57 protein-coding genes and 1 other RNA gene (2 of these 58 running past the window's edge) are annotated in these 56,591 nt (G+C 54.5%); 23 read left to right on the top strand and 35 right to left on the bottom strand.

What is annotated here, in order from left to right; translation table 11 throughout:
* A protein-coding gene (gene xerD, locus WFK85_RS14845; protein WP_008461629.1) for a site-specific tyrosine recombinase XerD crosses the window boundary here: on the bottom strand, window positions 1-323 show its 5' portion. Its footprint begins 574 nt before the window's first position; only the first 323 of its 897 coding nucleotides appear in the window; its start codon is at window positions 321-323; the stop codon falls past the left edge of the window.
* A gap of 102 nt (window positions 324-425) precedes the next feature.
* Here xerD and fldB point away from each other — a divergent pair, with 102 nt between their 5' ends.
* Entirely contained in the window at window positions 426-947 is a 522-nt protein-coding gene (fldB, locus tag WFK85_RS14840; RefSeq protein ID WP_166995287.1) for a flavodoxin FldB, read from the top strand.
* Here fldB and WFK85_RS14835 read toward each other — a convergent pair.
* On the bottom strand, window positions 944-1,366 hold the full coding sequence (locus tag WFK85_RS14835; protein WP_166878208.1) for a protein YgfX: 423 nt from the start codon (window positions 1,364-1,366) through the stop codon (window positions 944-946). The genes fldB and WFK85_RS14835 overlap by 4 nt on opposite strands.
* Window positions 1,347-1,613: an FAD assembly factor SdhE gene (sdhE, locus tag WFK85_RS14830; protein WP_008461626.1), complete on the bottom strand. Its 267-nt coding sequence runs from the start codon at window positions 1,611-1,613 to the stop codon at window positions 1,347-1,349. The genes WFK85_RS14835 and sdhE overlap by 20 nt, the downstream gene beginning before the upstream one ends.
* A 246-nt stretch (window positions 1,614-1,859) precedes the next feature.
* Between sdhE and ygfZ the strand changes: the two genes are divergently transcribed.
* The gene (ygfZ, locus tag WFK85_RS14825; protein ID WP_336708729.1) at window positions 1,860-2,846 is read left to right on the top strand and encodes a tRNA-modifying protein YgfZ; all 987 of its coding nucleotides are present in this window, start codon (window positions 1,860-1,862) and stop codon (window positions 2,844-2,846) included.
* Between the two features lie 58 nt (window positions 2,847-2,904).
* Here the strand turns inward: ygfZ and trhA are convergent, their stop codons facing one another.
* A complete protein-coding gene (gene trhA / locus WFK85_RS14820; protein WP_008461624.1) occupies window positions 2,905-3,558 on the bottom strand; it encodes a PAQR family membrane homeostasis protein TrhA in 654 nt (217 codons plus the stop codon).
* Between the two features lie 174 nt (window positions 3,559-3,732).
* On the opposite strand from trhA, the gene WFK85_RS14815 reads away from it, so the two are divergent.
* From WFK85_RS14815 to WFK85_RS14805, 3 genes are all read left to right on the top strand, one after another.
* Window positions 3,733-4,326, top strand: coding sequence for an HD domain-containing protein (locus WFK85_RS14815; protein ID WP_166878201.1), 594 nt, complete (start codon window positions 3,733-3,735; stop codon window positions 4,324-4,326).
* Window positions 4,327-4,368: 42 nt separating this feature from the next.
* Window positions 4,369-5,097 carry a MurR/RpiR family transcriptional regulator gene (locus tag WFK85_RS14810; RefSeq protein ID WP_336708727.1) on the top strand — a complete coding sequence of 243 codons (729 nt, stop codon included), beginning with the start codon at window positions 4,369-4,371 and terminating at the stop codon, window positions 5,095-5,097.
* A gap of 167 nt (window positions 5,098-5,264) precedes the next feature.
* On the top strand, window positions 5,265-6,698 hold the full coding sequence (locus WFK85_RS14805) for a 6-phospho-beta-glucosidase (protein WP_166995278.1): 1,434 nt from the start codon (window positions 5,265-5,267) through the stop codon (window positions 6,696-6,698).
* A 71-nt stretch (window positions 6,699-6,769) separates the two neighbouring features.
* On the opposite strand, the gene WFK85_RS14800 is transcribed toward WFK85_RS14805, so the two are convergent.
* Both WFK85_RS14800 and WFK85_RS14795 read right to left on the bottom strand, forming a co-directional pair.
* A complete protein-coding gene (locus tag WFK85_RS14800) occupies window positions 6,770-8,236 on the bottom strand; it encodes a sensor histidine kinase (protein ID WP_336708725.1) in 1,467 nt (488 codons plus the stop codon).
* A gap of 4 nt (window positions 8,237-8,240) precedes the next feature.
* On the bottom strand, window positions 8,241-8,954 hold the full coding sequence (locus WFK85_RS14795) for a response regulator transcription factor (RefSeq protein ID WP_008461615.1): 714 nt from the start codon (window positions 8,952-8,954) through the stop codon (window positions 8,241-8,243).
* A gap of 144 nt (window positions 8,955-9,098) precedes the next feature.
* On the opposite strand from WFK85_RS14795, the gene WFK85_RS14790 reads away from it, so the two are divergent.
* From WFK85_RS14790 to WFK85_RS14780, 3 genes are read left to right on the top strand one after another with little or no spacing between them, the layout of a single operon-like run.
* Window positions 9,099-9,710: a cytochrome b/b6 domain-containing protein gene (locus tag WFK85_RS14790; protein ID WP_336708723.1), complete on the top strand. Its 612-nt coding sequence runs from the start codon at window positions 9,099-9,101 to the stop codon at window positions 9,708-9,710.
* Window positions 9,711-9,719: 9 nt separating this feature from the next.
* Complete coding sequence (locus WFK85_RS14785; RefSeq protein ID WP_336708722.1) at window positions 9,720-10,481, top strand: molybdopterin-dependent oxidoreductase; 762 nt, start codon at window positions 9,720-9,722, stop codon at window positions 10,479-10,481.
* A 35-nt stretch (window positions 10,482-10,516) separates the two neighbouring features.
* Window positions 10,517-10,789, top strand: coding sequence for a pentapeptide MXKDX repeat protein (locus tag WFK85_RS14780; RefSeq protein WP_008461611.1), 273 nt, complete (start codon window positions 10,517-10,519; stop codon window positions 10,787-10,789).
* 43 nt (window positions 10,790-10,832) lie between these two features.
* Here the strand turns inward: WFK85_RS14780 and WFK85_RS14775 are convergent, their stop codons facing one another.
* The 8 genes from WFK85_RS14775 to WFK85_RS14740 all read right to left on the bottom strand — a co-directional run bounded on the left by WFK85_RS14775 (window position 10,833) and on the right by WFK85_RS14740 (window position 21,037).
* Complete coding sequence (locus WFK85_RS14775; protein ID WP_166995274.1) at window positions 10,833-11,576, bottom strand: SDR family oxidoreductase; 744 nt, start codon at window positions 11,574-11,576, stop codon at window positions 10,833-10,835.
* A 217-nt stretch (window positions 11,577-11,793) separates the two neighbouring features.
* Entirely contained in the window at window positions 11,794-14,667 is a 2,874-nt protein-coding gene (gene gcvP, locus WFK85_RS14770; RefSeq protein ID WP_336708720.1) for an aminomethyl-transferring glycine dehydrogenase, read from the bottom strand.
* A gap of 55 nt (window positions 14,668-14,722) precedes the next feature.
* Window positions 14,723-15,112 (bottom strand): glycine cleavage system protein GcvH, encoded by a 390-nt coding sequence (gene gcvH / locus WFK85_RS14765; protein WP_008461608.1) that lies wholly within the window; start codon window positions 15,110-15,112, stop codon window positions 14,723-14,725.
* A gap of 29 nt (window positions 15,113-15,141) precedes the next feature.
* Window positions 15,142-16,239, bottom strand: a complete 1,098-nt coding sequence (gene gcvT / locus WFK85_RS14760) for a glycine cleavage system aminomethyltransferase GcvT (protein ID WP_039287537.1) — start codon at window positions 16,237-16,239, stop codon at window positions 15,142-15,144.
* A gap of 492 nt (window positions 16,240-16,731) precedes the next feature.
* A complete protein-coding gene (gene ubiI / locus WFK85_RS14755; protein WP_336708718.1) occupies window positions 16,732-17,931 on the bottom strand; it encodes an FAD-dependent 2-octaprenylphenol hydroxylase in 1,200 nt (399 codons plus the stop codon).
* Between the two features lie 12 nt (window positions 17,932-17,943).
* Window positions 17,944-19,122, bottom strand: coding sequence for a 2-octaprenyl-6-methoxyphenyl hydroxylase (ubiH, locus tag WFK85_RS14750; RefSeq protein ID WP_166995266.1), 1,179 nt, complete (start codon window positions 19,120-19,122; stop codon window positions 17,944-17,946).
* Window positions 19,119-20,435: a Xaa-Pro aminopeptidase gene (pepP, locus tag WFK85_RS14745; protein WP_166995264.1), complete on the bottom strand. Its 1,317-nt coding sequence runs from the start codon at window positions 20,433-20,435 to the stop codon at window positions 19,119-19,121. The genes ubiH and pepP overlap by 4 nt, the downstream gene beginning before the upstream one ends.
* A gap of 23 nt (window positions 20,436-20,458) precedes the next feature.
* Window positions 20,459-21,037 (bottom strand): YecA/YgfB family protein, encoded by a 579-nt coding sequence (locus WFK85_RS14740; protein ID WP_336821303.1) that lies wholly within the window; start codon window positions 21,035-21,037, stop codon window positions 20,459-20,461.
* A 167-nt stretch (window positions 21,038-21,204) separates the two neighbouring features.
* Here WFK85_RS14740 and zapA point away from each other — a divergent pair, with 167 nt between their 5' ends.
* The 3 genes from zapA (at window position 21,205) to WFK85_RS14725 (ending at window position 22,376) form a co-directional block, all read left to right on the top strand.
* A complete protein-coding gene (zapA, locus tag WFK85_RS14735) occupies window positions 21,205-21,534 on the top strand; it encodes a cell division protein ZapA (protein WP_336708715.1) in 330 nt (109 codons plus the stop codon).
* A gap of 41 nt (window positions 21,535-21,575) precedes the next feature.
* Window positions 21,576-21,759: non-coding RNA, 6S RNA (gene ssrS / locus WFK85_RS14730), on the top strand.
* A gap of 20 nt (window positions 21,760-21,779) precedes the next feature.
* Window positions 21,780-22,376 carry a 5-formyltetrahydrofolate cyclo-ligase gene (locus tag WFK85_RS14725; protein ID WP_336708714.1) on the top strand — a complete coding sequence of 199 codons (597 nt, stop codon included), beginning with the start codon at window positions 21,780-21,782 and terminating at the stop codon, window positions 22,374-22,376.
* A gap of 37 nt (window positions 22,377-22,413) precedes the next feature.
* Here the strand turns inward: WFK85_RS14725 and serA are convergent, their stop codons facing one another.
* Window positions 22,414-23,652, bottom strand: a complete 1,239-nt coding sequence (gene serA, locus WFK85_RS14720) for a phosphoglycerate dehydrogenase (RefSeq protein WP_008461595.1) — start codon at window positions 23,650-23,652, stop codon at window positions 22,414-22,416.
* A 303-nt stretch (window positions 23,653-23,955) separates the two neighbouring features.
* Complete coding sequence (gene rpiA / locus WFK85_RS14715) at window positions 23,956-24,615, bottom strand: ribose-5-phosphate isomerase RpiA (protein ID WP_008461594.1); 660 nt, start codon at window positions 24,613-24,615, stop codon at window positions 23,956-23,958.
* A gap of 188 nt (window positions 24,616-24,803) precedes the next feature.
* Here rpiA and argP point away from each other — a divergent pair, with 188 nt between their 5' ends.
* The gene (gene argP / locus WFK85_RS14710) at window positions 24,804-25,703 is read left to right on the top strand and encodes a DNA-binding transcriptional regulator ArgP (RefSeq protein WP_008461592.1); all 900 of its coding nucleotides are present in this window, start codon (window positions 24,804-24,806) and stop codon (window positions 25,701-25,703) included.
* 53 nt (window positions 25,704-25,756) lie between these two features.
* Here the strand turns inward: argP and WFK85_RS14705 are convergent, their stop codons facing one another.
* The 12 genes from WFK85_RS14705 to tkt all read right to left on the bottom strand — a co-directional run bounded on the left by WFK85_RS14705 (window position 25,757) and on the right by tkt (window position 41,498).
* Window positions 25,757-26,494 (bottom strand): oxidative stress defense protein, encoded by a 738-nt coding sequence (locus WFK85_RS14705; RefSeq protein ID WP_008461590.1) that lies wholly within the window; start codon window positions 26,492-26,494, stop codon window positions 25,757-25,759.
* Window positions 26,495-26,604: 110 nt separating this feature from the next.
* Window positions 26,605-27,240: an arginine exporter ArgO gene (gene argO / locus WFK85_RS14700; protein WP_166878159.1), complete on the bottom strand. Its 636-nt coding sequence runs from the start codon at window positions 27,238-27,240 to the stop codon at window positions 26,605-26,607.
* Between the two features lie 142 nt (window positions 27,241-27,382).
* Complete coding sequence (locus WFK85_RS14695) at window positions 27,383-28,243, bottom strand: small-conductance mechanosensitive channel MscS (protein WP_008461586.1); 861 nt, start codon at window positions 28,241-28,243, stop codon at window positions 27,383-27,385.
* Between the two features lie 171 nt (window positions 28,244-28,414).
* The gene (pflB, locus tag WFK85_RS14690) at window positions 28,415-30,709 is read right to left on the bottom strand and encodes a formate C-acetyltransferase (protein WP_336708711.1); all 2,295 of its coding nucleotides are present in this window, start codon (window positions 30,707-30,709) and stop codon (window positions 28,415-28,417) included.
* 29 nt (window positions 30,710-30,738) lie between these two features.
* Window positions 30,739-31,947: a propionate kinase gene (tdcD, locus tag WFK85_RS14685; protein WP_336708744.1), complete on the bottom strand. Its 1,209-nt coding sequence runs from the start codon at window positions 31,945-31,947 to the stop codon at window positions 30,739-30,741.
* 36 nt (window positions 31,948-31,983) lie between these two features.
* Window positions 31,984-33,315: a threonine/serine transporter TdcC gene (gene tdcC / locus WFK85_RS14680; protein ID WP_008461579.1), complete on the bottom strand. Its 1,332-nt coding sequence runs from the start codon at window positions 33,313-33,315 to the stop codon at window positions 31,984-31,986.
* Window positions 33,316-33,330: 15 nt separating this feature from the next.
* Window positions 33,331-34,329, bottom strand: a complete 999-nt coding sequence (tdcB, locus tag WFK85_RS14675) for a bifunctional threonine ammonia-lyase/L-serine ammonia-lyase TdcB (RefSeq protein WP_008461576.1) — start codon at window positions 34,327-34,329, stop codon at window positions 33,331-33,333.
* Window positions 34,330-34,429: 100 nt separating this feature from the next.
* Window positions 34,430-35,368, bottom strand: a complete 939-nt coding sequence (gene tdcA, locus WFK85_RS14670; RefSeq protein WP_034810145.1) for a transcriptional regulator TdcA — start codon at window positions 35,366-35,368, stop codon at window positions 34,430-34,432.
* Between the two features lie 402 nt (window positions 35,369-35,770).
* Window positions 35,771-36,850 (bottom strand): class II fructose-bisphosphate aldolase, encoded by a 1,080-nt coding sequence (gene fbaA / locus WFK85_RS14665; RefSeq protein ID WP_008461574.1) that lies wholly within the window; start codon window positions 36,848-36,850, stop codon window positions 35,771-35,773.
* Window positions 36,851-36,947: 97 nt separating this feature from the next.
* Window positions 36,948-38,111, bottom strand: a complete 1,164-nt coding sequence (pgk, locus tag WFK85_RS14660; protein WP_008461573.1) for a phosphoglycerate kinase — start codon at window positions 38,109-38,111, stop codon at window positions 36,948-36,950.
* Window positions 38,112-38,132: 21 nt separating this feature from the next.
* Entirely contained in the window at window positions 38,133-39,179 is a 1,047-nt protein-coding gene (gene epd / locus WFK85_RS14655) for an erythrose-4-phosphate dehydrogenase (RefSeq protein WP_008461572.1), read from the bottom strand.
* A 327-nt stretch (window positions 39,180-39,506) separates the two neighbouring features.
* Complete coding sequence (gene tkt / locus WFK85_RS14650) at window positions 39,507-41,498, bottom strand: transketolase (protein WP_336708707.1); 1,992 nt, start codon at window positions 41,496-41,498, stop codon at window positions 39,507-39,509.
* 268 nt (window positions 41,499-41,766) lie between these two features.
* Between tkt and WFK85_RS14645 the strand changes: the two genes are divergently transcribed.
* Window positions 41,767-42,525 carry a M48 family metallopeptidase gene (locus tag WFK85_RS14645; protein ID WP_008461569.1) on the top strand — a complete coding sequence of 253 codons (759 nt, stop codon included), beginning with the start codon at window positions 41,767-41,769 and terminating at the stop codon, window positions 42,523-42,525.
* Window positions 42,526-42,561: 36 nt separating this feature from the next.
* Here the strand turns inward: WFK85_RS14645 and speB are convergent, their stop codons facing one another.
* The 4 genes from speB to WFK85_RS23645 all read right to left on the bottom strand — a co-directional run bounded on the left by speB (window position 42,562) and on the right by WFK85_RS23645 (window position 46,037).
* Window positions 42,562-43,482 carry an agmatinase gene (gene speB, locus WFK85_RS14640; protein ID WP_008461568.1) on the bottom strand — a complete coding sequence of 307 codons (921 nt, stop codon included), beginning with the start codon at window positions 43,480-43,482 and terminating at the stop codon, window positions 42,562-42,564.
* A 200-nt stretch (window positions 43,483-43,682) separates the two neighbouring features.
* The gene (speA, locus tag WFK85_RS14635) at window positions 43,683-45,659 is read right to left on the bottom strand and encodes a biosynthetic arginine decarboxylase (RefSeq protein ID WP_336708704.1); all 1,977 of its coding nucleotides are present in this window, start codon (window positions 45,657-45,659) and stop codon (window positions 43,683-43,685) included.
* A complete protein-coding gene (gene yqgB / locus WFK85_RS14630) occupies window positions 45,652-45,792 on the bottom strand; it encodes an acid stress response protein YqgB (RefSeq protein ID WP_442892300.1) in 141 nt (46 codons plus the stop codon). The genes speA and yqgB overlap by 8 nt, the downstream gene beginning before the upstream one ends.
* A 107-nt stretch (window positions 45,793-45,899) precedes the next feature.
* Window positions 45,900-46,037 (bottom strand): hypothetical protein, encoded by a 138-nt coding sequence (locus WFK85_RS23645; RefSeq protein ID WP_442892298.1) that lies wholly within the window; start codon window positions 46,035-46,037, stop codon window positions 45,900-45,902.
* A gap of 445 nt (window positions 46,038-46,482) precedes the next feature.
* Here WFK85_RS23645 and metK point away from each other — a divergent pair, with 445 nt between their 5' ends.
* From metK to ruvX, 8 genes are all read left to right on the top strand, one after another.
* Window positions 46,483-47,637: a methionine adenosyltransferase gene (gene metK, locus WFK85_RS14625; protein ID WP_008461565.1), complete on the top strand. Its 1,155-nt coding sequence runs from the start codon at window positions 46,483-46,485 to the stop codon at window positions 47,635-47,637.
* A gap of 394 nt (window positions 47,638-48,031) precedes the next feature.
* The gene (locus WFK85_RS14620) at window positions 48,032-49,426 is read left to right on the top strand and encodes a sugar porter family MFS transporter (RefSeq protein ID WP_008461563.1); all 1,395 of its coding nucleotides are present in this window, start codon (window positions 48,032-48,034) and stop codon (window positions 49,424-49,426) included.
* 70 nt (window positions 49,427-49,496) lie between these two features.
* Window positions 49,497-50,012 carry a SprT family zinc-dependent metalloprotease gene (locus WFK85_RS14615; protein WP_336708702.1) on the top strand — a complete coding sequence of 172 codons (516 nt, stop codon included), beginning with the start codon at window positions 49,497-49,499 and terminating at the stop codon, window positions 50,010-50,012.
* Between the two features lie 92 nt (window positions 50,013-50,104).
* Window positions 50,105-50,812, top strand: coding sequence for a deoxyribonuclease I (gene endA / locus WFK85_RS14610; protein WP_166878139.1), 708 nt, complete (start codon window positions 50,105-50,107; stop codon window positions 50,810-50,812).
* A 145-nt stretch (window positions 50,813-50,957) separates the two neighbouring features.
* Complete coding sequence (rsmE, locus tag WFK85_RS14605; protein WP_166995246.1) at window positions 50,958-51,689, top strand: 16S rRNA (uracil(1498)-N(3))-methyltransferase; 732 nt, start codon at window positions 50,958-50,960, stop codon at window positions 51,687-51,689.
* Window positions 51,690-51,701: 12 nt separating this feature from the next.
* Window positions 51,702-52,649, top strand: coding sequence for a glutathione synthase (gene gshB / locus WFK85_RS14600; RefSeq protein WP_008461555.1), 948 nt, complete (start codon window positions 51,702-51,704; stop codon window positions 52,647-52,649).
* 147 nt (window positions 52,650-52,796) lie between these two features.
* Window positions 52,797-53,360 carry a YqgE/AlgH family protein gene (locus WFK85_RS14595; RefSeq protein ID WP_008461552.1) on the top strand — a complete coding sequence of 188 codons (564 nt, stop codon included), beginning with the start codon at window positions 52,797-52,799 and terminating at the stop codon, window positions 53,358-53,360.
* Window positions 53,360-53,779 carry a Holliday junction resolvase RuvX gene (gene ruvX, locus WFK85_RS14590; RefSeq protein WP_008461550.1) on the top strand — a complete coding sequence of 140 codons (420 nt, stop codon included), beginning with the start codon at window positions 53,360-53,362 and terminating at the stop codon, window positions 53,777-53,779. Before WFK85_RS14595 ends, ruvX begins: the two co-directional genes overlap by 1 nt.
* A gap of 5 nt (window positions 53,780-53,784) precedes the next feature.
* Here the strand turns inward: ruvX and WFK85_RS14585 are convergent, their stop codons facing one another.
* The 3 genes from WFK85_RS14585 to WFK85_RS14575 all read right to left on the bottom strand — a co-directional run bounded on the left by WFK85_RS14585 (window position 53,785) and on the right by WFK85_RS14575 (window position 55,533).
* The gene (locus WFK85_RS14585; RefSeq protein ID WP_336708742.1) at window positions 53,785-54,240 is read right to left on the bottom strand and encodes a type II toxin-antitoxin system HicB family antitoxin; all 456 of its coding nucleotides are present in this window, start codon (window positions 54,238-54,240) and stop codon (window positions 53,785-53,787) included.
* A gap of 23 nt (window positions 54,241-54,263) precedes the next feature.
* The gene (locus WFK85_RS14580; protein ID WP_166995303.1) at window positions 54,264-54,446 is read right to left on the bottom strand and encodes a type II toxin-antitoxin system HicA family toxin; all 183 of its coding nucleotides are present in this window, start codon (window positions 54,444-54,446) and stop codon (window positions 54,264-54,266) included.
* Window positions 54,447-54,507: 61 nt separating this feature from the next.
* Complete coding sequence (locus WFK85_RS14575; RefSeq protein WP_336708699.1) at window positions 54,508-55,533, bottom strand: type IV pilus twitching motility protein PilT; 1,026 nt, start codon at window positions 55,531-55,533, stop codon at window positions 54,508-54,510.
* Window positions 55,534-55,549: 16 nt separating this feature from the next.
* Here WFK85_RS14575 and WFK85_RS14570 point away from each other — a divergent pair, with 16 nt between their 5' ends.
* Entirely contained in the window at window positions 55,550-56,254 is a 705-nt protein-coding gene (locus WFK85_RS14570) for a YggS family pyridoxal phosphate-dependent enzyme (protein WP_008461545.1), read from the top strand.
* Between the two features lie 24 nt (window positions 56,255-56,278).
* Window positions 56,279-56,591, top strand: the 5' portion of a protein-coding gene (locus WFK85_RS14565) for a YggT family protein (RefSeq protein ID WP_008461544.1). The gene runs 242 nt beyond the window's last position; the window shows 313 of its 555 coding nt (coding positions 1-313); its start codon is at window positions 56,279-56,281; its stop codon lies beyond the right edge, outside the window.

The following is a 56,591-nucleotide window of genomic DNA, read 5'->3' as shown; positions in this document are numbered from 1 at the left end:
CGCTGGGGAAGTTTGGGCGATGAAAGCAGCGCACTGGGGTCGTCTTCCCGCATTTTTTCGCGATACAGGTACTGAAATAACCGCCGCATAGCGCTAAGCAACCGCGCGGAACTGGTGGCTTTATAACCGCCCTCGACGCGCTCCGCAAGCAGCGACTGGAGATCCGAAGCCTGAACGGTCAAAAAACTGAGTTGCTGACGCTGCAGCCACTCGGCCACCATAGTGAGATCGCGGCGATAAGAGCTGAGCGTATTTTCGGCCAGATTTCTTTCCAGCCACAGCGCATCCAGAAACTGTTCGATACGGATCTTATCCTGCTCCACGCTCCACTCCTGATTTGGCGAATTGTGTCCATTATGCATGATGGCGAATGGGATCTGGTACACTTGGCCATCTGCACGCGATTAAAATGAGTTGTTATTGCTATGAACATTGGTCTTTTTTACGGCTCCAGCACCTGCTACACCGAAATGGCCGCCGAAAAAATTCGCGACATTATTGGTCCTGAACTGGTGACGCTTCACAACCTGAAAGATGATGCCCCGGCCATGATGGAGCAGTATGACGTTCTGATCCTGGGCATACCGACCTGGGATTTTGGCGAACTGCAGGAAGACTGGGAAACCGTCTGGCCGCAGCTGGATGGCCTGAACCTGGAAGGCAAACTCGTGGCGCTTTACGGCATGGGCGATCAGCTTGGCTACGGTGAGTGGTTCCTGGATGCGTTAGGCATGCTGCACGACAAGCTGGCACCGCGCGGGGCACAGTTCATCGGCTACTGGCCAACAGAAGGCTATGAATTTACCAGCCCAAAACCGGTCATTGCCGACGGGCAGCTGTTTGTTGGCCTGGCGTTGGATGAAACCAACCAGTACGACCTGAGCGACGAACGCATTGAAACCTGGTGCGAGCAAATTCTTGGCGAAATGGCCGAACGCTTCGCTTAAATCTGCCCGCTTCCGCTCGCCTGCTGTTGCATCAGCAGGCGGCGTAGATCGCGCCATTCACCGATGTCCATGCTGTCAGCCGCCAGCCAAAGATGCTGGCAACGATGCTTTCCGGCACGACGCAGTCTTAGCATCGCCCCGCTGTCAATCATCCATGGATTTCCGACGATATCCCAGTCACGCCCCTGCCAACGCAGACGAAAATCCGTCAGCAGTTTAATTTCGCCCTGGCGAGCGTGAATGCGGCGCTGGCTGCGTACGCTGTCGAAAACCACAAGGGAAAGCAGCAGCATCCAGACCAGCGTGTAGCTCATCGGCCACGGCATTAGCAGCACGAATAGCGCCACCAGGCCGTGGAGAAGCAACGACATCCATTGCGCGCGCCAGGAAACCCGGAGATCAGATTGCCACAGGACCACGTTCTTTATTCCGTGTCTGAATCAGGGCAACCATACGCTGAAGCTCGGCATCTGCTGGTTTACCGTGATTCATCAACCAGTTAAACAGGTCTGGATCGTCAGACTCCAGCAGGCGAACAAACAGCTGTTTGTCGCTGTCGCTGAGCGTTTCGTATTCATGTTCGAAGAACGGCATAATCGAAATATCGAGCTCGCGCATTCCACGGCGGCATGCCCAGTGAATTCGGGCTTTATTATTGATATCCATGTGCACTTTCCTGCTTAGCCATCAAGTTGGGTACGGAGTTAGTGTAACGTGTTTTCGTCACCGGGATTACCTGAATGTTCCATTGTGCGCGCTTTCCCCACACAAACCCGTGTAACAGCACCGATTGCACAAGATTCCCCGAGGCAACACGCAAACGCACGAATGGCGTTATCAAACTGCTTGCATTGCCCTCTGGCTCTTTTACCATTGAGAAATTAAACCGTTGGATAACCCGGGATCTTTGTTATGGCTTTTAATCCGTTTCCTCCTCGCCAGCCCAGTGCCGCCGCCCGTCTACCGCTGACACTAATGACGCTCGACGACTGGGCTCTCGTGACTGCCGTAGGTGCAGACACTGAGAAATATCTTCAGGGCCAGGTGACTGCCGACGTCGCGAAACTTGACGCGGGCCAGCATCTGCTCTGCGCCCATTGCGATGCCAAAGGGAAGATGTGGAGTAACCTGCGTCTGTTCCATCGGGGCGAAGGCTTTGCGTTTATTGAACGCCGCAACCTGCGTGACGCCCAGCTTACAGAGCTGAAGAAATATTCCGTTTTCTCCAAAGTTACTTTCAATGCGGATGACGCCAGCGTCCTGTTAGGGCTGGCGGGTTTCCAGGCGCGTTCTGCGCTTGCAGCCATTTTCGAAACGCTGCCGGATGAAGAGACTCAGGTTGTTCAGCACGGCGCAACGACGCTGCTGTGGCTGAACCTGCCGGCGGAGCGCTTCCTGATTGTTACTGATGAAGAAACAGCTCAGACGTTAACCGAAAAACTCAGTGAAGAAGCACAGCGTAATGATAGCCAGCAGTGGCTGACGCTGGATATCGAGGGTGGATTGCCGGTCATTGATAGTGTAAACAGCGCTCAGTTTATTCCACAGGCAACAAACCTTCAGGCGCTGGGCGGTATCAGCTTTAAAAAAGGCTGCTACACCGGCCAGGAAATGGTTGCCCGAGCCAAGTTCCGCGGGGCAAATAAACGCGCACTCTGGCTGCTGGCCGGGAGCGCAAGCCGCGTGCCTGAAGCAGGCGAAGATCTTGAGTTGCAGATGGGTGAAAACTGGCGTCGTACCGGCACCGTGCTGGCCGCTTCACGATTGGAAGATGGCCGTCTTGTTGTGCAGGCGGTAATGAACAACGATCTTGAACCGAACAGCGTCTTGCGCGTGCGTGATGATGCAAACAGCAAGCTCTCACTGGCGCCACTGCCCTATTCTCTGGAAGAAAATTAATCGAACACTGAGCCTCGAAACCGGGGCTCAGTAATTTGATTTTGGCGAGTCAGACGCTTTAACGAATATAGAGATAAATCGCGAGGAAATGGCAGACGCTGCCGCCCAGCACAAACCCATGCCAAATGGCATGATTGTACGGAATACGTTTGCAGACGTAGAAAATCACCCCCAGCGAGTAAACAATACCGCCAATCGCCAGCAGCGTAACGCTGCCCGGTGCCAGTTTGACGACCATTTGGTAGATGACGACCAGCGACAGCCAGCCCATCAGCAGATAGGTCACCAGCGACAACACCTTAAACCGGTGTGCAATGGTGAGCTTAAACAGGATCCCCGCCAGCGCCAGGCTCCAGATAACAATCATCAGCCCCTTCGACAGCGGCGAGTTGAGCCCTACCAGCAAAAACGGGGTATACGTGCCGGCGATCAGCAGGTAAATGGCGCAGTGGTCGAATTTTTTAAGCCACCGCTTGGCCCGCTCATGTGGAATAGCGTGGTAAAGCGTTGAGGCGAGAAACAGCAGGATCATGCTGCCGCCGTAAAGACTGTAGCTGGTAATTGCCGTTGCGCTGGCATTGGCATCGACCGCCTGCACCAGCAACAACACCAGGCCAACAATACCGAACACCAACCCAATGCCGTGGCTAATGCTATTGGCTACTTCCTCTGCCAGAGAATATCCATGCGCGACAAGTGGTTTACGAGCCATCTGGCTCCTCCCGAGATAAAGAAGAATAACGCGGCGTTCCTAGCCTAACTGAGAATGATTCCAGTGAACACATGTAAGCTAAAATAAATATGTGAGCGTCTGTGACGACTCCCTTCGTCAGCCTGGAGGATTTCTTTTACAATCAAACGACAGCCAAAAAACAGGGAAAATACGATGCAACAGGCATTTGGTGAAATGAGTGCAGTTATCCATTTCCTGATGGAGATTGATAAGCTGAAGCTGGTTCAGCGTCGCACCAAAATCATCGGTCATGAAAGACATGAAAACTCTGCCGAGCACAGCTGGCACTTCGCTATGGCGGCAATGAGCCTCGCCCCCTGGGCCGAAAAAGAGGTGAATATTCAGCGCGTGATCCAAATGGCGCTGCTGCACGACATCGTAGAAATCGATGTTGGCGATGTGCTGGTTTATGACATTGCGGCCCGTGAAGCCATCGCCGAAAAAGAAGCGGCGGCGGCACGGCGTCTGTTTGGTTTGTTGCCTGCGCCGCAGGGGCCACAATTTCTGGCTTTGTGGCAAGAATATGAGGCAGGCACCACGCCCGACGCCCGCTTTGCCGGGGCGCTGGATCGCATTTTACCTATTCTGCTTAACCTGCATAACGAAGGGCAGAGCTGGCGAGAGAATAATATTTCCCTGCAGCAGGTATTAACTCGCAATGCGCAGGTGGGAGAAAGCTGGCCGGAATTGTGGCAACATGTCGAGCGTCAATTATATCGGGCGCACGAGAAAGGCTGGCTGCGTTAGTTCCAGCCATCCGTAAGCACCGTACCAGCAGGAAGAAAAAGTATGTTTACCCATGCGGCAATCGCCACCCTGAACGGCCTCGAAATGATGGTGTACAACTTTGTCATTAAAAACAAAGACAAAGTCATGTACATGACCATTCGAGAGCTGGCGGATGCCGCAGGAGTCTCCACCACGACCGTGTTGCGTTTTTGCCGCAAACTCAACTGTGAAGGGTATTCCGAGTTTCGCGTTCGTTTTAAATTATATCTGGAGCAAACGGAAATTCAGCCCGCTAATTTCGGCAGTAGCGAAATTATCAGTTTTTTTAAAAGTACCAATAATGAAGAATTCGATAATTTAATCGACCACGCCGTTGATATTATTTGCTCCTCCGAGCGTATTATTTTTGTTGGCGCGGGAACATCCGGTGCTTTAGCTAAATATGGTGCACGTTTTTTCTCAAACGTTGGTAAATTTAGCAACCATATTGATGATCCTTATTTTCCGGTCACCAATGATATGGCACGAAACGCGCTGGCTATTGTGCTTTCCGTTTCAGGTGAGACGGAGGAGATCCTGCGCTTTGCCAGCCAGTTCAGCCTTCACCACTGTAAAGTGATGTCTGTCACCAGCCATGAAAACTCATCGCTGGCTAAGTTAGCCGACTTTAATATTTCCTGGCATATTCCACCGGTACGTATTGCCGGAGTGTATGACATCACTACACAAATCCCCGTTATTTATATTCTTGAAACCATTGGCCGCCGCCTGGCAAAAAGAATGCTATAAAAAAACACCCTGTTTTTTGTTTGTGACAAATCACAATTCACGCTATTTGTTATATCGTGACAATCCCATTTCATTTGTTAGACTCCAAAGCAGAAAAAAAATACTTTCAGCGCGACGATGTGAACCTACGCACATTATTTTATGCGCTAACAATGAGATGAAAGAATATGAAACAACTTAAGTTACCGAAGGACTTTTTATGGGGCGGCGCGGTTGCCGCTCACCAGGTGGAAGGCGGCTGGAACAAAGACGGTAAAGGCCCAAGCATTTGTGACGTACTGACGGGCGGTGCCCATGGCGTCCCACGCGAGATTACTCAGCAGGTTGTGCCTGGTAAATACTACCCGAACCATGAAGCAATTGACTTTCATGGTCGCTATAAAGAAGACATCAAGCTGTTCGCCGAGATGGGCTTCAAGTGCTTCCGTACCTCCATTGCCTGGACCCGCATTTTCCCCAACGGCGACGAGCAGCAGCCTAACGAAGCTGGCCTGAAGTTCTACGACGATATGTTCGATGAGCTACTGAAATACAATATCGAGCCGGTCATCACCCTCTCCCACTTCGAAATGCCGCACCACCTGGTGACCGAATACGGCGGCTGGACCAACCGCAAAGTGGTCGATTTCTTTGTTCGTTTCGCCGAAGTCGTGTTCGAGCGTTACAAGAGCAAAGTGAAGTACTGGATGACCTTTAACGAAATCAATAACCAGCGTAACTGGCGCGCGCCGCTGTTCGGCTACTGCTGCTCCGGTGTGGTTTACACTGAGCATGACAACCCGGAAGAGGTGATGTACCAGGTGCTGCACCACCAGTTTGTGGCGAGCGCAATGGCGGTGAAGATCGGCCACCGCATCAACCCTGAGATGAAAATCGGCTGCATGCTCGCCATGGTGCCTCTGTACGCCTTCTCCTGTAAGCCTGAAGACCAAATGTTTGCGCAAGAATCAATGCGTGAACGCTATGTGTTTACCGACGTGCAGCTGCGTGGCTATTACCCGTCTTATGTACTGAACGAATGGGAACGCCGCGAGTTCAACATTAAAATGGAAGCCGGTGACGAGCAGATCCTGCGCGAAGGCGTCTGTGATTATCTCGGGTTCAGCTACTACATGACGAACGCCGTTCAGGCCGAAGGCGGCAGCGGCGATGCGCTTTCCGGCTTCCAGGGCAGCGTGCCAAACCCGCACGTCAAAGCCTCCGACTGGGGCTGGCAGATTGACCCGGTTGGCCTGCGCTACGCGCTGTGTGAACTGTATGAACGCTACCAGAAACCGCTGTTCATCGTAGAAAACGGCTTTGGCGCTTACGACAAAGTAGAGGCGGACGGCACCATCAACGATGACTACCGCATTGATTACCTGCGCGCTCACGTTGAAGAATTGAAAAAAGCTGTGACCTACGACGGTGTGGATCTGATGGGCTATACGCCATGGGGCTGCATCGACTGTGTGTCGTTTACCACCGGCCAGTACAGCAAGCGCTACGGCTTTATCTACGTCAACAAACACGACGACGGCACTGGAGATATGTCGCGCTCCCGCAAGAAGAGCTTCAACTGGTACAAAGAAGTGATCGCAAGCAATGGCGAGAATATCTAAACGATCACCACCTCCATAGGAGGTGGTTTAGCGTTGATAAGCAAAAGGCGCCCTCATGGCGCCTTTTTTATTTAAACGGGCAACCCAAACCGGAAGCAGGCCCCGCGCTTTGGCTGGTCCACCAGCGAAATGTCGCTGCCGTGCAGTTGCAGCATCTGGCGCACAATCATCAGTCCAAGCCCGCCAACCCTGAGCCGGGATTGATTCACAATCGAAGGCCGCACAAACAGCCCCTCTTTTAGCTCCTGCGGAATACCTGGCCCGCTGTCGCTGACCTGCACCATGACTTTATCCACCTCTTTCCACAGCCGGACTGAAATCATGCCTTTGTCCGGCGTATGGCGAATGGCGTTGTCCAACAGATTAGTCAACACGCGCTCGATCATGCTGACATCGGCTTCAATCAGCGGCAGTCCTGGCTGGATGTCAGCTAAAAGTTCAAGTTGGCGAGTTTGCGCCGGAAGCTCAAATTTCTGGAACACATCCTGCAGCAATTCGCTCAGGGAGAAGCTCTCTTTGTGTGGCTTCACCACCCCGTATTCCAGCCTGGCCAGTTCGAACAGCGACTGCGCCAGCGCCCCAACCTTCTGACTCTGGGCCAGCGCAATATCCAGATAGCGCTTTTTCTCCGCCTCGCTCAGCGTAGCCGACATGACCGAGAGGCTTTCCAGGTAACCATGCAGCGACGTTAGCGGCGTTCTCAGGTCATGGGAGATATTGGCGATAAACTCGCGCCGCAGCTGATCTTGCTGAGTCAGGCTATGCCACTGCTCGGAGATTCGCCCGGCCATAGCAATCACCCCGTGACGCAGTTGGGCCAGCTCATCCCCATCTCCTCCTGGATTTTGCGGCAGAGCCGCCATGGCCTGCATTTCGGCCATCCCTCCTGATTCCAGCGCCTTAACGTGCTGCGAAAGTTCGCGTAACGGGCGTGTGATCCAGCGAAACGCCAGGCCGCCCACCACCAACCCCAGCACGCAGACCAGGCTGAGCAGAAACAGGCTTAGCTTTAAAACGGCATCAAACTGAGCGCTGTTGGCAAGCTGATTGTAGGTTTCCCCCAGCAGCACCACATACAAATAGCCCTCCAGCTTGCCGTCTCGCATCATCGGCGCCACGCTAAACACTTTCTGCCCGTCAAGGCTGCGCGGGTCGTCTCCATAAAGCGGGAATTTGCCGCCGTTCAGCGCGGCCCGTAGCGGAGCGAGATCGACCTGATGGCGCTTAATATGCCCATCCGGGGCTGCATCACCAATGATATTGCCTTGTTTATCCAGCAGATAAACTTCCACGCTGGGGTTAACGGCCATCAGATGGTCGAACAGCGTGCGGACCGAGTCTTTGTTCAGCCCATCCTGCCCGAGCAGCGGGTAGCTCTGGTTGATGTGCTGCGCCAGGTCACCGGAGAGTTGCTGAATCACGGCCTGGCTGTATTGCGTGCTGGTACGCACCTGCAGCCAGCCCAAAAAGGCGCAGGCGGTCAGCAGCAACACGGCAAAAACCAGCGTCAGGCGGCGGGAAAGCGTAAGAATTCGCATAGGGTTACTCACGTATCAGGGCGGTAAACTTATAGCCTTTACCCCACACGGTGCGGATAAAATTCGGCTCCGCCGGGTTATCTTCAATCTTGATACGCAGCCGGTTGATGTGGGTGTTTACGGTGTGCTCATAGCCTTCGTGCTGGTAGCCCCAAACCTGGTTGAGCAGGTGCAGCCGCGAAAACACTTTGTCCGGGTTGCGGGCGAAAAAGTACAGCAAATCAAACTCACGCGGGGTGAGATCTATCGGCATCTGATTCAGCCGAACATCTCTGGCCAGCGGATCAATCGTAAGCGGGCCAAAAGTCAGCGTGCCGGCGTCTATCTTAAGGTTTTGGCTCATCGCCTCCTGACGGCGGAACAGCGCCTTCACGCGGGCGACCAGTTCGAGCATTGAAAACGGTTTCGCCAGGTAGTCGTCCGCGCCCAGCTCAAGCCCCAGCACGCGATGCGTTTCGCTGGAGCGAGCGCTGATCATAATAATCGGCGTGTACCGCGTCATGCTTCTGGCAAAGCGGCAAATCTCCAGGCCATCGACGCCGGGCAGCATCAGATCGAGAATCAGCGCATCCCAGCCGCCCTGCCTGAGCTTTTCCAGGCCGAGATTGCCGTCGGCGGCATGCACAATTTCAAAGCCTTCTTCCCGCAAATGCAGCTGCAGAAGCTCGGCGATATTTTCGTCGTCTTCTACGATCAGTATTTTTTTTGCCTGATTCACTTTGTCTGTCCCCACACGCTGGCATAGCCAAAGTTTACACAACTCGCGTCGGTTAAGTTGTCACATTTAATTTAACTTTGCGTGAGGCAATGGGGAACAAATCTGGCCAATACTCGCTGCATCGAATCACGAGGAAGCCGGACGATGGAAAGCTCAACGCTGCATACCGCCCCAACGCTCATTCACCCGCTATGGCTGAGGCTCTGCCACTGGCTGAATGCGCTGGCGATCCTGATTATGGTCACCAGCGGCTGGCGCATTTATAACGCCTCTCCGCTGTTTCATTTCCAGTTTGCCAACGAACTGACACTCGGCGGCTGGCTGGGTGGCGCGCTGCAGTGGCACTTCGCCGGGATGTGGCTGTTTGCGGTCAACGGCGTGATTTATCTGCTGTGCAATCTCTTCAGCGGCCGCTTTAAGCAGAAATACTGGCCCTTATCGCCTCGCGAATTCTTCCAGGACGCCTTTGCGGCGCTGCGGGGGAAATTAGCCCACGCTGACCTGAGCCATTACAACATGGTGCAAAAGGCGGCCTATCTGTTTGTTATCGCCGATAGCCTGCTACTGGTTATTTCCGGCCTCGTCGTGTGGAAATCCGTGCAGTTTGCCCTGCTGCAAGAATTGCTTGGCGGCTATGACACAGCGAGGTTTATCCACTTTTATGCCATGTCCGCCCTGGTCGGTTTCGTGGTGATTCATCTGCTGATGGTGGCGCTGGTGCCCCGCACGTTGCTCGCCATGCTCCGTGGCCGCTGAGGAAGAAACATGAGCGATAAAAACGAAATCATTAAAGAAGCGACGCAGCTGATTAATAAGCAGCTCACGCAGGAAGGCCGCCGTCGTTTTTTAAAGCAGAGCTTAACGCTCGGCGGCATCGCGATGCTCACCGGCTGCGATATCAGCGATAACGCCACGGTTGAAAGTTCGCTCAGCAAGATTTCACGTTTTAACGACCGCATTCAGGCCTGGCTGTTTAACGGCAGCCAACTGGCACCGGTTTACCCGGAAAGCATGATCGACGCTAACTTCCCGTTTAACGCCTTTTACGGCGAGGACGAAGCGCCGGACATCAACGGCGACAGCTACCGCCTGGAGCTTGCCGGGCTAATTACCGACAAGCGCCCGTGGACGCTGACACAGCTGCACCAGATGGCGCAGGTCAGCCAGGTGACCCGCCATATCTGCGTCGAAGGCTGGAGCGCCATCGGCAAATGGGGCGGCGTCCCTTTTGCCCTGTTCCTGAAAGGGATTGGCGCCGACCTGCGAGCCAAATACGTCAGCTTTAAATGCGCGGATGACTACTACACCAGCATTGATATGGCCACCGCGCTGCATCCACAAACGCTGATTGCTTTAACCTGGGATGGCAAAGTCCTGCCGCGCAAATATGGCTACCCGATGAAACTGCGTATCCCTACCAAACTCGGCTACAAGAACCCGAAGCATATTCAGGTCATTGAAGTCACCAATCGCTACCCCGGCGGCTACTGGGAAGACCAGGGCTATAACTGGTTCGGTGGTAGTTAACTCTCTGTCTCACTGCAAAATCAAGGAAATACATCATGAAAAAGATCTACGCTGCCCTGCTGTGCTCCACCATGCTGTTCGGTATCGCCGGGGCTAACGCTGCCGACTCGATGAGCAAGGATTCCATGGCCAAAGACGGCATGGGCAAAATGACCCACACCTGTAAAGACGGCATGAACAAAGACGGCATGAAGAAAGATTGCATGTCCAAAGATGGCATGAAGAAAGACGGGATGAGCAAAGACCCTATGGGCAAAGACAGCATGGCCAAAGACGGTATGGCGAAAGACAGCATGAGCAAGCAATAAGCCTGACGCTACGCCAGTCTCACCCTCTTCTGGCGTAGCGAACTCATTTCCCACCTGCCGCATCAATAAAGGTGCCGGTCACGTAAGATGCCTTTTCGCTCAGCAGCCATAGAATGGCCTCCGCGATCTCTTCCGGCTGACCGCCGCGCTGCATCGGCAATGCCGTTTTCACCCGATCAACTCTCCCCGCTTCTCCACCGGAAGCATGCATTTCGGTATAAATAAAACCGGGCCGCACGCCGTTCACGCGGATCCCCTGCGCGGCAACCTCTACCGCCAGCCCGGTGGTCAACGTATCGACGGCTCCTTTGGACGCGGCATAGTCAACATATTCCCCAGCAGCGCCTAAGCGGGACGCGGCAGAAGAGACATTCACAATGGCTCCACCTTCCCCACCGTGATGCCATGCCATGCGCTTCACCGCTTCCCGGCAGCAGAGAAAATATCCGGTAACGTTTGTCGTCAGCACGCGATTGATACGTTCCGCCGTAAGGTTTTCAATGGTCGATTGCTGGAACAAGATGCCGGCGTTATTCACCAGGGCGGTCAGCGGCCCAAATGCGTTATCGATTTCGGCGAACATCGCCATCACCTGCAGCTCATCGGCAATATCCGCCCGCAGCGCCAGCGCTTCTCCGCCCTGGGCAATGATCGTCTTGACCACTTCATCCGCAGCCTGCTTATTGCGGAGGTAGTTCACCACCACTTTATAACCATGCTGAGCCAGCAAAAGCGAGGTTGCTTTACCCATTCCCCGGCTGCCGCCGGTAACCAAAGCTATCTTCATGCGACTCTCCAGAAACAAGAAAGGGCACCGAAGTGCCCTTAAGGTTGATGACAAAGAGGAAAAAAGCGTGGTTTTTTCCTCTTTGTGATTATCAGCCGAAAATCAATAAATTGATTTTCCTTATTTTTTTGACGAATCGTCTAGCATTTCTACTATCACCAGAGGATTGTCAGCAGTCTTTAGGGCACCGAAGTGCCCTTGATTCAATCTGTAAAAACTATTCGTACTCGCTCATCGGCACGCAGGAGCAGAACAGATTACGGTCGCCGTAAACGTCGTCAAGGCGCTTCACGGTTGGCCAGTATTTATTGTTGAGACCTGCCGGGAAGACCGCCAGTTCACGGGTGTACGGGTGCGCCCACTCGGCAACAATTTCATCCTGAGTGTGCGGCGCGTTCACCAGCGGGTTGTCTTCCAGCGGCCATTCGCCTGCAACGACGCGGTCGATTTCGCTGCGGATGGACAGCATTGCATTAATAAAGCGGTCCAGCTCCACTTTGCTTTCGGATTCGGTTGGCTCAACCATCAGCGTGCCCGCTACCGGGAACGACATGGTTGGCGCGTGGAAGCCGAAGTCGATCAAGCGCTTGGCGATATCCAGCTCGCTGATGCCGGTTTCTTCTTTCAGCGGACGAATATCCAGAATACATTCGTGAGCCACACGGCCATTCGCGCCGGTGTAGAGCACCGGATACGCGGATTTCAGGCGAGTCGCGATGTAGTTGGCGTTCAGAATCGCTACGGAGCTGGCTTTCTTCAGGCCGTCCGCGCCCATCATGCGGATGTACATCCAGCTGATTGGCAGAATAGAGGCGCTGCCAAACGGGGCGGCGGAAACCGCGCCTTGCTGGGTCAGCATCTCTTCAATCTGCACCACGCTGTGGCCCGGTACAAACGGAGCCAGATGCGCTTTCACGCCGATTGGGCCCATGCCCGGGCCGCCGCCGCCGTGCGGAATGCAGAAGGTTTTGTGCAGGTTGAGGTGTGAAACGTCAGCGCCGATATACCCCGGCGTGGTGATCCCCACCTGGGCGTTCATATTGGCGCCGTCCAGGTAAACCTGGCCCCCAAACTGATGCACGATCTGGCACACTTCGCGGATCGTTTCTTCGTACACGCCATGAGTGGACGGGTAAGTCACCATGATGCAGGAGAGCGCTTCGCCCGCCTGTTCGGCTTTAACACGCAGATCCTGCAGATCGATGTTGCCTTGTTTATCACAAGCCACGACGATCACTTCCATACCCGCCATTTGCGCCGAAGCCGGGTTGGTACCGTGCGCAGAGCTTGGGATCAGGCAGATGTTGCGGCTGCCTTCGTTGCGGCTTTCGTGGTAGCGGCGGATAGCCAGCAGGCCAGCGTATTCGCCCTGGGCGCCGGAGTTCGGCTGCATGCACAGCGCGTCGTAGCCGGTCAGTTTCACCAGCCAGTCGGACAGCTGGGCGATCATCTGGTGGTAGCCTTCGGCCTGGTTTGCCGGGCAGAACGGGTGCAGCTCGGCAAATTCCGGCCAGGTGATCGGGATCATTTCGGCCGCAGCGTTCAGCTTCATGGTGCAGGAGCCGAGCGGGATCATCGCCTGGTTGAGCGCCAGATCTTTACGCTCCAGAGAGTGCATGTAGCGCATCATCTCGGTTTCGCTGTGGTAGCGATTAAAGACCGGGTGGGTCAGGATCTCGTCATCGCGCAGCATCGGAGCCGGAATGGACTGGCTGTCGTTGGCAACGTCACGATCCAGCTTGTCGATATCCAGGCCGTGAGCATCGCCCAGCAGCACGTCGAACAGAGCAACAACATCTTCACGGGTGGTGGCTTCATCAAGAGTGATGCCTACCGCGTTCAGGATGTCGCTACGCAGGTTAATTTCACGCGCTTCGGCACGCGCCAGCACGGCGGCTTTATCAGCCACTTCAACACAAAGGGTGTCGAACCAGTGTTTGTGGCGCAGAACCAGCCCTTTCTGCTGCAGGCCGGCGGCCAGAATGTCGGTCAGGCGGTGGATGCGGCCTGCAATGCGTTTCAGGCCAGCCGGGCCGTGGAAGACCGCATACAGGCTGGCAATGTTCGCCAACAGCACCTGGGAAGTACAGATGTTGGAGTTCGCCTTCTCGCGGCGGATGTGCTGCTCGCGGGTTTGCATCGCCATGCGCAGCGCGGTGCGGCCAGCGGCATCGCGGGAAACGCCGATAATACGGCCTGGCATGGAACGTTTAAATTCATCGCGAGCGCCGAAGAACGCCGCGTGCGGGCCGCCGTAGCCCATTGGGACACCGAAGCGCTGGGCAGAGCCGAAGACAATGTCCGCACCCTGTTTGCCCGGCGCGGTCAGCATCACCAGCGTCATGAAATCTGCGGCTACGCTGACCACAACTTTACGCTGTTTCAGCTCGGCAATCAGAGCCGTGTAATCATGCACTTCGCCGGTGGTGCCCACCTGCTGAAGCAGCACGCCGAACACATCCTGATGGTCCAGCACTTTCGCAGCATCATCGACAATGACGTCAAAACCGAAGGTTTCCGCGCGGGTACGCACCACGTCCAGCGTTTGTGGATGAACGTCAGAGGCCACGAAGAAACGGTTAGCGTTTTTCAGCTTGCTGACGCGCTTAGCCATTGCCATAGCTTCGGCTGCCGCGGTAGCTTCATCAAGCAGAGAAGCGGAAGCGATATCCATGCCGGTCAGGTCAAGCGTGACCTGCTGGAAGTTCAGCAGCGCTTCAAGACGCCCCTGGGAAACTTCAGGCTGGTAAGGCGTGTAGGCGGTGTACCAGCCTGGGTTTTCCAGCATGTTACGCAGAATCACCGGCGGCGTTTGTACCGCGGTGTAACCCATGCCAATGTAATTTTTGAAGCGTTTATTGCGGCTGGCAATGCCTTTTAACTCTGCCAGGGCCGCAAACTCGGTCGCCGCGGCGCCAATCTGAGGCGGCTCAGCAAGCTGAATATCCTGCGGGACAATGCTGGCGATCAGGTCGGGGAGCGTCTTCGCGCCGACGGTCTCCAGCATCTCTTGCTGCTGCTGCGCGTCCGGGCCAATGTGACGGTCGATAAACGCTTCGTGATTCTCTAACTGACGTAAAGACTGGGTCATGAGCGGTGATTCCTGAAATGGTTTCCCCTCCCCGCAAGGGAGAGGGGTTTAAAAATTACTCGTCTTCTAACAGTGCTTCATAGGCAGAAGCATCCAGCAGCGCAGCAACCTGTGCTTCGTCGCTGGCTTTAATTTTGAAGATCCAGCCTTCGCCATAAGGCTCGCTGTTGACCAGTTCCGGGCTGTCGCTCAGCGCGTCGTTGACCGCAACGATTTCACCGCTGATTGGCGCGTAGATGTCAGAAGCCGCTTTCACGGATTCAGCAACGGCACAATCATCACCGGCAGAAACGGTGGCGCCCACTTCAGGCAGGTCAACAAATACCATGTCGCCCAGCAGTTCCTGCGCGTGTTCGGTGATGCCCACGGTGTAGCTGCCGTCAGCTTCTTTACGCAGCCATTCGTGCTCTTTGCTGTATTTCAGTTCGTTCGGCACATTGCTCATTGTTTTCTCCTGATACCAGATTTCAAAATTTAAAGCGCGACCGGCTTACCGGCGCGAACAAAAATAGGTTTGGTGACTTTGACCGGCATTTCGCGGTTGCGGATCTGCACGATCGCCGTTTCACCGATACCCGCCGGGACGCGAGCCAGCGCAATGCTGTAGCCGAGCGTTGGCGAGAAGGTGCCGCTGGTGATTGCCCCTTCGTGCGTATTGCCCTGCGCGTCGGTAAACCGTACCGGCAGCTCATTACGTAATACGCCTTTTTCGGTCATGATCAAGCCAACCAGCTCTTCGGTGCCGTTCGCACGCTGTGCTTCCAGCGCTTCGCGGCCGATAAAGGCACGATCTTCTGGCTGCCACGCGATGGTCCAGCCCATGTTCGCGGCTAGTGGAGAAACGCCTTCGTCCATGTCCTGGCCGTAAAGGTTCATGCCAGCTTCAAGACGCAGCGTGTCGCGAGCGCCCAAGCCGCAAGGCTTAACGCCCGCCTCAACCAGCTGCGCCCAGAATCCCGCGGCCTTGTCGTTCGGCATTGCAATTTCATAGCCCGCTTCGCCGGTGTAGCCGGTGGTGGCAATAAACAAATCACCGGACTGCACGCCAAAGAACGGTTTCATGCCTTCAACGGCTTTACGCTGCGCTTCGCTAAACAGCGTGGCGGCTTTGGCTTTCGCATTCGGCCCCTGAACAGCAATCAGCGCCAGGTCGTCACGCACGGTGACGGACACGCCAAACGGTTCAGCGTGCTGGTTGATCCAGGCAAGGTCTTTTTCACGAGTAGCGGAGTTAACAACGAGGCGGAAATAGTCTTCAGTGAGGAAATAGATAATCAGGTCGTCAATCACGCCGCCGGAAGCATTGAGCATGGCAGTGTAAAGCGCTTTGCCCGGCTGGGTGAGTTTGGCGACGTCGTTGGCGACTAAGTAACGCAGAAACTCGCGGGTACGGCTGCCGTGCAGATCGACGATGGTCATGTGCGACACGTCGAACATACCGGCGTCGGTGCGTACGGCGTGGTGCTCATCAATTTGCGAGCCGTAGTGCAGCGGCATCATCCAGCCGTGGAAATCAACCATGCGGGCACCGCAGAGCGTGTGCTGTTCAAATAAGGGGGTCTGTTGAGTCATCTTTTCCTCTTTAACCATCTGGTGGCAAGGCGGATTTGGCTTTGCCAACCGTCAGACGAAACCCGGCATCGCCACCGTTCCCCGATAGCGACGCAAACGTTACCTTTGACCTGAACTTACCACCGAACGGGGACGTAAACCATAAGCGAAAAACGGTCATTGCATTAGCTTATGACCAAAATGGGAGAGGAAGTGTGCAGAGTAATTGACTGTAAAAATGCGATTCACTCCACATTAACAGCAGGTATTTAGTGTCGAATTTAGCACTGGCTAACATTTACGACCATTTCAGAAACAAATTGACTACATCGCATAATTTGTAAGATTAGAAAATGTAATCCGAGATTTGTCCTGAGATTAGAATATTTCAAACGAGGGAGCAGATACCCTTCCCGGTCATCGGGAAGGGAAATGTGACGGGGTTATCACTATGGATTCCATCAGGTGGGTGAGTACTGCTCACCCCCGTGTAGCGCGAAGTATGACGAGTATTTATTGCAGCCAGGATGGCAGATCTTGCAACCCCATCGCCTGGCGAACCAGTTGAGGTTTAACTCCCGGCAGCGTATCGGCAAGCTTCAGGCCAATATCTCTGAGGAGTTTTTTCGCCGGGTTGCTGCCGGCGAACAAATCGCGGAAGCCTTGCATACTGGCCAGCATCACCGCCGCGCTGTGCTTGCGGCTGCGCTCATAGCGACGCAGGTAGAGATGCTGCCCAAAATCTTTGCCTTCGCGATGCAGGCGGCGAATTTCCGCAATCAATTCCGCGGCATCCATAAAACCGAGGTTGACGCCCTGCCCGGCCAGTGGGTGAATGGTATGGGCGGCATCGCCCACCAGCGCCAGACGATGGCCGGCAAAGCTGCGGGCGTAGCGGCCCGTCAGCGGGAAGGTGCGGCGCTCGCTTTCAACAGAACACAGGCCGAGACGCATGTTAAACGCAACGGAAAGCGCCTGGTTAAACGCTTCATCGTCGGCCTGCTGCATACGAGCCGCTTCTTCCGGCGGCAGCGACCAGACAATAGAACAAAGATGTGGGTCAGAAAGCGGCAGAAATGCCAGAATGCCTTCGCCGTGGAACACCTGACGTGCGACGGCCTGATGCGGCTCGGCGGTGCGAATCGTCGCTACCAGCGCATGATGGTTATAGTCCCAGAACGTCAGCGGGATATCGGCTTTGTCCCGCAGCCAGGAGTTGGCGCCATCTGCGCCCACCACCAGCCTTGCAGTTAGCATTGTGCCGTCTTTCAGGGTCAGGAAAGCGTCGTTTTCACCCCAGGCGACCTGGTGAATGTCCACGGGGGCCATCAGGCTGATGTCGCTGCATTGCTCCGCACGTTGCCACAGCGCCTGGTGGATCACCGAGTTTTCGATGATGTGCCCCAGGTGGCTAAAACCGAAGCTCTTATCATCAAAGGCGATTTGCCCGAAGCTGTCTCGCTCCCAGACTTCCATCCCGTGATAGCTGCTGGCTCGCTCGCTGATTTTTGGCCACGCGCCCAAATGCGTCAGCAGCTTTTCGCTCGCCGCATTGATAGCCGAAACGCGCAGTTCCGGGGCAGCGTCAGGCCCCAGCGGCTGGGGAAGATGACTTTCAATGACCGCAACGCGCAGGCCGCTGCCCTGAAGTCCGCAGGCCACCGCCAGCCCCACCATGCCGCCGCCGACAATCGCCACATCTACGCTTTGCAAATTGACTCTCCTTTAACGCGCCACCCAACCCAGGGTGCGCTGAGCCAGCACGTCTCGTGCCGGAGTAAAATGTTCCATCGCCATCAGGCCAAGGTTACGGCCCGCCACTAGCGGTGCCCAGCGGTTAGCAAACAGCTGAACCAGCCCGTCAGTGACGCCAATAGTTGCCGCTTTATCTGCGGCACGGCGCTGCTGATAAGCGGCCAGAACCGGGAAGCTGCCGACATCCGTGCCTGCAGCGTGCGCCTCTGCCAACCCTTCAGCCAGCGACATAACGTCGCGCAGGCCAAGGTTGAACCCCTGCCCGGCTATCGGATGCAGCGTTTGCGCGGCATTGCCTACCAGCGCCAGGCGATGGGATACGGTCTGAGAAGCCTGTTGTAACGCCAGAGGATAATGATGACGAATGCCTGCATGGGTAATTCGCCCCAGCCGCCAGCCAAAGGCACGCTGAAGCTGCTGACAAAACGCTGCTTCGCTCCAGCTTTCAACCTCGTCACGGGCATCCAGCGCATGGCACCAGACCAGCGAGCAGCGCCCGTCGGACATAGGCAGCATGGCGATTGGCCCGAATTCGGTAAAGCGCTCAAATGCCCGGCCATGATGGGGTTCAGAAGTAGTGACGTTGGCAATCACGGCGATCTGCTGGTAGCTCTGCGGCTGCCAGGTGATGCCGCACTGCGCCGCCAGCTTAGAACGGGTGCCATCCGCGGCAACCAAAACGTTGCCCTGCAGCTCAACGCCGTTATCCAGCACAACCTGCACGCTATGCTCATGCCGGGTAAACGACGAAACGCGCTGCGGGCAGTGCAGCGTTACGCCAGGCGCTTTACGCAGCAGGCTAAAAAGACGCAGCCCGACGTCGTGCAGCTCCACAACCTGCCCAAGCGCATCAATCTGGTAATCCTCAGCTTCAAGGGTGACGAAGCCGGCGTGGCCTTTGTCGCTGACGTGCACGGTTTTAATTGCCGTGGCGCAGTCGACGAGCGCAGACCATACGCCAATGCGGGCCAACTGCTGCCGGGTGCCCTGGGCGAGCGCGATGGCTCTGGCATCAAACCCCGGATGAGCGGCTGAGTCCGGGGCAATCGCCTCGATGAGGTGCACCGGCAATTTCCCCTGGGTGAGGGTCGATATGGCTAATGCCAGCGTCGCCCCCGCCATCCCGCCGCCAACAATGATGACGCTCATGGCTGACGCGCCGCTGCCATCAGCGCTTCGATATCGTCTGCCGACTTCACCACGCTGGCGGTCAAGTTCTCGTTGCCGTCTTTGGTGATCACAATGTCGTCTTCAATGCGGATGCCAATGCCACGATACTGCGCGGGCACGTCCGCATCCGGAGCAATATAAAGCCCAGGTTCGACGGTGATGACCATACCCGGCTCCAGCACGCGTGACCTGTCCTGCCCGTAAGCGCCCACGTCGTGCACGTCCAGCCCCAGCCAGTGGCTCAGGCCATGCATAAAGAACGCGCGGTGGGCGTTATTGGCGATCAGATGATCGATATCGCCTTTCAGAATACCGAGCTTCACCAGCCCCTTAACCATGATGCGCACCACTTCCGTCGTCACTTCCTGCATGGACGTGCCCGGCCGGTAGAGTTTTAGCGAGGTTTCGAGCGATTCCAGCACGATGTCGTAAATTTCACGCTGCGCTGGGCTGAATTTGCCGTTAACAGGGAAAGTGCGCGTGATGTCTCCGGCGTAGCTTTGGTATTCACATCCGGCGTCTATCAGCACCAGATCTCCGTCGCGCAGTTCACTTTCGTTTTCGGTGTAATGCAGAATGCAACCGTTCTCACCGCCGCCCACAATAGTGGTGTACGAAGGATAACGCGCGCCGTGGCGAGTAAACTCGTGGTGAATTTCACCCTCGAGCTGATATTCAAACATTCCCGGGCGGCAGGCCTGCATGGCACGAGTATGCGCCAGCGCGGAAATCTCGCCGGCACGACGCATAACGGTAATCTCTTCTTCGGATTTGAAGAGGCGTAGTTCGTGTACCGTCGGGCGCCAGTCGGTCAGGGTTACGGGCGCAGCGAGATTTTGACGCGAACCACGACGCAACTTATCCAGCGCGGCAAAAACGATGTTATCCGCATATTCGTACTCGCCCTGAGCGTGGTAAACCGCATCCAGACCGTTTAGCAGGAGATGTAATTGCTCACCGATTTCGCTGAAGGCCAGCGCGCGATCCACCCCTAACTTCTGCGGGGCAGCGTCCTGGCCAAGCCTGCGGCCAAACCAAATTTCTGCACTTTTATCCCGCACGCGGTTGAACAGCACGCTGTGATTATGCGACTCATCGCTTTTAATGAGCACCAGCACGGCTTCCGGCTCGTTAAAGCCGGTGAAGTACCAAAAATCGCTGCTCTGCCTATAAGGGTATTCGCTGTCGGCATTGCGGGTCGCTTCCGGGGCCGCGAAAATTAACGCAGCGCTGCCGGGCACCATTTTCGCCAGTAGCGCCTGGCGGCGGCGAAGAAATTCCTGCTGGGTCATCACATCTCCTGATTTTTTGATCGTTAGTGGAGCGTAGGTTTGCGTACCTCTGGCGCGGTCGGTGCCGCGTGAGTAAAGGTGTCGTGGCACAGCAGCGCAGCAACACGCACATACTCAATGATCTCTTCGAGCGACATCTCCAGCTCTTCCTGGTCTTCGTCCTCGTCGTAACCCAGTTGGGCAATATTACGCAGATCGTCAATGGCTTCGCCGGTTTCACCGGTGACTTTGTCGAGCTTGCTCTGCATGACGCCGAGGCCCAGCAGGAAGTGGTTTACCCAGCCGGAAAGCGCATCGGCGCGATCGAAAACGGAGACATCATCCCCGTCCGGCAGGTAAAGCTGGAACAGGAAGCCTTCGTCTTCCAGCGCATCGCCAATGGCGCCGTGCATCTGGCGCAGCGGATCTGCGAGGTTCAGGCTAAAGGCCAGGCCTTCGTTAGTCAGGTCATGCAGCAGCGTTTGCCAGCTGGTGTCTTTGTTACCACCGCACAGCATGCCGCTGATCAAGCCGTGCATTTCTGCAGGCGTCAGACCCACACCCTGTTGGTTCAAAAGTTGGCCGACTAAGTCGTAGTCCGGCATTGCGTTCTGTATTGACATGCGCATTCGTCATCGTTGGCAGGAATAGTGTGTGTTATGCTACCACCAGGACCCCCGCAGATACCAGAAAAGGGCTTGTATCTTGATATCGGGATAGCTATAGTGGCGCCCCTTCCGCTACCGGGGCCGGTAGCGTAAGGCAGGCGAGTAAACAGCAGGAAGGTGGCATGTCTGCACAACCAGTCGATATTCAAATTTTCGGTCGTTCATTGCGCGTGAATTGTCCGCCTGAACAACAGGATGCGCTGAATCAGGCTGCGGAAGAGCTGAATCAGCGGTTGCAAGATTTAAAAGTTCGCACTAGAGCCACAAATACCGAGCAGCTGGTGTTCATCGCAGCACTTAACATTTGCTACGAACTGGCTCAGGAAAAGTCGAAAACCCGTGACTACGCCGCCAATATGGAAGAGCGTATTCGGATGCTACAGCAGACCATCGAACAAGCATTGCTTGAGCAAGGTCGCATTGCAGACCGACAGGGTCCAAAGTTTGAATAACACTTCGCAGTTGACTGTGGTAGAGTAACTTCGAAGACAAAATTTCTCTGAGATGTTTGCAAGCGGGCCAGTCCCCTGAGCCGATATTTCATACCACAAGAGTGTGGCGCTCCGCGGTTGGTGAGCATGCTCGGTCCGTCCGAGAAGCCTTAAAACCATGACGACACACTCACCTTGAACCAAGGGTTCAAGGGTTACAGCCTGCGGCGGCATCTCGGAGATTCCCTCTTTACTACCCGGCCATCATGACGCATACCCCGTTAACCTCAACGCTTCGTCAGGACATTCGCCAAACGATTCGGCAGCGACGCCGGTCGCTCACTCCCCCAGAACAACAAACCTTTGCCCTACAGGCTGCTGAACGCATGCTGGCGTTTGAGCCGGTCATTCGTGCTCAGACCGTAGCGTTGTTTCTCTCGTTCGACGGGGAACTGAATACCACTCCGCTGATTCAGGCTTTATGGCGGGCAGGCAAAAACGTTTATCTCCCGGTGCTTCATCCTTTTAGCCCCGGCAACCTGCTGTTTTTACGCTACACGCCGCAAAGTCACCTGGTCACCAATCGCCTGAAAATTCTTGAGCCTAAGCTGGATGTTCGCGACGTGCTACCGCTGAATAAGCTGGATGTACTGGTCACGCCGCTGGTTGCCTTCGATGAAACAGGCCAGCGTCTGGGGATGGGCGGCGGGTTTTACGACAGAACGCTGCAGCACTGGCAGCAGCACGGTTTCTACCCGGTTGGCCTGGCGCATGATTGCCAGCAGGTGGAGACGTTGCCGGTAGAACAGTGGGATATTCCTTTGCCTGCCGTGGTGACGCCATCGCGCCTTTGGCAGTGGTGATGCCACTTCCCCCTTCGGGGAAGAGGCCATGGTCAGATCAGTACAGCAGACGGGCGCGGATGGTGCCCGGAATCGCTTTCATTGACTTCAGCGCTTTCTCAGCCACATCTTCCGGCGCATCAATATCAATTACTACGTAACCCATGTGCGGCGTGGTCTGCAGGAACTGAGCGGCAATGTTGATACCCTGCTCAGCAAAGATCTGGTTAAGCGCGGTCAGAATGCCAGGGCGGTTCTCATGAATGTGCAGCAGGCGGCTGCTGGTGCCCCCGTGCAGCGGCAGAGAAACTTCCGGGAAGTTAACCGCAGACAACGTAGAGCCGTTATCCGAGTATTTCGCCAGTTTGCCCGCCACTTCCAGGCCGATGTTTTCCTGCGCTTCCTGAGTTGAGCCGCCGATGTGCGGGGTCAGGATCACGTTATCAAATTCGCACAGCGGAGAGTTAAACGGATCGCTGTTGGTGGCCGGTTCGGTCGGGAAGACGTCGATAGCCGCACCAGACAGATGCTTGCTGGAAAGCGCACCGCACAGAGCAGGAATATCTACCACCGTACCGCGAGAGGCGTTGATCAGCAGAGAGCCCGGCTTCATCAAGGCCAGCTCGTTCGCGCCAATCATGTTTTTGGTGGAGGCGTTTTCCGGCACGTGCAGACTAACCACATCGCTCATATTCAGCAGGTCGGAGAGATGCTGAACCTGAGTCGCGTTGCCCAGCGGCAGCTTGTTTTCGATATCGTAGAAGTAGACGTGCATCCCCAGGGATTCAGCCAAAATCCCCAGCTGCGTACCGATGTGGCCGTAGCCAATGATGCCCAGCTTTTTACCACGGGCCTCAAAAGAGCCTACCGCCAGCTTGTTCCACACGCCACGGTGCGCTTTGGCGTTAGCTTCAGGAATGCCACGCAGCAACAGCAGCAATTCACCAATCACCAGTTCAGCAACGGAACGGGTGTTCGAGAACGGGGCGTTGAACACCGGAATACCGCGCTTCGCCGCCGCATCCAGATCAACCTGGTTGGTGCCGATGCAGAAGCAGCCTACAGCCACCAGTTTTTCAGCCGCGGCAAAGATCTCTTCGGTCAAATGGGTGCGGGAACGCAGGCCAATGAAGTGAGCATCACGGATCGACTCTTTGAGCGCTTCGGAATCCAGCGCGCCTTTATGGAATTCAATGTTGGTGTATCCCGCTGCACGGAGGCTGTCTACCGCCTTCTGGTGCACGCCCTCCACAAGCAGGAATTTAATTCTGTCTTTATCCAGTGATACTTTTGCCATTTCCCGACCCTATTTTCAGTGCTGTTGTATTCGTTTTTAGGCGGTGATGCGCCACCGCCTATAAGTTACCCTTCTGTCAAAATATCAAAATCTACGTTTGGGGCAATATGAACGATTGCGTCGCCGTATCGTCAGGCGGGAATAAGGCGGCGAGAGTCAGAATAAAATGCTGAGCGGGAGAGTGAACCAGGCATGAATCACAGAACTGTTACCAAAATGTGATATATGTCACCAAAAATGCGGTTAAAATAATTTGTCATTTTTTATACGGTTTTTTGGGGCGCAGCACGCGCCCCGGTCAGATCATTTCACGATGGTTTTTACGCCGTCAGCGGTACCGATCAGCGCCACATCCGCGCCACGGTTCGCAAACAGGCCCACGGTAACAACGCCAGGCATACCGTTGATGATGTTTTCCAGCTTCATCGGTTCCATGATGCTCAAACCATGCACATCCAGAATGATGTTACCGTTGTCCGTGACCACGCCTTGACGGTACTCCGGGCGACCACCCAGTTTTACCAGTTCACGCGCGACGGCGCTGCGCGCCATAGGAATCACTTCCACCGGCAGCGGGAAGTTACCGAGAATATCAACCTGCTTGGAGGCGTCCGCGATGCAAACAAACTTGTCGGCAACGGAGGCGATGATTTTCTCGCGAGTCAGTGCTGCGCCACCGCCTTTAATCATCTGCATCTGGTGGTTGATCTCATCGGCACCGTCGACGTAGACGCCTAATGAATCCACCTCGTTGAGATCGAACACGGGGATCCCAAGACTTTTCAGTTTCGCGGTAGAAGCGTCGGAGCTGGAAACAGCACCTTCAATCTGGTGTTTGATGGTGCCCAAAGCATCAATAAAATGCGCGGCGGTTGAGCCCGTGCCCACGCCCACAATGGTGCCCGGCTGCACATACTGGAGTGCTGCCCATCCGACTGCTTTTTTCAGTTCATCCTGCGTCATAATTTTATGCCTGTGATGTGGAAACTGACGCGCATTATAGAGCATGCGGCGGAAAAATGTCCCCGGCTTTGCCGCACTGCAAACCCCATCACGTTCAAGCACAATGTCAGCTTGCTGATTTGGTCTGAATCAGCGGCAAATTTATGTCATAGTGGCTGCACGACGAAATCAGGAGCAGATGAACAACAATGAAACGCCCGGACTACAGAACGCTGCAGGCGCTGGATGCGGTAATTCGTGAACGAGGATTTGAGCGTGCGGCGCAGAAGCTGTGCATTACTCAGTCGGCGGTGTCACAACGTATTAAGCAACTGGAAACGATGTTCGGCCAGCCATTGTTGGTGCGTACCGTGCCGCCCCGCCCCACCGAGCAGGGCCAAAAACTGCTGGCACTTTTACGTCAGGTGGAACTGCTGGAAGAAGAGTGGCTGGGCGATGAGCAAACCGGCTCCACGCCGCTGCTGCTTTCGCTGGCAGTTAACGCCGACAGTCTGGCCACCTGGCTGCTACCGGCCCTTGCGCCGGTTCTGGCCGACTCCCCCATTCGCCTGAATCTTCAGGTGGAAGATGAAACCCGTACTCAGGAACGCCTGCGTCGCGGGGAAGTGGTTGGGGCGGTTTCCATCCAACCTCAGCCGCTGCCGAGCTGCCTGGTGGATCGCCTGGGCGCGCTGGACTATCTGTTTGTGGGGTCGAAAGATTTTGCCGAGCGTTATTTCCCGAATGGCGTCACGCGGTCGGCGCTGCTAAAAGCCCCTGCCGTAGCCTTTGATCATCTCGACGATATGCATCAGGCATTTTTACAGCAGAACTTTGATCTGTCCCCAGGCAGCGTGCCGTGCCACATCGTTAACTCTTCGGAGGCCTTTGTGCAGCTGGCTCGCCAGGGCACAACGTGCTGTATGATCCCGCACCTGCAAATTGAGCGCGAGTTAAATAGCGGGGAATTAATTGACCTGACACCGGGTCTGCTGCAGCGCCGCATGCTCTACTGGCACCGCTTTGCACCGGAAAGCCGCATGATGCGCAACGTGACGGATGCGTTGCTGGAGTACGGGCACAAGGTCTTGAGGCAGGATACGGAATAACGCTTTGATTAACCCTCGCCGGCTGCGGCGAGGGTTAAGGTGAAGATCACACCTTACTGAGCAGGTGCCGCAGGGGTTTGTGCGCCCTGCAGTTCAAACACCACATCGACCTGATCGTCAAACTGAATAGTCTGCTGATCGTAGGTATCCTGAGCGGAAGCCGGTGCAGCCGCGTCCGCTTTCATCATGCGAACCATCGGCGCGGGCTGGTAGTTAGATACGTGGTAACGCACGCTGTAGACCGGGCCCAGTTTGCTGTTAAAGCCTTCGGCCAGCAGCTTCGCCTGGCGGGTTGCATCGTTAATCGCTTCTTTACGTGCTTTGTCTTTGTACTCTTCTGGATGCGCAACGCCCAGCGACACGGAACGGATTTCGTTCAGACCGGACTTCAGCGCGCCATCCAGCAGCTCGTTCATTTTATCCAGCTGACGCAGCGTGACTTCCACCTGGCGTACCGCACGGTAGCCCTTCAACTGAGTTTTACCGTCTTTCAGGTAGTCATACTCTGGCTGTGTGCGCAGGTTAGCGGCATTGATGTCCTTCTTCTCTACGCCATTTTTCTGCAGGAAGGTCAGGTATTGCGCCACGCGATCGTCGGCCTGTTTTTTGGCAGAAGCGGCGTCCTTAGCGGACACGTTGACTTCGATAGCGAGCGTGGCGATATCAGGAACGGCATCGACGCTGGCTGTCCCGGAGGTGACCACGTGAGGGCCGTTTGGCAACTCACCCGCCTGCACAGAAACAGAACCTAATCCCATTAACGCGGCTAATGCTAAAATTTTAAACTTCACTGTAACTCCTCCGTGCTACGTTCCACTGTGATTACGCCGATCAACAAACTCCCGACGTCTGCCAGCAAGCTTAGCCTGTAATGGTAACTTGTCTATCAGATTATGGCGAATTAGCCCACGAGTGCCGCGATGTGCTGCACGCCATCCCGGGCCAGCTGAGCGGCAATAAACCACATCACAATCCCAACCACCCCGTTGATAATGCGCTGCGCTTTTGCGGTACGAAGACGAGGGGCCAGCCAGGCGGCAAGAATAGCCAGGCCGTAAAACCAGAGGATAGAGGCGCTAATGGTTCCCAGCGCGAACCAGCGTTTTGCTTCGTCCGCAAGCTGGCCCCCCAGGCTACCAAGTACCACAAAGGTGTCCAGATAGACGTGCGGGTTGAGCCAGGTCACCGCCAGCATGGTGACCACGATTTTCCAGCGCCCCTGCTTCAACACTTCGGCAGAAGCCAGCTCCAGGTTGCTGCTCATCGCCGTGCGCAGCGCACCCCAGCCATACCACAGCAGAAATGCCACGCCGCCCCAGGTGACCAGCGCCAGCAGCCAGGGAGACTGCATCAGAATGGCGCTGCCGCCAAAAATCCCGCCGCAAATCAGAATGATGTCGCTCAACGCGCACAGGGAAGCAATCATCAGATGGTACTGGCGACGAATGCCCTGATTCATCACGAAGGCATTTTGCGGCCCCAGAGGCAGAATTAGCGCGGCTCCCAATGCAATGCCCTGAAAATAATAAGATAACACGCGACACACCCTTTAACTGTTCATCATTGAGCGTGAGTGTAATGCGCAAAAATTATTAGAGGAAATTGATATTTTTAATCGCTTATAAGCATGGCTAATAATTGCAGGTGAAAATAAGGCCAGCGAAAGCTGGCCCCGGAGGTTATGCGTTATCAGAGTCTTTCATCTGGCGAACGTGAACGTCCATTTGCGGATAAGGAATACCGATACCGTTGGCATCAAGCGCTTTCTTGATGCGCTCCAGCACGTCCCAATAAACGTTTTGCAGGTCACCGCTTTTGCTCCATGCCCGCACCACAAAGTTGACGGATGAAGGGCCAAGCTCGTTCAGGCGCACGGTGATATCGCGATCCTTCAGCACGCGCTCGTCGCTGGTGATGATGTCAGTCAGGATCTGCTTAACTTGATCGATGTCGGCATCGTAGGCCACGCCGATGATGAACTCGTTGCGGCGGGCAGGTTCCCGGGAGAAGTTAATGATATTCCCGGCGATGATTTTGCCGTTCGGCACAACCACGATTTTGCCATCCACGGTACGCAGCGTGGTGGAGAAGATTTGCACGTTCAGCACGGTGCCCGCAATGCCGCCGAGATCGACATACTCCCCGGTACGGAACGGGCGGAAGGTAACGAGCAACACGCCTGCGGCCAGGTTGGACAGGGAACCCTGCAGCGCCAAACCAACGGCCAGACCGGCGGCACCCAGCACGGCAATCACCGAAGCTGTCTGCACCCCGACACGGCTCAGGGCCGCAATCAGCGTGAAGGCAATAATCCCGTAGCGCACCAGCGCGGAAAGAAAGTCGGCGACAGTGCTGTCGATGCTGCGAGCCAGCATCAGGCGATTAACGGCTCCGGAGACCAGACGGGCAACGATCATCCCGGCGATCAAAATGGCCACGGCGGCGACGATATTTACCGCATAGCTCAGGAGCAGCTCCTGATTGCGTACCAGCCAGCCCCCCGCATTATGAATACTGTCTACTACGTTGAGATCTTCCATTTACTGTTCCTTGTCTGAAAAGTTTCTCCGCCCGGTAAGGCAGTTCAAACCGTAAAGGGTAAACAAAAACGCATGGATGTGCCAAGTACGTCACAAAATTGATCTCAAATTGCGTATTAATGCGGCAAAAAAAGGGAAAAGCCCGGACGAATGTCCGGGCTAAAAGTGGGCTTACAACGTTTGTGTGAAGGTCCGGGAAATAACATCCTGCTGCTGCTCGCGGGTAAGCGCGTTGAAACGCACCGCGTAGCCAGAAACACGAATGGTCAGTGTCGGATAATTTTCAGGATGCGCGATGGCATCCATCAGCATTTCACGGTTCAACACGTTGACGTTCAGGTGCTGCCCGCCTTCCGTTTTGACATCGTGGTGGAAGTAGCCATCAAGCAAGCCGACCAGGTTCAGGCAGCGAATGGAATCCTCTTTCCCCAGCGCCGCAGGCACGATGGAAAACGTATAAGAGATACCATCTTTTGCGTAGCTGAACGGCAGCTTAGCCACGGAGGTTAACGAGGCTACAGCTCCTTTAGTGTCTCGCCCGTGCATCGGGTTCGCACCGGGTGCAAACGGCGTTCCTCCCCTGCGGCCATCTGGCGTGTTCCCCGTTTTTTGCCCGTAAACCACATTCGACGTAATGGTCAAAATAGACTGCGTCGGCACGGCATCGCGATAAGTTGGCAGCGCCTGAATTTTCTTCATAAAACGCTCAACCAGATCGCAGGCAATGGCGTCCACGCGATCGTCGTTATTGCCGTATTGCGGATAGTCGCCCTCAATCACGAAATCCACCGCCAGCCCGGTATGGTCGCGCACCGGCTTAACCACGGCGTGTTTGATGGCAGAAAGTGAATCCACCGCCACCGAAAGCCCGGCGATGCCACAGGCCATCGTGCGGTAAACATCCCGGTCATGCAGGGCCATCAGCGAAGCTTCGTAGCTGTATTTATCGTGCATGTAGTGGATCAGGTTCAGGGCCGTCACGTACTGCACCGCCAACCAATCCATAAAGCTGTCGAGGCTGGTCATCACCTTGTCGTAGTCCAGCACATCGTCGAGCAACATTGGCGTTTTCGGCCCAACCTGGATCTTCAGCTTTTCATCCATTCCCCCGTTGATGCAGTACAGCAGCGTTTTTGCCAGGTTGGCGCGAGCGCCAAAGAACTGCATCTGTTTGCCAATCACCATCGGGCTAACGCAGCAGGCAATCGCATAGTCGTCGCTGGCGAAATCGCTGCGCATCAGATCATCATTTTCATACTGCAATGACGAGGTTTCAATCGACACTCTGGCGGCATAAACCTTGAACGCTTTCGGCAGCGCCTCAGACCAAAGGATGGTCAAATTCGGCTCCGGCGCAGGCCCCATGGTGTAAAGCGTATTCAAATAGCGGAAGGTACTTTTGGTCACCAGAGTACGACCATCCTGCCCCATTCCGCCTAACACTTCCGTTGCCCAAATAGGATCCCCGGAGAACAGCGAATCAAACTCCGGCGTGCGCAGGAAGCGCACCATGCGGATTTTCATAATGAAGTGGTCAATAAGCTCCTGCGCCTGTTGCTCATTGAGCAGGCCAGAGCGAAGATCGCGCTCAATATAAACATCGATAAAGGTTGCGGTGCGTCCCAGCGACATCGCTCCGCCGTTTTGCGACTTCACCGCCGCCAGATAGGCGAAATAAAGCCACTGAATCGCCTCCTGTGCGTTGCTCGCCGGCCTCGAGATATCGAAACCGTAGCCAGCGGCCATGTCCTGTATTTGCAGCAGTGCGTGGCGATGCTCCGACAGTTCTTCTCGCAGGCGAATCGTTGCCTCAAGATCCTCGCCGCGTTCAAGCTTTTGCTGCAGATCGGCAAACTGTAGCTCACGTTCGCGAACCAGATAAGCAATGCCGTACAGCGCCACGCGGCGGTAATCGCCGATGATTCGGCCACGCCCGTAACCATCAGGCAGCCCAGTCAGTACGCCGGACTTGCGGCAGCGCAGAATATCCGGCGAATAAACGTCGAACACGCCCTGATTGTGCGTTTTCCTCAGCTCGGTAAACTGATACTCAAACTCAGGGTCCATTTTGCGGCCATAGGCTTCAAACGAACTTTTGATCATATTGATGCCGCCGAAAGGATGCAGCGCGCGCTTTAGCGGCTGGTCCGTCTGAAGGCCAACAATTTTCTCATGCTGCTGAATAATGTAACCGGGGGCATGGGCGGTAATGGACGTGGCCACGTTAGTATCAAAATCGACCGGGGCATGAGTGGCATTTTCAACGCGAATACCCTCCATCACCTTTTCCCAGAGCGCCGTCGTCTCAGATGTTGCGCTCGCCAGAAACGCATCATCCCCCTCATACGGCGTGTAGTTTTGCTGGATAAAATCCCGAACATTAATTTCATGCTGCCAGTATTCCCCACGAAACTGCTGCCAGGCCTGAGCATAATTATCATGGGAAATATCAATATCCATTTTCATGCATTCAATCCTCTGTACCGCAAATAAAATTAAGCGAATGCCGCAAGCTCCGATGCCTTGCCCAATTCACGGGCATCAAGAGCAATCATTTTTTCTTCGTTGGTCGGAATAACTGCACACAGTACTGCCGAGTTCTGGGTTGAAATAACACGCTCGCCGTCAGAATTAGGCCGCATATTTTTTTCTTCATTCAGTTCGAAACCGAATACCCGTAAATGTTGAATAACCAGACGGCGAATAAGCGCGGAGTTTTCACCAATACCACCAGTAAAAATTAGCCCATCAAAATGTGGCAGCGAAGTTGCGTGTCCGCCGATGGTTTTGGCAATACGATGTACAAAGGTGTTGATAGCCAACTCCGCGCGGGTATCCCCCTGCTGCCAGGCTTTTTCCAGCGTCCGTAAGTCAGAAGATATACCTGAAAGCCCCAACAACCCTGACTCGGTATTTGCCACCTGCTCAAGATCGTCCAGCGACTGCCCGGTCTGCCTTGCCAGCCACACCATCGCCCCAAAGTCGACATCGCCGCAGCGTGTCCCCATGATCAAACCTTCCAGCGGCGTCATCCCCATCGAGGTATCAGCGCTTTGCCCGTCAACAACCGCGCACACTGAAGCCCCGTTGCCCAAATGAGCAATCACCAGCCCCAATGAACGCCCTTGCAGTTCAGGTAGCTCGCTTGCCTGCATGGAAACATAGCGGTGAGAGGTCCCGTGGAATCCATAACGCCTGACGCCGTGCTCGTTGAAATAGCGGTATGGCAGGCCGTAAAGATAGGCTTCAGGTTTCATCGTCTGGTGAAAGCTGGTATCAAACACGGCAACCTGCGGCACGCCAGGGAAGCGCAGCCTGGCCGAAGCCACGCCACTGAGATTGGCATAGTTGTGCAGCGGCGCGAGAGGCGAGACCGCGCGGATTTGCTCCACGACGTCGTCCGTAAGCAATACCGACTCGCCAAAAATCGCCCCGCCGTGAGCAATGCGGTGGCCTATATAGGCCACGCTTTCGGTCAAATGACGTCTTTCAAGCTCGAGGGAGATTGCCGCCAGCGCATCCTCATAATCAGAATGCGCCAGCTTTACCGGCTCACCGCTATTAACGATAAGCATTGCGGCTTCGGTATTTATACCTTCGCAAATACCCGTTAAAAGTGGCTCCATGGTTAATTCATCCAGCACGGAGAATTTAACCGAAGATGAACCGCAATTTATGGTTAATATTACCGGATATTCATTCATATTAACGTTCACTCATCCTGAGCCAATGACAGTTAACTACAAGATTTTGTATACGATATTAAGGATCGTCAGTAAGCCGATCACGGTAACAAAGATATTTTCACTTCTGCCTTTGTATTTGCTCAGCGCCGGCACTTTGCGAATCGCGTACATCGGCAGCAGGCAAAGCAACGAGGCAATGATCGGGGCGCCCATCGCTTCAATCAGGTCAAGAATATTTGGGTTGGCGTAGGCGACAACCCAGGTTGACCCCATGATAAACACCATGCTGATCAGATTAAGTTTGCCCTCGGAAACCTTCGTTTTGTCACTCTTATAGCCAAACTTCAGGACCAGGCCATTCAACCCTTCCAGCGTGCCCAGATAGTGGCCGAAGAAAGATTTGAAAATGGCGACCAGGGCAATAATCGATGCGCCATATTCCAGCACCGTGGCAAAAGTAGACTTCGAACCAGAGAGTGAAGAGAAATGGTTAGCGAGATAGGAGAGCACCGGGATGTTCTGCGCTTTTGCTTCGGCCATATTCTGTGGCGACAGCGTGAACAGGCAGCTAAAGGCGAAGAACATCACCACGCCAACCATCAACATGCTGGCACGCGAGATGATTTTTGAGCACTTGTCTTCGGTATAGGCTTTCCCGAAGTCAGCTTCGTATTCTTCACGCTTCGACACCACAAAGGAAGAGACGATCGGCGAGAAGTTAAAGGAGAACACCATGATGGAAATCCCGAGCCACACGGTCACCAGGATGCCGTCATGGCCGGTCAACGCGATTTCACTCAGGTTCACCTGATCGATAACCGCTGAATTCCAGTAGGGAATAAGCGACAGAGAAATAATGACCAGGCTGGCGATAAACGGGAACACAAGCCAGCTCATCACCTTCACCATCAGATCTTTACCAAAGAAGATGACAAAGGCCATCAGCATCAGCAGGAATAGCGCTACCAGCCCACGATTTAAGGGCATCAGCTGGAGCTGATTTTCCCAGAAGGTCATGAAGGTGTTAGTAATGGTGACGCCGTAAATCCACAGCAGCGGGCAAATCGCGAAGAAATAAAGGAAGGTGATAACGACGCCACCCGTTTTACCAAAATGCTCCTCGACAACTTCGGTGATATTCCCCGACGGATTGCTGCCGGAAAGGCACAGTCGTGCCAGCGCGCGGTGGCAAAGGAAGGCTATCGGATAGGCAAGAACAAGCATGATAAGTATTGGGATAAGCCCGCCGTAGCCCGCGCGAATCGGGAAAAACAGGACCCCAGCGCCAATGGCGGTACCAAACAGACCTAAAGTCCAGGTGGTATCGGACTTACGCCACAGGGAGGACTCTTTTTGACCAACAAGGGTTGTTTCTACATTACTCATAATGAAGATCCTTATTTAGACCAGGCAGGCTTCCGCTGCGCCAGTAATTTCAGAAACACGAGACAAATCGATATTTCCACCAGAAATAATACTCACGGTTTTTCGGCCTTTAATGTACTGGTCAAGCTTGCCGCTTAATAATGCAGCAGAAGCCAGCGCACCAGCACCTTCAGTGACAATTTTGTTTCTCTGAATAAGTGCGACCATACTATTTCTGATATCGTCTTCACTGACCAAAATAATATCGGTGACTAATTTTTTAACGATTTCGAAGGTTAGCTTTCCTGGGCGGGCAACGTCACAGCCGTCAGCCAACGTGCTACCTGCCCGATACGCGGTAATTTCACCAGTACGGAAAGAGGAAGCCATGCCGTGGACGTTTTCCGCCTGCACGCCAATAATATTAATTGTTGGATTAATGGATTTAATGGCTACCGCAATGCCGGCAATCAGGCCGCCGCCGCCAATCGGCACAATCACATTATCGACGTCGTAAAGGTCTTCAAGAATTTCCAGGCCAATCGTCCCCTGCCCGGCAATGACTTTTTCATCATCGTAAGGTGGGATAAAGATACGCCCTTCCGTCTCAACAATTTCGCTGACCTTGGCGATGGTTTCGTTAAAATTATCGCCGTGGATAATCACTTGAGCTGAATAGTCAGTCGTGGCGGCAACTTTTGACTTCGGTGCACCTTTAGGCATCACCACTTTGCCGTTAATACCGAGCAGCGCACATGACAATGAAACACCCTGAGCATGGTTACCCGCAGAACAGGCCACCACGCCCCGGGCTCTTTCTTCTTCACTCAGTGAACTGAGTTTATTGAAAGCACCGCGCATTTTAAACGAACCGGTACGCTGCATGTTTTCAAATTTCAAATAGATGTCGCCCTTACAGCATTCGCTAAGATAATTAGAGCGAGGCATCCCGGTTTTATACACAAATCCAGATATTCTTTTTTTCGCTTCAAGAACATCGTTAATTGTGACTGGCAATTCATTATCTATATGCATGTTGATCTCCGCATCAAAGCAATAAAAGATATTCGTAGCGAATAATAAAAACTCGCCTTTTTAATTTAATGAGTGATAAAAAGTGATTATGCTAAGTAAGCTAAGCCACCACCGTTAATTTATTAAATTGATATTTACTACGCACTGAATGCACTTTGGCTAATTCAACCAGAGTCGCCGCTGATTTTTTTATACGGCAATTTTTCGACCATACCGCAGCATAGCGTGCAACAGGTAATTCATCCGTTAATGGAATTTGAACAAACTCCTGAGAGCCAAAAGGTGCGATCATTTCACGGGGAATAATCGTCAGGAAACCGGCGGTCAACACCATGTTATAAATAGTGACAACTGAGTCGGTTTTAATGATTTTATCGCTGGTGATATGGTTCTGTTGCAGGATGGTCAGAAGTTCACTGTAGTAGCCCATTTCGGTTTGAGGCAACACCCACTGCTCATGGCTTAATGAGCGGAGCGTCATCACGCCTCCGCGCGTTCGTGTTCGTCCGGCTACCAGAACAAACTCTGATTCAAACAGGGGTTCGATATGCAAATCCTGAAGCAGCATCTCATCGCTCAGCGTACCGATGGCAAAATCCAGCCTGCCGTCACGTATCGCCGGTAAGAAGGAGCAAAGTTGGGCTTCAAACATTGAAACTTCAGCCTGTGGATACTGCTCTTTAAAGGCTTTCATCATGCCCGGCAGGAAGGTAAAACCGATAAGTGAAGGATAGCCGAATGAAACATCTACCGCTTCGCTACCGACCAGACTGTTCATTTCGTTGCACATGTTGCGCATTTCGCGGGTAATCGACTCGGCGTAACCGAGCAGTACTTTACCGGCAGCCGTAAGCTGAACACCGGTATTTTTGCGAATGATAAGCTCCAGACCAAACAAGGCTTCCATATCGCTGATAATTTTACTTACCGCAGGCTGAGTCAAACTTAGCTGCTTCGCCGCAGAGCCAAATGAACCACTTCTTACCACTTCCTGAAATACAACCAGGTGCTGTGTTTTAGGTAATGTCGTATTATCCATAAAGCGCCATGCCTAATAAGTTATCAATGGCGGCGATCTTACGTATTCTCCCTACTATGTTATGTGCGGCGACTCACAAGAGCTCAACCCTCATCAGTACAACAAGCAACCAAATGAATATAAACCCATAAATAACAATGAGTTAATGTTTTATAATTTGCTATTTCCATGATTAAGGTCAACCTAAACATCCTGAATAAAAGAAATTTATGGAGATAATAAATTCATATAACCAGCCATAAACTCTTATTCAGACTGAAAACTTATCAATATTGACGTTTATTTACTCAGAGTAAGGTGCATAAAACAAAGAATTAAAAATGGCTGCAAATATTACGCTTATATTTGAATATAAAAAAACCCGCCAAGGCGGGTTTTTATCGAAGCAAATATTAGCTCAAATTACAGAACGTCTACCGCGTTCAGCTCTTTGAATGCCTGCTCCAGGCGAACGATCATAGAGGTCTGAGCTGCGCGCAGCCAGACACGTGGATCGTAGTATTTTTTGTTCGGCTGGTCAGCGCCTTTCGGGTTACCCAGCTGACCCTGCAGGTAAGCTTCGTTTTCTTTGTAGTAGTTCAGGATGCCGTCCCAGGTTGCCCACTGGGTATCGGTATCGATGTTCATTTTGATTACGCCGTAGCTGACGGAGTCTTTGATTTCCTGAGCAGAAGAACCGGAACCGCCGTGGAAGACGAAGTTCAGGCTGTTGTGCGGCAGGTTGTGTTTCTTAGAAACGTATTCCTGAGAATCACGCAGGATGGTCGGGGTCAGAACCACGTTACCTGGTTTGTACACGCCGTGTACGTTACCGAAGGAAGCTGCGATGGTGAAACGTGGGCTGATTTTGCTCAGTTCGGTGTAAGCGTAATCAACGTCTTCTGGCTGGGTGTACAGAGCAGAAGCGTCCATGTGGCTGTTGTCCACGCCATCTTCTTCACCGCCGGTGCAGCCCAGTTCGATTTCCAGGGTCATGCCCAGTTTGGACATGCGAGCCAGGTATTTGGAGCTGATTTCGATGTTTTCTTCCAGAGACTCTTCGGACAGGTCAATCATGTGGGAAGAGAACAGTGGTTTACCGGTAGCGGCAAAGTGTTTTTCACCCGCGTCCAGCAGGCCGTCGATCCACGGCAGCAGTTTCTTAGCGCAGTGGTCAGTGTGCAGAATAACCGGCACGCCGTAGTGTTCAGCCATCTGATGTACGTGGTGTGCACCAGAGATTGCGCCCAGGATAGCAGCACCCTGTGGAACATCAGTTTTCACGCCTTTACCAGCGATGAATGCAGCACCGCCGTTAGAGAACTGAACGATAACCGGAGATTTTACTTTCGCAGCGGTTTCCAGAACGGCGTTAATAGAGTCGGTACCGACGCAGTTAACGGCTGGCAGAGCAAAGTTGTTCTCTTTTGCTACCTGGAAGATTTTCTGTACGTCGTCGCCAGTTACAACACCTGGTTTTACGAAATCAAAAATTTTAGACATGTTGATGTGTCCTGTAGGCCTTGGAAAAATCGAATCACCGTCCTGAATCTTGCCGGGCGGCAATAAATCAACGGGCAGGTTACCCTGCCCGTAGGAATTACTTCTTAGCGCGCTCTTCGAGCATTGCTACAGCTGGCAGTACTTTGCCTTCCACGAACTCAAGGAATGCGCCGCCGCCGGTAGAGATGTAGGAAATTTTGTCTGCGATACCGAACAGGTCGATAGCAGCCAGAGTGTCGCCGCCGCCTGCAATGGAGAAGGCTTCGCTGTCTGCGATAGCACGGGCAACGATTTCGGTCCCTTTACGGAAGTTAGGGAATTCGAATACGCCAACCGGGCCGTTCCACAGAATGGTTTTCGCGTTTTTCAGGATCACGGCCAGTTTCTCAGCGGAAACGTCGCCCATGTCCAGAATCTGCTCTTCGTCTTTGATGTCGTTCACAGACTTCAGGGTTGCGGTCGCAGTTTCGGAGAACTCGGTTGCCACACGCACGTCGGTTGGTACTGGGATATCGCAACGGGTCAGCAGATCTTTAGCGGTATCAACCAGGTCTGCTTCGTACAGGGATTTACCTACGTTGTGGCCCTGGGCTGCAACGAAGGTGTTCGCGATGCCGCCGCCAACAATCAGCTGGTCAGCGATTTTGGACAGGGAGTCCAGCACGGTCAGTTTGGTAGAAACTTTAGAACCGCCAACGATAGCAACCATTGGGCGAGCCGGCTCTTTCAGAGCTTTGCCCAGTGCTTCCAGTTCGTCAGCCAGCAGCGGGCCTGCACAAGCAACGTCAGCAAATTTAGCGATGCCGTGAGTAGAAGCCTGCGCACGGTGTGCAGTCCCGAAAGCATCCATCACGAACACGTCGCACAGTGCAGCGTATTTTTTGGACAGTGCTTCGTCGTCTTTTTTCTCGCCTTTGTTGAAGCGAACGTTTTCCAGAACAACCAGCTCACCGGCAGCAACCTCTACGCCGTCCAGGTAATCTTTTACCAGACGAACCGGGTTAGACAGCTTGTCTTTCAGGTAGTTAACCACTGGCAGCAGAGAGAATTCTTCGTTGTACTCGCCTTCGGTCGGACGACCCAGGTGAGAAGTCACCATGACTTTAGCACCCTGTTTCAGCGCCAGTTCAATGGTCGGCAGAGATGCACGGATACGCGCATCGCTGGTGACTTTCCCGTCTTTAACCGGCACGTTCAGATCGGCACGGATGAATACGCGTTTGCCCGCCAGATCCAGATCGGTCATCTTAATTACAGACATGGTGAATCCTCTCGTTGATTCTTAAAGTTTTGCAGACGCAACGTGCGCCTTACCTGAAATCCATTGAGCCATAACCAACGTGGTGTCGAGCATCCTGTTGGCAAAGCCCCATTCGTTATCACACCAGACTAGAGTTTTAATCAGATGTTGCCCACTGACCCGCGTTTGCGTGCCGTCGACGATTGCACTGTGCGGATCGTGGTTAAAATCAGTAGAGACCAACGGTAATTCCGTATAGTCAACTATACCATGAAATGCTTCCTGTGCCGCTTTTTGCAGCAAGTGGTTGACTTCACATGCATTTACTGAATTTCTGACCGTCACGCTCAAATCAATGGCCGTCACGTTTATCGTGGGAACGCGTACCGCGATCGCCTCAAAACGGTCATTAAATTGTGGGAAAATACGCGTGATACCGGCCGCAAGACGCGTATCCACCGGAATGATCGACTGACTCGCCGCACGAGTGCGTCGCAAATCAGGGTGGTAAGCGTCAATCACCTGCTGATCGTGCATGGCCGAGTGGATGGTAGTGACCGTCCCGGACTCAATGCCAAACGCTTCATCCAGCAGTTTAATGATTGGAATAATACAGTTTGTGGTGCAGGAGGCATTGGAGACGATACGGTGGCTGTCTTCGACCTGCTCATGGTTCACGCCGTAGACGACGGTTGTATCGAGGTCGTTACCGCCAGGGTGTGAGAACAGGACTTTCTTCGCCCCTGCCGCAAGATGGGCTTCACCGTCAGCGCGGGAGCCGAACACGCCGGTACAGTCCAGCACGATATCAACGCCCAGTTCACGCCACGGGAGCGCTTCAATGGTCGGTTCATGCAGCAGGCGAATGCTGTCATCGCCCACAAACAGGACTTCACGCTCCTGGCGAACATCCCAGGCAAAGCGACCGTGGCTGGTATCGTACTTCAACAGATGCGCGATACCCGCAGCGTCTGCCAGTTCGTTGATTGCTACCACGGTAATTTCCGCACGGCGACCAGATTCGTACAAAGCACGTACCACGTTGCGCCCAATGCGACCGAAGCCATTAATAGCGATGCGTACGGTCATATCTCTCCTGCCAGAATCCCTGGGATTTAGTGGCTGACAGAGTAATCCAGCAACCGCCTGAGGGGAATCCTCGCACTCATGAAACTGCACTTGTTTGCTTAATTGTCGAACATTTATTCGACTGAAACGCTTCAGCTATGTTAAGCGAAAGCGGGAATAAAAGGAACGATACCCCAACATGCTCCGCTCAACTTCTGATGTACATCACAGTTTTGGTGGAATAACTGCAACTGAGCGCCCCGATGGTGGAATAAAGAACAGGGTATAAGTGGAATAATCGGCATAAAAAAGGGCCGCCGAAGCGACCCTGATAGTTAGCGAGACGGATTACAGAATCGCTTTAGCCTGTTTCACCACGTTTTCCACGGTGAAGCCAAACTCTTCGAACAGCAGTTCCGCTGGAGCAGACTCACCGAAGGTGGTCATGCCCACGATAGCGCCGTTCAGGCCAACGTATTTGTACCAGTAGTCAGCGATGCCAGCTTCGATAGCCACACGAGCAGAAACGGCTTTCGGCAGCACGGATTCACGGTAAGCCGCATCCTGCTTGTCGAACGCGTCGGTAGACGGCATCGACACCACGCGCGCTTTCACGCCTTCGGCAGTCAGCTTGTCCCATGCGGCCACCGCCAGCTCAACTTCAGAGCCGGTAGCGATGAAGATAAGCTCTGGCTGACCTGCGCAATCTTTCAGCACGTAGCCGCCGCGAGCGATGTCTTTCAGCTGCTGCTCGGTACGATCCTGCTGAGCCAGGTTCTGGCGGGAAAGGATCAGCGCGGTCGGGCCGTCGTGACGCTCAACGCCGTACTTCCACGCGACTGCGGACTCAACCTGGTCACATGGGCGCCAGGTGCTCATGTTCGGGGTCACACGCAGGGAAGCAACCTGCTCAACCGGCTGGTGAGTCGGGCCATCTTCGCCCAGGCCGATGGAGTCGTGGGTATACACCATCACCTGACGCTGTTTCATCAGCGCAGCCATACGCACCGCGTTACGGGCGTATTCTACGAACATCAGGAAGGTAGAGGTGTACGGCAGGAAACCGCCGTGCAGGGAGATACCGTTGGCGATAGCGGTCATACCGAATTCGCGCACGCCGTAGTGGATGTAGTTCCCGGCGGTATCTTCGTTAATTGCTTTAGAACCAGACCAGAGAGTCAGGTTAGAAGGCGCCAGGTCAGCGGAGCCACCCAGGAATTCCGGCAGCAGCGGGCCGAACGCTTCGATAGCATTCTGGGACGCTTTACGGCTGGCGATCTTGGATGGGTTAGCCTGCAGCTTAGCGATGAACTCGTTCGCTTTTGCGTCGAAGTCAGAAGGCATTTCGCCTTTCACGCGGCGAGTGAACTCTGCGGCTTCCTGCGGGAAGGCTTTCGCGTAGGCAGCGAACTTCTCGTTCCATGCGGCTTCTTTAGCCTGACCCGCTTCTTTCGCATCCCACTGCGCGTAGATGTCAGAAGGGATTTCGAACGGTGCGTGGTTCCAGCCAAGCGCTTCGCGGGTCAGTGCGATTTCTGCATCACCCAGCGGGGCGCCATGAGAGTCATGGGTACCGGCTTTGTTCGGGGAACCGAAACCGATGATGGTTTTGCACATCAGCAGGGATGGTTTGTCGGTCACCGCACGCGCTTCTTCTACTGCACGTTTGATAGCCGCGGCATCGTGGCCGTCTACACCGCGCACGACATGCCAGCCGTAGGCTTCGAAGCGTTTTGCGGTATCGTCGGTGAACCAGCCTTCAACGTGACCGTCGATGGAGATGCCGTTGTCGTCATAGAACGCAACCAGTTTACCCAGCTTCAGGGTACCAGCCAGGGAGCAAACCTCGTGAGAGATGCCTTCCATCATGCAGCCGTCACCCATAAATGCATAGGTGAAGTGGTCCACGATTTCGTGGCCAGGACGGTTGAACTGTGCCGCCAGCGTTTTCTCTGCGATAGCCATACCGACCGCGTTCGCAATACCCTGACCCAGTGGGCCAGTCGTGGTTTCAACACCGGCGGTGTAGCCCACTTCCGGGTGGCCCGGAGTCTGGGAGTGCAGCTGACGGAAGTTTTTCAGCTGCTCAATCGGCAGATCATAACCGCTGAGGTGCAGCAGGCTGTAAATCAGCATAGAACCGTGGCCGTTGGACAGCACGAAGCGGTCGCGGTCTGCCCAGGAAGGGTTCTGTGGGTTATGGTTCAGGAAATCACGCCACAGGACTTCGGCAATGTCGGCCATGCCCATAGGGGCACCCGGGTGACCGGATTTGGCTTTTTGTACTGCGTCCATGCTGAGCGCACGAATAGCATTGGCAAGCTCTTTACGAGAGGACATTTTGACTCCAGATCGGATGGTTGAAGGTCGCGCCTTGACTACGATGCGTTATGGGCTACGCCCGAAAATGTGACAACAATGTACACCAGGGGAATGGTCATGTACATGCGGCGTGCCGTTGACAGGGTAAGAAATCTCTGGATAACGCTCGCAAGTTGCGCAACCTGATGCGCAGGCCATTTATTCTTCTTTATACTGGTTCTGGAGCCGCCACGCCTGCGGTAAATCCGATTCTGTTTTTACCTATTATAAAGAAAGGAAAATGGCCATGAAGATGCGCCCAATATTGTTGAGCCTGAGCGTCGCAGCCCTGCTGAGCGGCTGCCAGGGAATGGATTCCAACGGGCTATTGACCTCTGGAGCCGAAGCTTTCCAGGCCTACACTTTAAGCGATGCGCAGGTGAAAACCCTGAGCGATGATGCCTGTAAGCAGCAGGACAGCAAAGCTACGATAGCCCCGGCAGACAGCCCATACACCCAGCGGCTGAACAAAATTGCCTCCGCGCTGGGGGATAACATCAACGGTCTGCCGGTTAACTATAAAGTTTATGTGACCAAAGACGTCAACGCCTTCGCCATGGCGAACGGCTGCATCCGCGTCTACAGCGGCCTGATGGACATGATGGACGACAACGAAGTTGAAGCGGTGATTGGCCACGAAATGGGGCACGTCGCGCTGGGCCACGTGAAAAAAGGGATGCAGGTCGCGCTCGGGGCTAACGCAGCCCGCGTTGCTGCCGCATCCGCAGGCGGCGTGATTGGCAACCTGTCGCAGTCTCAGCTTGGGGATTTAGGCGAAAAACTGGTGAACGCTCAGTTCTCCCAGCGTCAGGAATCTGAAGCGGACGACTACTCTTACGATCTGTTGCGCAAACGCGGCATCAACCCGACCGGTCTTGCCACCAGCTTCGAGAAACTGGCTAAGCTCGACGAGGGCCGTCAAAGCTCCATGCTGGACGACCACCCGGCGTCTGCCGCTCGTGCCCAGCATATCCGCGACCGCATGGCAGCGGATGGGATTAAATAAAGCGATACCGCCCCCAACGGGGCGGTATTTAAAAGCTTATTCGCCTTTCTTGGCCGCCTGGATATACAGCATTTCCAGCGCCAACGTTGCCGCAGCCAGCGCGGTGATTTCAGACTGGTCGTAGGCCGGAGCCACTTCCACCACGTCCATCCCCACGATATTCAGATCTTTCAGGCCCCGAACCAGCTTGATAGCACGATCGGACGTCAGGCCACCAATCACCGGCGTACCTGTTCCCGGCGCAAACGCGGGATCCAGGCAGTCGATGTCAAAAGTCAGGTAAACCGGCATGTCGCCGACGATCTGCTTAACCTGGGCAATAATGTCGTCTACGCCGCGATCGTTTACCTGGCAGGCATCCAGCACGGTGAAGCCGTTATCTTTGTCGAACTCGGTACGAATACCGATCTGCACGGAGTGGTTCGGATCGATCAGGCCTTCGTTTGGCGCGGTGTAGAACATTGTGCCGTGGTCGAACTCGCAGCCATTCGCGTAGGTGTCGGTGTGAGCATCAAAGTGAACCAGCGCCATTTTACCAAAGTGCTTCGCGTGAGCACGCAGCAGCGGCAGAGTCACGAAGTGGTCACCGCCGAAGGAAAGCATACGCTTGCCGGAAGCCAGCAGACGCTCAGCGTGCGCCTGGAGATTTTCGCTCATCTCACGGGCATCGCCGAAGGCGTAAACCAGATCGCCGCAGTCCACAACGTTCAGACGCTCGCGCATGTCGAAGTTCCACGGGAAGCGGTTTCCTTCCCATGCCAGGTTGGTGGATACCTGACGAATCGCTGCCGGGCCGTGGCGGCCGCCTGCGCGACCGGAAGTTGCCGCATCAAACGGAACGCCGGTGATCACCCAGTCTGCATCGCTATCGTACGGCTGGAAATTCAGCGGGAAACGTAAAAAACCAAAGGCATTAGATACCAGGGAGTTATCGTATTTGTGGCCTAAGGTGCTCATTGTCTGACCTCTCGGTTGGGGTTAAAAAACGCCTAAAAAAAATCCCCTCCGCGTCGTTAAACCCGACGAGGAAGGGATTGGATTGGGTGACTACTATTTATTGCGCGGATTATCGCCGCTAATTCATACAGGTTCAAGAGAGTATAGGCTATTGCTCGCTCTTTGCCCCTCTCCCTGAAGAGGAGAGGGAAAGCGATAGCTTACTCGTCTTCCAGATACGTATAACCGTACAGACCCGCTTCGAACTCTTCGAGGAACTGCTGCTGCAGCGCATCGTCAAGGCCGGTGTTCTTGACCTGGTCGCGGAACTGAGTCAGCAGCTTGTTCGGATCGAGCTGCACGTACTGCAGCATGTCCGCCACGGTATCGCCTTCGTCAGACAGTTCAACTTCCACGGAGCCATCAGGGAAGACGAAGACGTCCACCGCTTCGGTGTCACCGAACAGGTTGTGCATGTTGCCCAGGATTTCCTGGTACGCCCCCACCATGAAGAAGCCCAGCATCGGTGGGTTCTCCGGATCGTATTCCGGCATCGGCATCGTCGTGGCTATGCCGTCGCCATCAATATAGTGGTCAATTGCCCCATCGGAGTCGCAGGTAATGTCCAGCAGCACCGCACGGCGCTCAGGCGCGTGATTCAACCCTTCCAGCGGCAGTACCGGGAAAAGCTGATCGATCCCCCACGCATCCGGCATCGACTGGAACAGCGAGAAGTTGACGTACATTTTGTCCGCCATGCGCTCCTGCAGTTCGTCGATAATTGGACGGTGCGCGCGGTTGCTTGGATCAAGCTGCTTCTGCACGTCGTGGCACATGTTCAGGTAAAGCTGTTCTGCCCAGGCACGCTCCTGCAGGCTATATGCTCCGGAGGAGTAGCCGACGTGGATATCGTGCAGGTCCATCTGGCTGTCGTGCAACCATTCACGCAGCGAGCGGCGAGTCCCAGGCTGATGCATCTCCTCCCAGGTTTCCCACATGCTTTGCAGTGCGCGAGGGGCGTCAACCGCAGGTGGAGTTGCTTCGGTATATTCGTTACGCTCCACGCCGATAATATTGGAAACCAGCACTGTGTGGTGCGCGGTCACGGCGCGGCCAGACTCGGTGATCACCGTCGGGTGCGGCAGACCATTTTCTTCACAGGCATCGCCAATTGCCCAAATAATATTGTTCGCGTATTCATTCAGGCCGTAGTTAACGGAGCAGTCGGACTGGGAGCGAGTCCCTTCGTAGTCCACGCCCAGGCCACCGCCAACGTCGAAGCACTGAATGTTCACGCCCAGCTTATGCAGCTCAACGTAGAAGCGCGCCGACTCACGAACGCCGGTGGCGATATCGCGAATGTTCGCCATCTGCGAACCCAGGTGGAAGTGCAGCAGCTGAATGCTGTCCAGGCGGCCGCGTTCACGCAGGATTTCCACCAGCTGCAGAACCTGGTTTGCCGCCAGGCCAAATTTGGACTTCTCACCGCCGGAAGACTGCCATTTACCGGATCCCTGAGAGGCCAGACGTGCGCGAACGCCCAGGCGAGGAATCACATTCAGTCGCTCGGCTTCTTCCAGCGCGATGCCAATTTCGGACATCTTCTCGATAACCAGGTAGACCTTATGGCCCATCTTCTCGCCGATCAGCGCCAGGCGGATGTATTCGCGGTCTTTATAGCCGTTACAGACGATAACCGACCGGGTCATGCCCGCATGCGCCAGCACGGCCATCAGCTCGGCTTTAGAACCCGCCTCCAGGCCCAGCGGTTCGCCGGAATGAATCAGCGACTCAATCACACGGCGGTGCTGGTTAACTTTGATCGGGTAAACCAGAAAATAATCGCCGTTGTAGCCGTAGGATTCACGCGCACGCTTAAAGGCGGCGTTAATCGAACGCAGGCGGTGCTGCAGGATCTGCGGGAAGCAGAACAGCGCAGGCAAGCGCTGGCCCTGAGCTTCACGCGCTTTCACCAGTTCGGCGAGATCCACGCGAGCTTCCGGAACGTCCGGATCCGGGCAAACGCTAATATGGCCCAGTTCGTTAACGTCATAATAGTTATTGCCCCACCAGGCAATATTGTATGTACGCAGCATCTTGCTGGCTTCCTCGGAGCTCATGGCAACCTCCTGAATGGAACGATGTACATCCTGCTCGCCCACTGACGAACCCGAAACAGAAGTGATTTTGTCAGTCATGGCGAACCTCAAATTTTGTCGATTGTGCAAAACAGTTGACTACTATCGCAGGGGTATCCTGCAATAACAACCCATTAACAGCGCGCATTGACAGCACAAGACGCTGACAGCCAGGCTGTGCGACCGGTTTCATTTTCATATCATTGTAAAACACGTATCCGAACCCTGTATGACAGGACGGCGAAACCACGAGAAAACTCTTGTAATACAAGAGCGCCCTTGTTCAGTTACCACGGCGGATTACAGACCGGCCCGGGGATCCTGAGAAGCGCCGAGATGGGTAAAACATCGGCAAGTTTGAAAACATGAGATGCAGGCTGCGAGGAGCATACGCGCGCCAGAACGGCGTGCTGGGTTATATGAATGACGGCGGTTCATTACTTGTATCACCTCCACGCATACGTTGAATATGTATGCGACAAGCCAAAGCTGCGAACGCTGTACCTGACAGGCTCTAAATAATTGCTCAACCCGGCTGGAAGTGGGCAACACGAATCGTGTGCTTTTGATTAAGCCGCGCGCGCCGCTTTATACCCATATAAGGGGTAAAAAGCAAAACAAAATGTGTAAATTGCCAGCAGTGTCAGCTCCACTTTCCACTCAAGATTTATCACATGTTGCCGTTACCCTAAAAAATTCTGGCTATCTGCCGATTGTCTAATCTAAAATGGCCGTCCAGATGTTAATCCATCTATACTGATTAACTGTTAGACTGCCTGTTTTTCAATCTGTGGCAATAAGTTCCCGGGTTGGTCTATCTCGCCACCGCTGTGGCGTAGAGCAGCAGCCTGAACTAAATAAATCCTCTTAGGGTGAAGAAAATATGGCTAAACACCTCTTTACGTCCGAGTCTGTATCTGAAGGGCATCCTGATAAAATCGCTGACCAAATCTCCGACGCCGTCCTTGACGCAATCCTCGAGCAGGATCCGAAAGCACGCGTAGCCTGTGAGACCTACGTCAAAACCGGTATGGTTCTGGTTGGCGGCGAAATCACCACCAGCGCGTGGGTTGATATCGAAGAAATCACCCGCAAAACCGTGCGTGAAATCGGCTATGTGCATTCAGATATGGGCTTTGACGCCAACTCCTGCGCTGTTCTGAGCGCGATTGGTAAACAATCCCCGGACATCAATCAGGGCGTTGACCGTACCGATCCGCTGGAACAGGGTGCGGGCGATCAGGGCCTGATGTTTGGCTATGCGACCAACGAAACCGACGTGCTGATGCCAGCGCCAATCACCTACGCCCACCGTCTGGTGCAGCGTCAGGCTGAAGTGCGCAAAAACGGCACCCTGCCGTGGCTGCGCCCGGACGCGAAAAGCCAGATCACCTTCCAGTACGACGATGGTAAAATCGTCGGTATTGATGCGGTAGTGTTGTCCACTCAGCACTCTGAAGACATCGCGCTGAAAGACCTGCAGGAAGCGGTGATGGAAGAGATCATCAAACCAGTTCTGCCGGGCGAGTGGCTGAACGCCTCCACCAAATACCACATCAACCCAACTGGCCGTTTTGTTATCGGTGGCCCAATGGGTGACTGCGGTCTGACCGGGCGTAAAATCATCGTTGATACCTACGGCGGTATGGCTCGTCACGGTGGCGGCGCATTCTCAGGTAAAGATCCGTCTAAAGTTGACCGTTCTGCTGCCTATGCTGCGCGTTATGTCGCGAAAAACATCGTCGCCGCTGGCCTGGCTGACCGCTGCGAAATTCAGGTTTCTTACGCTATCGGCGTGGCAGAACCTACTTCCATCATGGTGGAAACCTTCGGTACCGAGAAAATCTCTACCGAGCAGCTGACCCTGCTGGTACGCGAGTTCTTCGACCTGCGTCCATACGGCCTGATTCAGATGCTGGATCTGCTGCATCCGATCTACAAAGAAACCGCCGCATACGGTCACTTTGGTCGCGAACATTTCCCATGGGAAAAAACCGACAAAGCCGCACTGCTGCGTGAAGCCGCTGGCCTGAAATAACCCGCCACCGCTTTGTACTTTAAAGGCCAGCTTATGCTGGCCTTTTGCTTTTTGGTTCTGTACCTACAGATTTCTCTTCTCCTGGCTCCCTGCTATCACCGGCAACAATTTGAAACCGATTACACATAACAGGAATAGCCTTTATTGCCACTTTTATTCATATGTGCGTTCAGGCACATCATTTGTTACATAACAGCTCATCAAACACCGATTTTTAACCGCAGGACGGATTTTATTAGCCGTAAATTCCCTGTCTTATCAACATTAAGTTTCCTCTCAATTTAGACCTCTAGTGTAAACGATTACATCACTGTGATTATCATCACACACTTCCGCCGTTTACTGCCCTACCCTTAAAAACGTCAAATCCGAAAAAATCCACGTGGAGGGCGATATGCCTGACAATAAAAAAACCGGGCGCTCCAACAAAAGCATGACCTTTTTTGTCTGCTTCCTCGCCGCGCTCGCCGGCCTGCTGTTCGGCCTGGACATTGGGGTGATTGCCGGTGCGCTGCCGTTTATCGCTAAAGACTTTGCCATCACCTCCCACACCCAGGAATGGGTGGTGAGTTCGATGATGTTCGGGGCAGCCGTCGGGGCCATCGGCAGCGGCTGGCTCTCTTTCAAACTGGGGAGAAAATACAGCCTGATGATAGGTGCCGTGCTGTTTGTGCTCGGTTCCCTGTTCTCGGCCTTTGCGCCCAATGTTGAAGTGTTGATCGTGTCTCGTGTCCTGCTGGGCCTGGCCGTTGGCGTCGCTTCCTACACCGCCCCGCTTTACCTGTCAGAGATTGCGCCGGAGAAGATCCGTGGCAGCATGATCTCCATGTACCAACTGATGATCACCATCGGTATTTTGGGCGCTTATCTCTCCGATACAGCTTTCAGCTACACCGAATCCTGGCGCTGGATGCTGGGCGTGATCACCCTTCCCGCTCTGCTACTGCTGGTTGGCGTGTTCTTCCTGCCGGACAGTCCGCGCTGGTTTGCCGCCAAGCGCCGCTTCCACGATGCTGAACGCGTGCTGCTGCGCCTGCGCGATACCAGCGCAGAGGCGAAACGTGAGCTGGAAGAAATCCGCGAAAGCCTGAAGGTGAAACAAAGCGGGTGGTCGCTGTTTAAGGACAACTCGAACTTCCGCCGGGCGGTCTTTCTTGGCGTATTGCTGCAGGTCATGCAGCAGTTCACCGGCATGAACGTCATCATGTACTACGCACCAAAAATCTTCGAAATTGCCGGGTTCGCGAATACCACGCAGCAAATGTGGGGCACCGTGATCGTGGGCCTGATTAACGTGCTGGCTACCTTTATTGCTATCGGTCTGGTTGACCGCTGGGGACGTAAACCTACGCTGGTGCTCGGCTTCCTGGTCATGGCCGTCGGCATGGGCGTGCTGGGCACCATGCTACACGTCGGCATCCATTCCCAGGGCGCGCAGTACTTTGCGGTTGCCATGCTGCTGATGTTTATCGTTGGCTTCGCCATGAGCGCTGGCCCGCTGATTTGGGTGCTGTGCTCGGAAATCCAGCCGCTCAAAGGGCGCGATTTCGGCATCACCTGCTCCACCGCCACCAACTGGATTGCCAATATGATTGTCGGCGCCACCTTCCTGACTATGCTGAACACGCTGGGCAACGCTAACACCTTCTGGGTTTATGCGGCGCTGAACCTGTTCTTTATCGTCCTGACGCTGTGGCTTATTCCTGAGACGAAACATGTCTCTCTGGAACACATCGAACGTAACCTGATGAAAGGCCGTAAATTACGCGAAATCGGCGCACACAACTGAGTCCTGAAAGCCCCTCCCGGTAACGGGAGGGGCTTGCACCGCGCTTCCTGCCCCATTATTCTCTGCCGTTATGAAAGCCCTCAGACTCCCTATCGCTCTCCAGCAAGCCGTTATGCGCTGCCTGCGTGAAAAACTTCAGCAGGCCAACGCGCATTTAGGCACTCATTATCCTGAGCCCAAAGTGGTCTATCATCAGCGCGGCACCGCCGCCGGCACTGCCTGGCTGGAAAGCAACGAAATTCGCCTGAATCCGGTGCTGCTGATGGAAAATCAGCAGGCTTTTGTCGAAGAAGTTGTCCCCCATGAGCTGGCTCACCTGCTGGTATGGAAGCACTTTGGCCGCGTCGCCCCCCACGGCAAGGAATGGAAATGGATGATGGAAACCGTGCTCGGCGTCCCTGCCCGCCGCACGCATAAATTTGAAGTCGATTCGGTACGCAAAAATACCTTCCCCTACCGCTGCCCTTGCCAGCAGCATCAGCTCACCGTGCGCCGCCACAATCGGGTGCTGCGCGGCGAAGCCGAATATCGCTGCACTCATTGCGGCCAGTTATTAAAACTCGACGTTACAACCCCATGTAATTAATCGTTTATTTCTGGAATTTTTACACTGCCCCTGATTGAAACTGGATATCCGATCAGGTAGGGTGCGGGCACGTTTTAGTAAGGATTCTGGAAATGTCTCGCAAAATTTCTTGGGCTGTTGCATTCGTTGCAGCCTTCAGTTCGCTTCCCGCCTTCAGCAACGGCATCAATAGCTTCGCACAAGCCAAAACCGCAGGCGTCAAGGTCAACGCCGATGCTCCGGGCGACTTCTACTGCGGCTGTAAAATTAGTTGGCAGGGTAAAAAGGGTATCCCGGACCTGGAGTCCTGTGGCTATAAAGTGCGGAAGAATGAAAACCGGGCCACCCGCATTGAATGGGAGCACGTCATGCCTGCCTGGCAGTTCGGCCACCTGCTGCAGTGCTGGCAAGACGGCGGACGTAAAAACTGCGCCAAAGATCCGGTATACCGCAAAATAGAAAGCGATATGCATAACCTGCAGCCTGCCGTGGGCGAGGTTAACGCCGACAGAAATAACTTCATGTACAGCCAATGGAACGGCGGCGAAGGCCAATACGGCCAGTGCGCAATGAAAATTGATTTTAAGGATAAAGTGGCCGAGCCGCCGGAACGCGCTCGAGGCGCAATTGCGCGCACTTATTTCTACATGCGCGACCAATACCAGCTGTCGCTTTCTCGCCAGCAGACTCAATTATTCCAGGCCTGGGATAAACGCTACCCGGTCAACACCTGGGAGTGCGAGCGGGATGAGCGCATTGCGAAAGTCCAGGGCAATCATAATCCATATGTGCTGCGGGCTTGCCAGGCGCGAAACAGCTAACCTACACTAGCGGCAATTCTTTATTTGCTGTGACGAATATAGCCCTCGACCTACAGAACAAGGGGGCGAAAATCCCCTCTCCCTTTTTGGGATAGAGTCAGGATAAGAGCCCATTCCTGCAGCGCAACTAACCGGAACTCACTTCATGCGTATACCCCGCATTCACCATCCTGAAAATCTTTCCGTTGGCCAGGACGTTGCCCTGAGCGAAGATGCGGCTAACCACGTTGGACGCGTGCTGCGCATGAGCGCGGGCCAGGCTATTCAGCTGTTCGACGGCAGCAATCAGGTGTTCGACGCGGAAATCGTGCAGGCGGATAAAAAAAGCGTGCGCGTTAAAATCCTGGCGGGCAACGAGGACGACCGTGAGTCACCGCTCTGGCTGCATCTCGGCCAGGTCATGTCCCGCGGTGAAAAAATGGAATTCACCATTCAGAAGGCCGTGGAACTGGGTGTGAACGAGATCACCCCATTGTTTTCCGAACGCTGCGGGGTAAAACTGGATGCGGAAAGGCTGAACAAGAAACTCCAGCAGTGGCAAAAGATTGCGATTGCCGCCTGTGAACAATGCGGCCGCAACCGGGTGCCAGACATTCGCCCGGCGATGGATCTGGCCGCCTGGTGCGCCGAGCAGGATGACGCCCTGAAGCTCAATCTGCATCCGCGAGCCAGCGCCAGTATCAACACTCTGCCGCAGCCGGTCGAGCGCGTCCGCCTGCTGATTGGCCCGGAAGGCGGCCTGTCTGCGGATGAGATTGCCATGACCGCAGAGCACCAATTTACTGATATTCTGTTGGGACCGCGCGTTCTGCGTACTGAGACCACCGCGCTCACCGCCATCACCGCACTGCAGGTGCGCTTTGGCGACCTGGGCTAAAGGAGAACAACAATGATCAAGCTCGGCATCGTGATGGACCCCATCGCACACATCAACATCAAAAAAGACTCCAGCTTCGCCATGCTGCTGGAAGCGCAGCGTCGTGGTTACGAACTGCACTACATGGAAATGGCCGACCTGTATCTGAACAACGGCGAAGCGCGCGCCCGCACGCGCCTGCTCAGCGTCGAGCAGAACTACGATAAGTGGTATGAGTTTGGCACCGAGCAGGATATCGCCCTGGCCGATCTGAACGTGGTGCTGATGCGCAAAGACCCGCCGTTTGACACTGAATTTATCTACGCGACCTATATTCTTGAGCGCGCAGAAGAGAAAGGCACGCTGATCGTTAACAAACCGCAGAGCCTGCGCGACTGTAACGAAAAGCTGTTCACCGCCTGGTTTGCCGACTTAACGCCGGAAACGCTGGTCACCCGTAACAAAGCTCAGCTGAAAGCCTTCTGGCAGCAGCACGGCGACATCATTATGAAACCGCTGGACGGTATGGGTGGCGCCTCTATTTTCCGCGTGAAACAGGATGACCCAAACATCGGCGTTATCGCCGAAACGCTGACCGAATTGGGTACCCGCTACTGCATGGCGCAGAACTACCTGCCTGCCATTAAAGACGGTGATAAACGCGTGCTGGTGGTCGACGGCGAGCCGGTACCTTACTGCCTGGCTCGTATTCCGCAGGGCGGTGAGACCCGCGGTAACCTGGCCGCCGGTGGCCGTGGTGAACCACGTCCGTTGACCGACAGCGACTGGGAAATTGCCCGCCGCGTTGGGCCTACGCTGAAAGCCAAAGGGCTGATTTTTGTTGGTCTGGATATTATCGGCGATCGCCTGACCGAGATTAACGTCACCAGCCCAACCTGCATCCGCGAAATCGAAGCTGAATTCCCTGTGTCGATCACCGGGATGCTGTTCGACGCCATCGAAAAACGCCTCGCTCACTAAGCGCATCTGGCGGGTAGCTGTTACCCGCCTTCCCCCTTCGAAGGCACGATTCACGGCGGGTAGCCCGCCTTCCTTCATTAGTGGTAAGCTGGCCACACTTCGCGCAGCCACTGCCGCTTTTATCAACCGGGATCAGAACCTCTGACAATGAATTTACAGCATCACTTTCTTATTGCCATGCCGGCTCTCCAGGACCCTTTATTTAAGCGCTCCGTAGTTTATATCTGTGAATACAACGATGAAGGCGCGATGGGCATTATCATCAATAAACCGCTGGAAAACCTGCAGGTGGATGGCGTTCTCGAAAAGCTAAAAATAGAACCAGACCCGCGCGACGCTACGATTCGACTGGATAAACCCGTATTTATCGGCGGCCCGCTGGCGGAAGATCGCGGGTTTATTCTGCACTCGCCGCCGGACAACTTCGGCTCAAGCATTCGCATCTCCGACGACACGGTGATTACAACTTCCCGTGATGTGCTGGAAACGTTAGGCACGGCCAAACAGCCGAAAGAGGTGATTGTTGCCCTCGGCTACGCTTCCTGGGAAAAGGGGCAGCTTGAGCAGGAGATCATGGAAAACTCATGGCTGACGGCTCCTGCTTCGCCTGAGATCCTGTTCCACACGCCCATTTCAGAGCGCTGGCGCGAGGCCGCCCGTCTGATTGGTATCGATATCCACACCATGCCAAGCGAAGCGGGGCACGCCTGATGAGCAGTGGAACTTTAATGGCTTTTGACTTCGGCACCAAAAGTATCGGCGTCGCCATCGGCCAGCGCATTACCGGCACTGCGCGCCCGTTAACCGCGCTTAAGGCGCAGGACGGCACTCCGGACTGGAATGCGGTAGAAAAAATCCTGAAGGAGTGGCAGCCGGAAGAAGTCGTTGTCGGCCTGCCGCTGAATATGGATGGCACCGAACAACCCCTGACGGCGAGAGCCCGCAAGTTTGCGAACCGCCTGCACGGCCGCTTTGGCGTGAAAGTCTCCCTGCAGGACGAGCGGCTGAGCACCGTCGAAGCCCGCGCCGGGTTATTCGAACACGGTGGTTTCCGCGCCCTCAACAAAGGCAGCATCGACTCCGCTTCTGCGGTGATTATTCTTGAAAGCTGGTTCGAGTACCACCCGTGAAGGGCTTAACTGCCGGGCGCGTCGTTCCCTGCGTTCAGCAGTTCATGCCTTGCGGCAATCGCCAAAAAATGGCTGCGGTCCCGGTAGCCTGAAGAGGGCTGTTTTACCCGGGAATCAATACGCCGCAGCAGCGCGTCTGGCAGCATGATGTTTAGCCGCTGCTGCTTTCCTTCCAGCGCGGATAAATCCACATCAACCAGCAGCCATTGCTGGCAGTAGCCGTACTCCGGGTCTGCGGCATAAGCAAAAGGCCCGGCATCACACAATCGAGTAATGTCTTTGCCGCTCTCCACCATTAAATCCACAATCGACAGCACCGCATCCTGCACCATCGGGGCGATATCCGCCTGACTGTCTGCGGCCGATACGCAGCCAAATTCATCATTGCATAGCGCGGGCACGACCAGGCCAAACGCTTCGTTTTCAGTTGCGGGTAATTCCACACCAACGGAAAAAAACATCATCAACCTCCGGCAGCGACAGGCTAAATGCCTGCCATTTTACGAATGGATTTGACGGTACCGACGGGCAAATCCTTTTTGGGATGCGGAACGGGGAACGTTTTTCCGGTTGTAGGTGACCACCAGATCCAGTGGCTACCCCCAGAACGCCTGACGGGTTCGCACCCCGTGGCCCTCAATTCCTTTATCAGCTCAGCAGAGGTCATCATGCTCACCCTGAATGATGGATAATATACACACCAATACACATTAAGGCAATAAAGGCGTTCAAAATGTCGCCTCCCATGGCACGCTGAATTCCCGATCGTGTCCAACAATCTTACCTTCACGCAGCAGCAGCGCCTCGCTCTGGGCAAAGCTTTGCATGCCATGCTGCTGGCCGGTTTGCAGCACGCCAGGCAGTTGATGCGTCTTCCCCTCACGAATCAAATTTGCCATAGCCGGGGTATTGACCAACAGTTCGTACAGCGCCACCCGGCCACCGTCAGTCGCCGGTACAAGCTTTTGTGCCAGCACCGCTTTCAGGCTTCCGGCAAGCTGAGTTTGAATCAGGCTTTTCTCCTGAGCAGGGAACACGTCCACCAGCCGTTCCACCGCCTGAGCAGCACCGCGTGTGTGTAATGTCGCCAGAACCAAATGCCCTGTTTCTGCCGCGGTCAGCGCCAGGCCAATAGTCTCACTATCCCTGAGCTCACCCAGCAGAATGACGTCCGGATCTTCCCTTAAAGCGGCTTTTAGCGCTGCTGCATAGCTTTCACAGTGCAGGCCGGGCTCGCGCTGCTGAATCAGGCAGCGGCCAGAGGCGTGAATAAATTCGATGGGGTCTTCCAGCGTTAGCACATGGCCGTCAAGATGCTGATTGAGATGCTGAATCATCGCGGCAAGGGTTGTAGACTTCCCGCTCCCGGTAGCTCCAGTCACCAGTATCAGCCCTTCACTTTCCCGTAAAAGCGCCTTCAGTTGGGAGGGTGCGCCAAGCGTATGCAGATCCGGGCAAGAAGATGCGAGTAATCTAAGCGCCAGCGAATAACCTTCCTGATGGAGAAAAGCATTGCCGCGTAGCCTGATGCCGTTCGCGAGCGTGAGGGAAAAATCGAGCTGGCCGGCGCGACTAAGCTGCAACTTTTGCTCCTCATTTAACCATCCGTTGAGAACCTCTTCGACTTCCGGCACCTTCTCCGGGCACGCTTCCAGCCTGCCACACTTTCGCCAGCGTGCCGCCTGGCGCGCGCACAGGTGTAGATCGGAGACATTATGCTTTACACTAAGGGCCACAATTTCTTCGATATCCATATCACTTCCAACGATCATGAATGAGATAGCGCACAATCTGGCACAGGTACATGGGAAAATCTCAGCCGCTGCGGCACGTTGCGGCAGAAGCCCCGAAGAAGTGACTCTGCTTGCAGTCAGCAAAACCAAGCCTGCGAGCGCCCTCGCAGAAGCGATTGCTGCCGGGCAACGCGCCTTTGGCGAAAACTATGTGCAGGAAGGCGTGGATAAGATTCACCACTTTGCTGAACAAGGTGTAACAGGGCTGGAGTGGCACTTTATCGGGCCGCTGCAGTCGAATAAAAGCCGCCTTGTGGCGGAGAATTTTGACTGGTGCCATACCGTCGATCGGCTGAAAATTGCCAGTAGACTCAGCGAACAACGCCCGTCGACGTTGCCGCCGCTAAACGTACTGATTCAAATTAATATCAGCGACGAAAACAGTAAGTCCGGCATCGCGCTGAGTGAGCTGGAGCAGTTAGCTGCCGAAGTGGCGGCCTTACCGGGACTGACGCTGCGAGGCCTGATGGCCATCCCTGCGCCAGAACCGGATTACGAGCGCCAGCTTACCGTTTGCCGCAAAATGGCAGAGGCCTGTAATGCACTCAAAGCCCGCTTTACCACGATCGATACATTATCTCTCGGCATGACCGATGACATGGAAGCCGCGATTGCCGCAGGCAGCACCATGGTGCGCATTGGAACCGCTATTTTCGGCGCGCGGGATTATCCCGCTCGTTAATCACCATCATTTTTGAGGAAAACCATGCTTACGTTGACTTTCCTGGTCAAAACCCTGATTGAGCTTTACGTAATGGTGCTGCTTATCCGTATCTGGATGCAGTGGGCGCGCTGTGATTTCTACAACCCGTTTGCCCAGTTCATCGTTAAAGTTACCCAGCCCGTTGTCGGACCGCTTCGTCGCGTACTGCCATCCCTGGGCCCTATTGACACCTCATCCCTGCTGGTGGCATTTATACTCACCACGCTGAAATTCCCTATTCTGCTGCTGATCCAGTCCGGCGGGCTGTCGCTCGATCCATTAAACTTACTCATCGGCGTGCTGTCGCTGCTGAAAT

The sequence above is a fragment of the Cedecea sp. VD22 genome, from assembly GCF_037150195.1.
GTDB lineage: Bacteria > Pseudomonadota > Gammaproteobacteria > Enterobacterales > Enterobacteriaceae > Cedecea.
This window is presented reverse-complemented; position numbering and strand designations above follow the sequence as displayed.

Coding starts and splice junctions, on each gene's coding strand:
- WFK85_RS14595 (WP_008461552.1), top strand. CDS start 52,797: ATGAATTTACAGCATCACTTTCTTATTGCCATGCCGGCTCTCCAGGAC.
- WFK85_RS14615 (WP_336708702.1), top strand. CDS start 49,497: ATGAAAGCCCTCAGACTCCCTATCGCTCTCCAGCAAGCCGTTATGCGC.
- argP (WP_008461592.1), top strand. CDS start 24,804: ATGAAACGCCCGGACTACAGAACGCTGCAGGCGCTGGATGCGGTAATT.
- WFK85_RS14620 (WP_008461563.1), top strand. CDS start 48,032: ATGCCTGACAATAAAAAAACCGGGCGCTCCAACAAAAGCATGACCTTT.
- ygfZ (WP_336708729.1), top strand. CDS start 1,860: ATGGCTTTTAATCCGTTTCCTCCTCGCCAGCCCAGTGCCGCCGCCCGT.
- tkt (WP_336708707.1), bottom strand. CDS start 41,498: ATGTCCTCTCGTAAAGAGCTTGCCAATGCTATTCGTGCGCTCAGCATG.
- gcvH (WP_008461608.1), bottom strand. CDS start 15,112: ATGAGCAATGTGCCGAACGAACTGAAATACAGCAAAGAGCACGAATGG.
- fldB (WP_166995287.1), top strand. CDS start 426: ATGAACATTGGTCTTTTTTACGGCTCCAGCACCTGCTACACCGAAATG.
- speB (WP_008461568.1), bottom strand. CDS start 43,482: ATGAGCACCTTAGGCCACAAATACGATAACTCCCTGGTATCTAATGCC.
- pepP (WP_166995264.1), bottom strand. CDS start 20,435: ATGACCCAGCAGGAATTTCTTCGCCGCCGCCAGGCGCTACTGGCGAAA.
- WFK85_RS14645 (WP_008461569.1), top strand. CDS start 41,767: ATGAAGATGCGCCCAATATTGTTGAGCCTGAGCGTCGCAGCCCTGCTG.
- WFK85_RS14725 (WP_336708714.1), top strand. CDS start 21,780: ATGACGCATACCCCGTTAACCTCAACGCTTCGTCAGGACATTCGCCAA.
- WFK85_RS14815 (WP_166878201.1), top strand. CDS start 3,733: ATGCAACAGGCATTTGGTGAAATGAGTGCAGTTATCCATTTCCTGATG.
- WFK85_RS14780 (WP_008461611.1), top strand. CDS start 10,517: ATGAAAAAGATCTACGCTGCCCTGCTGTGCTCCACCATGCTGTTCGGT.
- gshB (WP_008461555.1), top strand. CDS start 51,702: ATGATCAAGCTCGGCATCGTGATGGACCCCATCGCACACATCAACATC.
- gcvP (WP_336708720.1), bottom strand. CDS start 14,667: ATGACCCAGTCTTTACGTCAGTTAGAGAATCACGAAGCGTTTATCGAC.
- pflB (WP_336708711.1), bottom strand. CDS start 30,709: ATGAAAATGGATATTGATATTTCCCATGATAATTATGCTCAGGCCTGG.
- WFK85_RS14575 (WP_336708699.1), bottom strand. CDS start 55,533: ATGGATATCGAAGAAATTGTGGCCCTTAGTGTAAAGCATAATGTCTCC.
- trhA (WP_008461624.1), bottom strand. CDS start 3,558: ATGGCTCGTAAACCACTTGTCGCGCATGGATATTCTCTGGCAGAGGAA.
- WFK85_RS14810 (WP_336708727.1), top strand. CDS start 4,369: ATGTTTACCCATGCGGCAATCGCCACCCTGAACGGCCTCGAAATGATG.
- sdhE (WP_008461626.1), bottom strand. CDS start 1,613: ATGGATATCAATAATAAAGCCCGAATTCACTGGGCATGCCGCCGTGGA.
- ubiH (WP_166995266.1), bottom strand. CDS start 19,122: ATGAGCGTCATCATTGTTGGCGGCGGGATGGCGGGGGCGACGCTGGCA.
- speA (WP_336708704.1), bottom strand. CDS start 45,659: ATGACTGACAAAATCACTTCTGTTTCGGGTTCGTCAGTGGGCGAGCAG.
- WFK85_RS14570 (WP_008461545.1), top strand. CDS start 55,550: ATGAATGAGATAGCGCACAATCTGGCACAGGTACATGGGAAAATCTCA.
- rsmE (WP_166995246.1), top strand. CDS start 50,958: ATGCGTATACCCCGCATTCACCATCCTGAAAATCTTTCCGTTGGCCAG.
- WFK85_RS14775 (WP_166995274.1), bottom strand. CDS start 11,576: ATGAAGATAGCTTTGGTTACCGGCGGCAGCCGGGGAATGGGTAAAGCA.
- ruvX (WP_008461550.1), top strand. CDS start 53,360: ATGAGCAGTGGAACTTTAATGGCTTTTGACTTCGGCACCAAAAGTATC.
- rpiA (WP_008461594.1), bottom strand. CDS start 24,615: ATGACGCAGGATGAACTGAAAAAAGCAGTCGGATGGGCAGCACTCCAG.
- WFK85_RS23645 (WP_442892298.1), bottom strand. CDS start 46,037: ATGAACCGCCGTCATTCATATAACCCAGCACGCCGTTCTGGCGCGCGT.
- WFK85_RS14785 (WP_336708722.1), top strand. CDS start 9,720: ATGAGCGATAAAAACGAAATCATTAAAGAAGCGACGCAGCTGATTAAT.
- tdcD (WP_336708744.1), bottom strand. CDS start 31,947: ATGAATGAATATCCGGTAATATTAACCATAAATTGCGGTTCATCTTCG.
- tdcA (WP_034810145.1), bottom strand. CDS start 35,368: ATGGATAATACGACATTACCTAAAACACAGCACCTGGTTGTATTTCAG.
- tdcC (WP_008461579.1), bottom strand. CDS start 33,315: ATGAGTAATGTAGAAACAACCCTTGTTGGTCAAAAAGAGTCCTCCCTG.
- WFK85_RS14740 (WP_336821303.1), bottom strand. CDS start 21,037: ATGTCAATACAGAACGCAATGCCGGACTACGACTTAGTCGGCCAACTT.
- metK (WP_008461565.1), top strand. CDS start 46,483: ATGGCTAAACACCTCTTTACGTCCGAGTCTGTATCTGAAGGGCATCCT.
- gcvT (WP_039287537.1), bottom strand. CDS start 16,239: ATGACTCAACAGACCCCCTTATTTGAACAGCACACGCTCTGCGGTGCC.
- fbaA (WP_008461574.1), bottom strand. CDS start 36,850: ATGTCTAAAATTTTTGATTTCGTAAAACCAGGTGTTGTAACTGGCGAC.
- WFK85_RS14805 (WP_166995278.1), top strand. CDS start 5,265: ATGAAACAACTTAAGTTACCGAAGGACTTTTTATGGGGCGGCGCGGTT.
- WFK85_RS14790 (WP_336708723.1), top strand. CDS start 9,099: ATGGAAAGCTCAACGCTGCATACCGCCCCAACGCTCATTCACCCGCTA.
- WFK85_RS14695 (WP_008461586.1), bottom strand. CDS start 28,243: ATGGAAGATCTCAACGTAGTAGACAGTATTCATAATGCGGGGGGCTGG.
- pgk (WP_008461573.1), bottom strand. CDS start 38,111: ATGTCTGTAATTAAGATGACCGATCTGGATCTGGCGGGCAAACGCGTA.
- yqgB (WP_442892300.1), bottom strand. CDS start 45,792: ATGAAACCGGTCGCACAGCCTGGCTGTCAGCGTCTTGTGCTGTCAATG.
- WFK85_RS14800 (WP_336708725.1), bottom strand. CDS start 8,236: ATGCGAATTCTTACGCTTTCCCGCCGCCTGACGCTGGTTTTTGCCGTG.
- tdcB (WP_008461576.1), bottom strand. CDS start 34,329: ATGCATATAGATAATGAATTGCCAGTCACAATTAACGATGTTCTTGAA.
- epd (WP_008461572.1), bottom strand. CDS start 39,179: ATGACCGTACGCATCGCTATTAATGGCTTCGGTCGCATTGGGCGCAAC.
- WFK85_RS14585 (WP_336708742.1), bottom strand. CDS start 54,240: ATGTTTTTTTCCGTTGGTGTGGAATTACCCGCAACTGAAAACGAAGCG.
- serA (WP_008461595.1), bottom strand. CDS start 23,652: ATGGCAAAAGTATCACTGGATAAAGACAGAATTAAATTCCTGCTTGTG.
- WFK85_RS14580 (WP_166995303.1), bottom strand. CDS start 54,446: ATGACCTCTGCTGAGCTGATAAAGGAATTGAGGGCCACGGGGTGCGAA.
- zapA (WP_336708715.1), top strand. CDS start 21,205: ATGTCTGCACAACCAGTCGATATTCAAATTTTCGGTCGTTCATTGCGC.
- endA (WP_166878139.1), top strand. CDS start 50,105: ATGTCTCGCAAAATTTCTTGGGCTGTTGCATTCGTTGCAGCCTTCAGT.